Here is a 57,671-nt window from a genome sequence, read left to right as displayed (position 1 = left end):
ACGCTTTATATTGCTCCAATTGTTGAGTATGTGGAATCGGCATGGACGGAAGCTCCAAATTCCTGGAAGAGAGCAATGAACTTATGGGGTGGTGTGAATCCTGATGATCCTGATAATGATCCTGCGGATGAAATAAATCAAACAGGAGAAGCTATTCAGATTATTGGTTACCCAACTAAATCTCCTCAAAATGACGATGATGACTCGATTTTTAGAGCCACAGTTATTAATTTTGATGGAAGAGGGAAGGATAACATAACTTTTATGCAACAGAATAATACCAATAATATTATCTTTGATTCTGAAGTTTTAATTTTTTCCGGTGGCATCCGACTTAGACATAACCGGGATGGAGACCGCCACCGTGAAGTAGTCTTTGAATCATCGAATGAAGTGCTAGAAGGATATTTAGAGCCTTGGTCATACTTGCAAAATAATGATGGTAAGACTGCAGCAAATGAGCGTGTGGGATTCGAAAGCAAAGATCGTTATTTGGATTTTCTTGGCGAAGATGAAGATGATGTGAATATGGATGCATATGATAGTTATGGGTTTGGATCGCTGGAAGGAACTGAGCAACAGAAGTTTGGCCTCGTTGCCTTGGGTGGCGATGTAACCCGTGACGACACAAGTGATCCTTTAATTGAAGTTTCAGGAGTTGCATATGAAGATTTAGAAACCTATGGTCTTTATTTTTACAAGCGAGGAATAGACATAAATGATCCTTCCCTAAGGGTATTGAATACTGTTCCCTCAGAAGATACTGACGGGGATGGTGGTAATCATTATCTCATTCGAGTAAGGGATGATGATCCAATAAGAGAAGCTCTTGCTGAAAAGGTAGGGGTTTCAACCTACTCAATTAATAACATCATAAAAGCATATTATGAATAGAAGGAAGGGAGATCCAATGAATATACTAGGCAGTAAAAAAGGATTAACACTTATTGAAGTTATCATAGCATTGGCAATCCTAGGAATTATTGCGGTCTCTTTTTTAGCAATGTTCTCCCAAGGATTGTCTGGGATTTTTGCCATGGGTGATAAAACCGATGCCACAAGAGTAGCTCAAGAGTTCATGGATCAATACTATGAAGATTCACTGGACGAAAACATTACTAATGCTCAAGGTGAGATTGTTGATTATACCCGAAAAGGATATACTGTTAACAGCTCCATTTCCAGTGGACCACAAGGAATGAGAGAAGTTACAGTGACCGTATCATATAGAAGGGGGACACGAACTACATCATTGACGGCGTTAGTTCCTTAAAAGAGGGGTGATAAAATGTTTCTTAAAATAACAAATAATCAAAAAGGAGTAACCCTTGTTGAGATTATTGTAGCCTTAGCAATACTCACAATAGTCTTAGGGCTGGTGTTTTCTATTTTCGGTTTCGGAAACAGATCCTTTAGCAGAGGGAATGTACAGTATGCGGTACAAAGTGAGGCCAGGCTTGTTTCTGATTATGTTCAGCAAAATGTTAGGAATGCCACTTATTTGGAAGTTTTAAGCAAAGATGAAGCCATTGAAGATATGGATGAAGAGGATGATTCGATTTTTGAATATATCATTTTTGATCCGATAGAACGGAGGATGGTTCATTGGAAAATGAACGGGGATGACTTTTCGATTTACAGGTCTTTAGGACAATCTGTTGCAAGTCTATCTTTTTTAGCACAAAATGAAACTACGTTAAAAATCCAAGTAGTGGATGTCGATGGTGAAGGGCAGGAAGGAGGATTGAATATTTACTCAACTTCCTCGGAGTTTGCGTTATCCAATTTGTCATTGGATGAATCGGAGATTAAAGGTGGAGAGAGTTACGATGTAGCAATTAAGTTTTCTACTGATCCAAGTGAGCTCGGATTCCTATCAAGACTACAAGATCCAGATCAACAGGACCCTGGTACTGAAGCAACAAAAGTAACAGAAATTTCAGGGAAACAAACCCAGAACAAATACGAGTTTACCGTTACCTTTAGCAGAGATATTAAAAGTGTTGATCAGTATCCGGATGGGACCAGTTTAGCTGGATTTGAACCAGAAGATAATTTTTTTACAGCAGAAGGTGAGATATCAAACAACACCCCATATAAAGTTGTTGTCACTGATATTAATAATAACACAGTTACAGCAAACATATGGAGAACAGGAAATAATAATTGGCACTATGAGAACCTATAAAACTAAGAATAATTGCTGATCAGTATTCAGACAAGGAGGCCAACCATGGAAAACACACTGACAATAATCTTCATCTTCATCCTAGGAACCCTCATTGGCTCCTTCTTGAATGTAGTAATCTTTAGAATACCTAAGGGGGAATCCATCAGTTTTCCCCCTTCTCATTGCCAAAACTGTAAAACTAGGCTCACGGTTCTCGATTTGATCCCGATCATCAGCTACCTCTACCTTCGGGGGAAATGCCGAACCTGCGGCGAAAAAGTATCGGTGCAGTACCCGATCATTGAAGGGATAACCGGTCTGGTTTTCATTTTTACATATCTAAACTTTGGTGTTAGTTTTGCCTTTCTCGAGTACGCGATTATTCTTAGCCTACTCGTTGCTATATTTGTCATTGACTATAAGCATTACATTATTCCCGATGGAATGAATTTACTGATTTTCCTCGTCGCTTTAGGGTTCTTAATGGTAGGTTTTTTTATGGGAGATCACGGACTATCCGATTTACTGTATCGATTTTACGGCCTCATTCTCGGCGGCGGTTTTTTCCTTCTCATTGCCATTATTACCGGTGCCATGGGCGGCGGGGATATAAAAATTATGGCGGCCTTGGGCTTTTTATTCGGCTTTAGCCAAACCCTGGTGTTAATATTTTTCTCATTTATCATCGGAGGACTTATGTCCGGTTTACTATTGGTACTGAAACTTAAAAAGCGAAAGGATCATATTCCCTTTGGGCCCTTTATATGCCTTGCGGCCTTTATTACCATCTTTTGGGGAGAGGATCTGATTCGCTGGTATACCAATTTATTATAGATAATACTTATACTTCAAATCTAAATCAAAGGGGGAAAGCAGATGCTGTTTAAATCCAAGAATCAGATGATTGCCATCGATATCGGAACGAATAAGACCAAGGTGGTGGTGGGTAGCTGTGATGCGGCGAAAAACGGTGGTGGAAAGAATCATAAAATCACCGTGGATGAAATTTTTGCCTTTGACACGCCGCTCAGCGAAGCCCAGCAACCGACCACAAAAACAGAAGAGCCGGTATATACCGGAAGTCAGGTTACCGAAGAGTATAAACCCTTTTTTAATGAACTGCAGCTAAAAACCATTTTAGAGGACGAGCTGTCCAAACGAAAGGTTAAAACCGACAATGCCACCATTACCATTGACAATAAGCCCTTGATTACCCGGGAGATGGTCATGCCTAAGGCGACCGGCGATAAGCTTCGGAGTATGATCAAGCATGAAATCGAAGAGTATTTACCGATTAATGTGGATCAGTACCTGGTGGATTACCGAATCCTCGAGGAAGTAATGGAAGGGGACGTGGAGAAGTATAAGTTGTTGGTTGGAGCTCTCCCAAGAAAGATCGGGAAGTATTACTACGACTTTCTAAAAAGCCTTCATCGGGAGCCCGTGGCCCTAGATACCGAGTCCAATGTAATTTCTAAGGGCTTTGAAAGGGATTTGAAAATTAACGGCCAAGACGTGGGTGTGGGTGGTAAGACCATCGCCTATATTGATATTGGCTACAGCAATATTGAGATGAACGTGATCGAAAAGGGAATTTTAAAATTTACCCGGACGTTGGAAAACGGCGTAAAGGATATTGAAGAAAACGTGGTGGTGGAAGAGGACCGCGGGAAGATCGAAGAGGAGCATATCGGTAACTGGCTTCAGTCCTTAGAGCGAATGTTTCTCTTTTTTACCAGCCGGGAGACCGACCGGAAAATCCATGAGATCTATCTATACGGTGGGGGAGCCAAGCTAAAGGGTCTTTCCGAGAAGATGGAAGGTGCTTTGGAAATTCCCACAAAGGTAATCGAGAACCTGGATATTATCGAATTCAATAAAAGTTGTGAGGACTGTCCGTTATCCGTCTATTTAAATGCAATACTATCCTTAATAAGAAAGTAGGTGGAGTGTATGAGAGATTTTAACTTTTTTACGGATCTGAAACCGAAGAAGAAAAAGACCACTTCTACCTCGACCTATGTGGCCCTGGTAGTACTGTTGGCCGCCTTAGCCATTGGGGGGTCCTACTACTACTTCTATACGGAGTTGGAAGAGGTAAATGATGAGATTGACCGGGTGGAGGCGCAGTTACAGGATGAAGTCTTTATCGCCCAGCACGAAGGGGTACAGGAGATGAATACTCGGGTGGGGGAGATGCAGCAGGAGCTAGAGGAAATTGACCAGATCGTTTTCTCCTTAGAGAGCAACATGGTGATTGATAACCTACTGATCAATGAAATTGCCATGGCAAACCCGGAAAACATTGCCATTGAAAACATCAATTTCAGTGACCGTAACGTTAACCTGGAAGGTACCTCAACCACGAAAAACGCCCTGGCCTTATTTGAGCACAACCTTCGGGGTAATGAGCGATTTGAAGGCCCCTTCATTCCCAATATCGAGGAAGTGGAAGAGGATCTGTACACCTTCTCCCTTAGTTTCCATATTGTAGAGGAAGAAAGTCCCTTTGATATTGACACACCGGACGACCTAGAAGAAGAGGATGAGGAGGGTGATGCAGATGGCTCCTAAAAAACAGGGGGGAAGCGGAAAAAAGCTAACCAAACGGGAACAGATATTATTGTTGATACTACTTATTGCAGTCGTAGGCTTTGGTTATGTATACTTTATGTTACTGCCGATGATGGATGAGATCGAGCTGCAAAAAACGGAGCTGGATGTTTTAGAAACGGAGTATAACCAAATGCGGGACTTAGTGGATCGGGAAGAGGAGATCACCCAGGATTACGAGGCTCTTCGGGAGGAAATCGGGGTATACCACGACGAATTTTTCCCCACAACCAACCAGGAGCACTTTATCAAGGTGTTGGAGCTGGACTTTTTGGCGGACAATGACTTGAACGTGCCGGCCTTGACCTTTCAACGACCGGAGGTAATGAGCTTCGGAGAGGGAGACCAGGAGTTACAGTCCGAGGTGTACCACACTCGAATTGCCCTACCCTATGAAGGAAGCTATGAGGGCCTTCGGGAGCTGATCCGCCGTTTAGAGGAGTATGATCAGAAGGTGCGGATTAACAACCTTAGCATTACCGAAGATCAGGAGGATGATATTTACTTTGGTAACATGTTAATCGAGCTCTATTCCATTCCTCAAGAGGATTACATCTATCCTTGGGAGGCGGACCTGCCGAACTATGCCCAGGCATCGGCCTATGACCGAAGTCTATTCTACTTCAGTGAAGTGGGAGAAGAGCCGGAGGAAAATGACGTGGAGGATCCCGATGAAGAGGAACCGGATAACGGCAACGGAGACAACGGCAATGAAGAGGCCGACGATCCGGAAGAGGATGATGATGATGAAGCCGACGACGATGACGACGACGAAGACCCTGCGGACCCGGGAGATTACATGACCTACCGGGTGGAACCGGGAGATACCTTAAATCAAATCTCGTTGGACTTTTACGGAACCACCGCCTATGTGGGTGAAATTATGGAACTGAATGACATTACCAACCCCCGGCGGTTGTTGTGGGGAACCACCATTCGGCTTCCGAGACCGTAAACTGTAAACGTAAGAACTTAAATAATAAACGCAAAAAACATCCCTTCTGAAGCTAACTGCTATTGTAGCAATTAGACGGAAGGGATGCTTTTCTTTTCTCGCTTATCCTGATACATCCGCTGGTCCGCCCGGTGAATCAGGTCCTCCAGGTTTTTATCCTCATTGGGTTTGTAGTAGGAGTAGCCAGCGGCGATGCTTAAGGGGTAGGAGAGCTTCTTTCCTTGGGTGTTAATCTCTCTATCCAGTTTTTCCTGTAACTCTTTTAAGGTTTCTTTTTCAAGCTCCGGCAAAATACAGGAGAATTCGTCTCCGCCAATCCGGTAACAGGTACCGTAGGGGGCAAAGGTGGAGTGAAGGATGTTATAGGAGCGTATAATGGCCTCGTCCCCGGTTACATGGCCCCGAGTGTCGTTGATGGTTTTTAAGTTGTTTAAATCGAAGATCCCGAGATAAAAGTCCCGGAGTTTTTCCGGATGTTTAAAAAATTCCTGTAAGTCCCGGTTATAGGCCATACGATTAGGGGCCGAGGTTAACTGGTCCATATAGGCCATTTTCTCATAGACCTCCGCCCGGTAACTCTTTTTAAAGTAGCCCACCAGACGGTTAATGGAATCAAAGCTTTGAATTAGGATAAAAAGTAGCAGCCCCACCCGAATAAACTGGGAGGTTTGCTGGGCGTCTAGAAAGTAAAAGTGAAACAGTTCGATAAAGCCGAATAAAAACAGTACGCTGAGGGAGCGAAGGAAAATTCGGGCTTCCCGGTTTTGGTGATTACGTACTTCCCGGTACAAGATATAGGCGCTGATTAAAATCGTCAGGACCATCAGTCCGTGGGAGAAGGCCAGGGTCTGGAAAAAACGGAGCACTCCGGTGACCTCCAGGGTGATAATCAACAACAGATTGATTAGGTAGGCAAGGATCATAGCGTTTAATACCCGGGGGTATCGATTCGTAATGCTTTTTTTAAGATAGAGAATCAACGGAATCGGAAAAATACTGAGCATCACATAGGCCAGAGAGCCGATTAAAAACTGATTGCCGGTGAAAAACTGGAGCATTCGGGACTCGGAGATCAACCAAAGGGAAATGAACACTCCGAAGTAGCCAAGATAGACCATCTCCCGAGGGTAAATCCCCCGGATAAACCGGGGAAGCAGAACCAGGGAAAGGCCGATCAGCAGCGTCAGTACCGCAACGAAAAAGCCGGGGCCGTATTGATAGATAATGGCCATCATCAGACTTCCCGGAGATCCGTAGAGAATATCGTTGGCCTCGCCGGACATGGTCTCAAAGGGAGAAGTGAGAAAAAGGGTAAGCTTCCTGCCCGAAGCATCCTCGGGGATGGTGACGAGATTCCATAAACTGACGATGGGCGGAGTAACCCTTTGGCGGTGGGTCAAGCTTTGTTGAAACAGGACTTCCCGGTCTAAGTGAACCTCCAGGTCTTGAAGGGAGGACCGAATCAAAAGGGTTTGTTCCGCCGCAAAGTCCGGCCCCAGTTCCCGTTGAAGAATCAGGGCTTCCCCGGCGGGGGTATCGGTACTTAGGGGGAGGGTTACCCGGCCGCCCTCTTCCTTAACTTCAGAGTCGATCACTTCCCAGCCTTCGTTTAGGGAGGAGACGGAATCGTCCCGAAGGAAATAGTCGCCGCCGGAAAACACCAAGGTAAGTAGCACGAAAAGGGAAAAAAGCATAAAGACAAACAGAATGATGGACGATTTTTTTATGGCCTCCAAGGGGAACCCCTCCTTTCATGGTAGTTTTTTAACTTATACCTCGAAGTCCGGGATTAAAACAAAAAATCCACGGCGTAGGGGGAGAAAAATAGGCTTTCGGAACTAGGAAAAAAGACGAAGGAAGGGTTGCAAAGCGAGGGCATAAGGGTATAAAGTAAGGGTAGAAATAACAGGCTTTACCAGATTTTGGATAGAGAAATGAAAAACACATAAAAACAGAGAAAAGGTGATGACATGAACCAACTATTCTTTAACAACCATAACCAAAAAGAAATGGCCGGGATTAATCAACCGAAGAGAAGCAAAAAGCAAAAAATCCTTCGAAGGCTGTTGATCATAATGACGGTGGTCGTCCTTTTATTAGTCGGCGGCGGGTTTTACTGGATTAATGACGGTTACGACCCTATGGAGCAAGCCTTAGGGGCACTGGAATCCTCCGAGGATGTGATCGTATCCGATGAGGGTCGCTGGATTCATTTTCTGCCGGACCATGATGATGAAGGAACGGAGACGAGAACCGGACTGATATACTATCCCGGGGCCCGGGTGGACCATAGAAGCTACGCTCCGAAGCTCCATGATTTGGCGGCAGAGGGCATCGAAGGATTCTTGGTGGACATGCCCTTGGATCTGGCCATCCTGGGTAGCAATCGAGCCTTGGAAGTCATGGAGGAAAACCAACAGATCGATCAGTGGATTGTGGGGGGACACTCCCTGGGAGGAGCCATGGCAGCACGGTTTGTGGACAATCACCGGGACCGGGTGGCGGGGCTTATTTTCTTTGATTCCTACCCTGCAAGCAGCAACGATCTGTCCGGAGCCGAGGACCTGGAAGTACTGTCGATTTACGGCGATCGGGAAGGCTTTGTCACCGAAGAGGATATTGAAAACGCCCGGCAATATGTCCCGGGAAATACCCGGTGGCTAAGGCTCGAGGGGGGTAACCATTCCCAGTTCGGCTGGTACGGTTTTCAGCGGGGAGACGGCGAGGCAACCATAACCCGAGAAGAGCAGCAGCAAAAAATTCTGGAGGGGATCTTTGATTGGCTGGAGGCGGCGGAGAACCTTCGTTAAAAAATATACTTTCTTCGAAGGCCAAAATATGATAGGGTTTACGGTGAAGAAATCGTGAAAAATGTCGATAATATAACGGAGGCACAACCAAAATCATAAAGGACATCATGACGAAACAGAAAGGACGATGAAATGCGAATTATAACCAGCAGTTCCCTACAACCGGGAATGAAGCTTTCCAAAAACGTATACGCTCCCGACGGGCTGATCCTTTTAAAAAAGGGCACGATCCTGAGGGAAAACTACATAGCCAAACTCCAAAACCGAAACATCCCCGTGGTCTATATCGAGGATGAATACTCCCGGGACATTGAATGCTGGGATGCGGTGGATTCGGAAATCAAAGCCAAGGCCGTGTTTTCCATTAAAAAAATCTTTCAGGATATGGAACAGGGCACGAAAAATCCCCGGAAGGAAAAGGGTTTTTCCCATGTGATCCCCGAGGAGCATTACTACGCCGTTAAGGAAATTGTGGAGGAGCTAATAGAAAACCTACAAGAAAATAAAGGCTCTATGATGAATATGATTGATATGATGAGCACTGACCTTTATACCTACACCCATAGTGTGAATGTGGCGATTTTGTCCATAATGACCGCCCGGTCCATGGAGATGAATCAAAAAATGGTGGAGGAAGTGGGCATGGGGGCCTTATTTCACGACGTGGGAAAGGTCCGAGTGCCCCAGGAGATTTTAAATAAGCCGGATCGCTTAGAGGACTTTGAGTTTGAACTCATGAAAGAGCATAGCTGGCTGGGCTATGAGATGGTAAAGGAAAATTATACCCTGTCCGCCTATACGAAAAACATTGTCCTGAAACACCATGAACGACTGGACGGCAGCGGATATCCCTTCGGCATTGAAGGGGATAAAATGGAGCCCTACGTACGGGTGGTGGCCCTATGCGATGTGTTCGACGCCATGGTCTCCGATCGCTGTTACCGGGAACAGATTCCCGTGCATAAGGTGATTGAGACGGTAAACAGCCAGCTGAACACCAAGTTCGATGCACGGGTTTATCAGCATTTTATCAAGAATGTTACGGTATTTCCTCCCGGCAGTGTGGTACGTCTGAATACCGGAGAGGTGGGAATTGTCCTTCGGCCCAACAAAAACCACCCCAGCCGTCCGAAACTGCGATTAATCAAGGACCCCTTAGGAAATGTGTATCCAAGCTTTCGGGAGCTGGATATGGCGGAAAAGCTGACGGTGTTTATCAGCGGTCAGGGAGAAATATAGAAAGACCACAGAGAAGGAAGAAGAGACTTTAGAAAATATAAATTAACTGCAATAACGAAATAAACTCCGAGAGGGTCGCTGTGCAAAAGCGAGGGACCTTCATCGGAGTTTTTTTATTATTGCAGTTCCCGGTCCACGTTGAGGACCGTTTCATAGAGCAGTCTTGCTCCGTCGTAGCAGTCGTCCTTGGTGCTCCACTCATCGGGGCGGTGGCTGAGCCCTTTACGGGAGCGGACGAAAATCATGGCGATGGGTGCGATCCCCGCCAGGTTCAAACTGTCGTGGCCGGCACCGCTGACCAGGGTTGTGGTGGGGATCTCCCGTTTCTTCGAGGCCTCCAGGGCCAGCTTTACCAGCACCGGATCGCATTTTACGGGATCCAGGTTATGAAGCAGCTGATAGTCTACCTCCAGCCCCCGGCGGTCCACAATCTCGGCGATTGTTTCCTTGATTTTTTCCTCGGCGATCCGGCGGTTTTCCAAATCCTCATCCCGAAGGTCCAAGCTGAAGGAGACCTTCTCGGGGATGATGTTAATGCCCCCGGGCTCCACGGTAAACTGACCCACGGTGGCCACGGTGTTCCTTTGCTCCCCGGCGATGGCTTCGATATGGGTAAGGATTTCCGCCGCGGCGGCCATGGGGTCCCGGCGCAGGTCCATGGGCGTACTGCCCGCATGGCCGGATTCTCCTCTTAGGGTGATGCGAAACCACCGGGGTCCCGCAATGCCGGACACCACCCCAACGGAAAGGTCACTTTTTTCCAGTACCTTTCCCTGTTCGATATGGACTTCCAAATAGGCGGCAATGGAGCCCTTAGAACGTTGGGCATCAGTCAGTTTATCGGGGTCGTAGCCGGCATCGGTCAGGGCCTCCTTTAAGGTAATGCCCTGGTCGTCTTTTCTCTCTAACATGTCCCTATCCAAATTTCCCGTCATGGCCTGGCTGCCCAGCATACCGGTGCTGAACCGGGCCCCTTCCTCATCGGTAAAGGAGACCACCTCCAGGGTATGGCTCAGTTTTATGTCTTTTTCCTTCAGGGCCCGGGCCACTTCAATGGCGGAGAGCACCCCCAGGGCTCCGTCAAACTTTCCGCCCCGAAATACGGTGTCGATATGGGAGCCCAGCATAATCACGGGCAAATCGGGGTTTTTGCCGATCCGCTTTCCGATCAGATTCCCCGCCGCATCCTCCATCACCGTAAGGCCCGCATCCACCATGTAACTTTTGACCAGGTTCTTGGCAATGTCCTCCTCGGGGGTAAACACCAGGCGGGTCAGCCCTTTTTTCTTGTCGGTACTCTCCCCGATCTTGCCAAGCTCCATGATATGGTTCCACAGTCGCTCCTTATTCACCATTGGTTCTTCACCTTCCTTTGGCTAAGTTTCCTTTGATCTCTTACTTTCTAAGTCACCCATCGGTCTATCCTCGAAACACCATTTTCATCCGGTCGATGCCCCAGTCCAGATCCTCCTTGGAGATATTCAGGGGCGGAGCGAAGCGCAGGGTCTGAGCCTTGGTATCCTTTGCCAGTACCCCGAGGTCCATGAGTTTTTCCGAAAAATCCCGGCCGGTGCCCGCCTCTTCTTTGATTTCCACGCCGACCATTAGCCCTTTTCCTCGAATGTCTTTAATTACCGGACTGTTCATGGCCTTTAGTTTTTCCATGAAATAGGGGCCCAGTTCCTGGGCGCGTTCAATCAGTCCCTCCTCCATCAAAACCTCCAGAGAAACCCTTCCGATTCTTGCGGCCAGGGGATTGCCGCCGAAGGTGGAACCGTGGTTCCCCGGCTGAAAGACCTGCATTACATCATCGTCGGCAAGGATCGCCGATACGGGATACACGCCGCCTCCCAAGGCCTTTCCCACGGTGACGATATCCGGCTGGATGTCCTCATGCTGATAGCAGTACAGTTTCCCCGTTCGTCCGAAACCGGTTTGGATCTCATCAATGATCAACAGTACGTTATGTTTTTTCGTGATTTCCCGAACCTCCTGGAGGTATCCTTCCGGAGGAACCACCACGCCGCCTTCACCCTGGATCGGCTCCAGGATCACCGCCGCCGTGTTTTCATTGATGGCCTGTTCAATGGCTTTCCCATCGCCGAAGGGCACCGTAACAAAACCGGGGGCAAAGGGTCCGAAGCCCTCGGTGGCGGATTTTCCCGTGGACATACTGAGCACCCCGATGCTCCGGCCGCTGAAGTTGTTCTTAGCGCCGATGATTTCCGCTTTGTCCTTGGGGATTTTCTTTACTTCATAGCCCCAGCGCCGTGCGGCCTTTAATGCGGTTTCCACAGCCTCCGTACCGCTGTTCATGGGTAGGGCCTTATCAAAGTTTGACAGGGTGCAAAGCTTTTCCATAAAGGCTCCCATCTGATCGTTATGGAGAGCCCGGGAGGTCAGGGTCAGCTGGTCCGCCTGATCCTTTAAGGCCCGGATGATTTTGGGGTGACGATGCCCGTGGTTTAAGGCGGAGTAGGACGCGATCATATCCAGGTATCGGTTTCCCTCGGTATCGTAAACCCAGGATCCTTCCGCCTTGGCGATTACCAAGGGCAGGGGGTGGTAATTGTTTGCGCTGAACTCTTCGGTTTTTTCAATGATTTTTTCTCCTTGATTCATGGATATTCCTCCTTTTTTAATGTGTATAAGTTAATGTGGTTATTTTACTTTTGGGTTTTTGCCTCTTTACACCTTATACCCGTAAGGAGGGGTTCAAATCAATCCGGCGCTGGTAATTCCAGGGGGATTATGATAGACTGATAAAAAAATGAATTGTCTGAAAAGAGATCACAGCAAACAGGAGGGAAAAGGATTATGACAGATAAGCAAAGCAAGGAAAACAGGCAAGAAAAAAGCAGGGTCTACTTCGTGGATTTTAAAACCGGAAGCCGGGACAATAACATTCCCAACAAAATCCGAAAGCTCTATGAAAAAACCGGCATCGATGAAATCCTCGTAAAAAATGAACTGACCGCGGTGAAAACCCATTTCGGTGAGCGGGGGATGAATACCTACATCCATCCGGTGTTTGTTCGCCAGGTGGTGGATAAAATAAAGGAAGGGGGCGGAAATCCCTTTCTAACCGACACCAACACCCTGTATACCGGAGGACGGACCAACTCCGTGGATCATTTGCAAACCGCCATTGAAAACGGCTTTGCCTACCCCGTGGTAAACTGTCCCATCATTATCGCCGACGGGATCTTCAGTAAAAACAGTGTGGAAGTACCGATTAATAAAAAGCATTTTGACACCGTGCGGATCGCCGGGGATATTTATAATACCAATTCCATGGTGGTACTGTCCCATGTGAAGGGCCACTCCCTTTCCGGCTACGGAGGAAGCTTGAAAAATCTTGCCATGGGATGTGCCACGGCCTCAGGGAAACAACAGCAGCACTCCGACTCCAAACCCGAGGTGGATCCGGAAAAATGCGTGGGCTGTCGGATCTGTATCGGAAACTGTCCCGTGGAGGCCATCGCCATGGTGGATAAAAAAGCGGTGATCGACCAGGAGGTGTGTATCGGCTGCGGCGAGTGTATTACCGTATGTCCCCACCGGGCCATTAAAGTTCAGTGGGAAACCAACGCCGACGTATTCGTGGAAAAAATGGCGGAGTATGCCTACGGCTCTGTAAAGGATAAAGCCGGGAAGGTGGCCTATATCAATTTCGTAATGAACGTGACGCCGCTCTGTGACTGTGTGCCCTGGAGTGATCAGCCCATTGTCAACGACGTGGGAATATTAGCCTCCTTCGATCCCATAGCCATCGACCAGGCCAGTCTCGACTTAATCGACCAAGAGCAGGGACGACAGGACAGCAACCTGACCTGCAACCACCAGCCGGGGGCAGACAAATTCGGAGGCCTGCACCAGGACGTAAACGGACGGCGTATTTTAGAATACGGTGAGGAACTGGGCATGGGTTCAAGGGAATATGAACTGATTATGCTGTAGGAAAAAGGATAAACCGATACAACAAAAAGGATAAAAAAAGGATAAAACAAAAAAAGATAAAACAAAAAAGATAAAACAAAAAAGATTAACGCCCGTAAGTCGAAGGGGGTCTAGGACTTACGGGCGTTAACCTAAAAAGTATTACTACTTTTAAAGAAACATATGAGGATAGGGAGTGAACTACAATGATGTAGTTCGGTTACATCCCTTATATACCCTGTGAAAATAATTCATAACAGTATTTGTAAAAATATTTACAGAAATATTGATAAAATTATTATAAAAATATCAAAACCTTGGTTTAGGAACGGTTCAGCAGTTCCTGTTCCACCTCTTCCAAGGGGATATCCAGGGCCACCAGCAGTACTAAGACATGATAAAATAAATCGGCGACTTCGTAGCGGGTGTCAGGCTTTACCTCGTTTCCTTCTTCATCCTTGGAAGCGATGATCACCTCGGCGGATTCCTCGCCGACTTTTTTTAGGATTTTATCCAGGCCGGTGTTAAACAGATAGCTGGTATAGGACTTTTCCTTAGGGTTTTCTTTCCGGTCCGCCAACAGCCGGTAGAGGCCTTCGAGGTAGGCGCCGAGACTGCCCCGGGCCGGGGATTGGTTAAAGCAGGTTTTCGTTCCTAAGTGGCAGGCCACCCCGGTTTGTTCCACTTGAAAAAGCAGGGTATCCCCGTCGCAGTCATAGGACGCCTCAATGACCCGCTGGGTGTTGCCGGAGGTCTCTCCCTTATGCCAAAGGGCCTTGCGTTTTCGACTGTAAAACCAGGTGGTTTTTTCTTCTAAGGTTTTTTCCAAAGAAGGCCGGTTCATATAGGCGAGCATCAAAACCTCCTTCGTTTTGACATCCTGAATAATGGCGGGGACCAAACCCTTTTCGTCGAACTGGATTTTTTCCAAATCGATGGTTCCCATATGCTTTTCTTCTCTAATGATCGTTTCTTCAACTGCTGTATCCGTAGATGTTTTCTCCATGACGATTACCTCCTAACAGGAATCCCTTTATTGATAAGGGCTTTTTTTAATTCCGGAATGAATATCTCTTTATGATGAAAAATGGAAGCGGCCAGGCAACCGTCGGCGCCGCCCAGGTCAAAGCCCTCAATGATGTCCTCCACGGACCCGGCACCCCCCGAGGCGATGACCGGTACGGAAACCCCCCGCTGCAGGGCCTGGAGTAGGGGAATGTCATAGCCCTTTTTCACCCCGTCCTGATCAATGCTGTTGATCACAATTTCACCGGCGCCGAGGGCAATCCCTTCCTTGGCCCACTGGATGGCGTCCATGCCGGTGTTATGCCGGCCGCCTTTGGTAAAGACCTGCCAGGTCTGCCGGGACTCGGGGGAAGAGGAACCCTTGGCGGGGGATCCCGGATTGGATTTCCCGTCGCCGGAACTTTCATCCACCCGCTTCGCGTCAATGGACAGTACCACACACTGGGAGCCGTATTTTTTCGCCGCCTCAGCAATCAGGGAAGGGTTTTTCACTGCCCCGGAGTTGACCGAAACCTTGTCGGCCCCCCGTTTCAGAAGTTTGGAGAAGTCCTCCAGGGTATTGACACCGCCGCCTACGGTAAAGGGGATGAAAATCTCTTTGGCCACGGTCTCCACCACGTCCAAGAAGATCCCCCGATTTTCGAAGGAGGCGGTAATATCATAAAACACCAACTCGTCGGCGGACTGTTCATTATAAAATCTTGCCAGCTCCACAGGGGAGCCCAGGATTTCCAGGTCCTGAAATTTGGTGCCTTTAACCACCTGTCCGTCCCGGACATCCAGGCAGGGAATAATTCGTTTGGCCAACAATAGGATCACAACCTTTTATCGTTAGTATTTAAGCATTTAAGTATTTAAGTATTTCATAGTCTCGAAAGGGTAAAGAGCCCATTGAAATGGGCAAATGAAATAGGCAAAGGGCCCTTTAAGAATCCAAATTGAAAATTTACGAAGTACATTTGAAAATAAAATTAAGCATCCTGCCGAAAAATTTTGCCGAAACTTCCTGCTAAAACAGGGGATAAAATGGTTTGGGATCCTCGTAAAGGGCCCGGCCCACAATGGCGCCGTAAAGTCCTAAATCCTGCAGCCGTTTTACGTCCTCGGGGGTGGATACCCCGCCGGAGGCGATGATATTCAGGCTCGTATTTTCTGCCAGTTCCCGGTACATCGAAAAATTCGGCCCCTGTAACATGCCGTCCTTTAAAATATCGGTATAAACCAGGGTTTTCAGTCCTTTTTCCTCTAGTGCCCGGGCAAAATCCAAGCCCTTTACTTCGGAGATTTTCAGCCAGCCCTCCAGGGCCACGAAACCTTTGTTGGTATCAATGGATACGGCGATTTTGTCGCCGAAGGTCTGGAGCGCTTCCTCTAAAAATTCTGGATCCTCCAGGGCGGCGGTGCCGAGGATGACCCGCTGTACCCCTAAGGTGATCAACAGTTCCAGGGTTTTCATGTTCCGGACCCCGCCGCCGAACTGCAGGGGAAGGCCGGTGTCCTTAATGATCCCCTCGATGACGGAGAGGTTTTTCAGGGACCCTTCCTTAGCGCCGTTTAAATCCACAATATGAAGGGCCTTCGCCCCGGCACGCTGCCACTGCTTTGCCACAATCCTAGGATCCTTGTGATAAACGCTTTGCAGATCGTAATCCCCTTGGCGGAGGCGGACGCATTGGCCGTCTAATATATCAATGGCGGGAAATAAAATCATTGGATCATCTCCTTAAAACTTTTTAGTAGCTGAAGTCCGGCGTCTCCGCTTTTTTCCGGATGAAACTGCATGCCCAGGAGATTTCCCCGATCCACTAAAGCGGAAAAGCGCTGGTCATAGGTGCAGTAGGCGATGGTCTCCTCAGCGAGGCCCTGGACATAGTAAGAGTGAACAAAGTATACATAATCCTCGTTCTTCGTGTGCTTTAAAATGGGGTGGTCCCGATGGCCGTCGTTAAGGGCTAAGGCGTTCCAACCCATGTGGGGAACCTTCAGCTTCGTCCTAAAGGGCACCACCTCCCCTTTTAAAACCCCTAGGCCTTCAAACTCGCCGTTTTCGAAGCTCCGTTCATAAAGCAGCTGCATCCCCAGACAAATCCCTAAAAAGGGTTTCTCCCGTCGAATCTCTTCCTGTAACAGGGAGACCAACTGATGGTCGATCAGGGACTGCATGGCGTCCTCAAAGGCCCCCACTCCGGGAAGAATGATTCCTTTTGAGGCTTTAATGGTTTCCGGGTCCCGGGTAAGGGTCCAGGGGAGCCCGATTTTATCCAGGGCGTTGCATACACTTTTGATATTGCCCACATCGTAATCAATAATTGCAATCATTGGGTTTCCTCTTTTCTCTCTAGTCTAGGGATCCCTTGGTAGAGGGAATTTTCGTCCCGGTAACGGTGACGGCTTCCCGGATGGCCCGGCCAAATCCTTTAAAGGAAGCTTCGATGATGTGATGGGTGTTCCGTCCCCGAATTTGGTCGATATGAAGGGTCAGTCCCGCTCCCCGGACAAAGCCCTGATAAAATTCTTCGATCAGTTCCGTATCAAAGTCCCCGACCTTTTCCTTCAGTTCCCGAAGGTCATAGGCTAAGTAGGCACGACCGCTGAAATCCAGGGAAATTCGAACCAGGGCTTCGTCCATGGGAAGATAAAAGAATCCGTAGCGCCGGATCCCCGCTTTATCACCCAGGGCCTGTCGAAAGGCTTCCCCCAGGCAGATTCCCACATCCTCTACGGTATGATGGGCATCCACGGCTAAATCCCCGGCGGCCTTAAGGGTTAAGTCGATGCCGCTGTGGGCGGTAAACAGGTGCAGCATATGATCGAAAAATCCGCTGCCCGTGGTAATGTTTCCCGTGCCCTCCCCGTCAAGGTTCAGGATAAGATGAATTTTCGTTTCCGTGGTCTCCCGTGTAATTGATGCCTCCCGCATAGGAACGCCTCCTTTGTATTTGTTTGCTTTATAGTGGTTTGCTTTACATTGGTTTATAAAATGATGGTGCTGAACCGGAATCTGACCGACATCTGGTAGGTTTCTCACCGGCATCTCACCGGCATCTCACCGGCATCTCACCGGCATCTCACTGGCGTCTCAACCGGCATTTCAACCGGCTTCTGACTGGCATCTGACCGGCTTCTTAACCGGTTTTTCACCGCCTAATCTTTCAGGTCGCTGCTAGGATAGCTGCTAAGGGTCGCTGGGGTACAGCCCCTGAAGGGTTTCGATCAATTGCCGGTTTTCCTTCGGAGTCCCCAGGGATATGCGGTAATAGGGAATATTCTGGTGGCGAAACTTCTTTATTTGAAAACCTTCGGTAAGGAGTTTTCCATCCAGGGTTTCGTCAAATTGCTGGGGGGTGGCGCCGTAGGCGTCGTCAAAGAGCTGGGAACCGGCGCCGTAGGCGTCGTCGGAACCCCCAGGGGAGTTCTTATCGGTAGCGGCGCTATTTGTATCCCGGTGCTTTTGTACCCGAAAGCTAATGAAATTCCCGGCGCCGGGGTAGGCCCTAAATCCCGGAAGATCCTGTAAAGTACGGTACAGCATTTCCCGCTCCCGGCGAATTTCTAAAATCCGCCCTTCAATCAGGGCGCTGCCTTCCCGGGTTTGAAGATAGTTTAGATAGGCCGTTAGCAGTTTTTGGGTAACCACGTTTAAATTGTAGGGGGGCTTGACCTGCTGCATATAAGAAACCGCCTCGGGACTTCCTAAAAGATAGCCCCCCCGCACTCCGGCAAGGCCGTTAGCCTTGGAAAAGGTTCGAAGAATAATCAGCCGGGGATGAGCCGTAGTTAGCAGGGGCAGAAAATCCTGATCGGAAAATTCCCGGTAGGCTTCATCGATCACCACCATGCCCCGGGTTTCTTCTAAAACCCGAAGGACCTGGTCTTTGGAAATCTTACGCCCCGTGGGGTTGTTCGGTGTACATAAAAAAACCGCCTTTGCCCCTACTTGATTGGCCTTTTCAATGATCCCGCTGATATTGACGGCAAAGTCTTCGTCGGAGGGCGCCGGCACCCCATAGTACTTTCCCCCGAGGAGTTCCGTAAAGATCTGATACATGGAAAAGGTGGGGTCGTGGGACACCACACCGTCGCCGGCGGCTACAAAGGTTTTAAGCAACACATCGATCATCTCGTCGGAGCCGTTTCCCACAAGGATTTGCTCCGGGGGAAAGGCTAAGAATTTCCCGATGGCCTGTCGTAGCTCCGTGGAATCCGTGTCGGGGTAAAAGTTGAAGACGGTTATCTCCAGGCTGTTAAGCGCCTGGTCCAGCACGGCCTTCGGCACAGTATAGGGGCTTTCGTTGGCGTTCATTTTAATGATTTTTCGTTTGGGATCAGGCTTCAAATCAGAAGGTTTCATTGTACTTGCTTTCTGGTCCTGTTGTCCGGTATGCCTATCCTCTTCATTCTTCCCCGTATTCCCCGTTGTATTGTTAATATCCGGTGAACCTTCCCTGCCGGCGGAACTGTCGGTGGAACTGTTGACGGAACTGTCGGCGGAAATGTCAGCGGACCTGCCGCCGGAACTGTCAGTGGAAGAGGGAGAAGCGTAGGGTTGATAATTTTTTAAGTTCGCGCTGAGTAAATCTTTCATATTGCCACATCCTTGCATTGTATTTGAGGATCCTTATATTTCCGGCTTCTTATATTTTCCGATCCTCGGTGTCTTCTTCAAAGCGCAGGGAGACCGCCTTTTTATGGGCCTCCAATCCCTCGTAATCCGCCAACAGCTCAATATCCTTTCGGGCCCGTTGAAGGCCTTCCTTGGTGTAATAGACCAAAGAAGTATTTTTAATAAAATCATCCACGGACAGGGGCGAAAAGTACTTGGCACTACCGCTGGTGGGAAGGGTGTGATTGGTGCCGGCGTAATAGTCTCCCAAGGGCTCCGGTGAGTAGGGGCCTAAAAATACGCAGCCCGCGTTTTCCACTTTGGGAAGATGGCTCATGGGATCTTCCACCAAAAGCTCCAGGTGTTCCGGGGCAAAGCGGTTGGACAGGTGGAAGGCTTCCTCCAGGGTTTCGGTGATAATGATCTTTCCCTGGTTTTCTAAGGCGGTTTGGGTAATGTCTTTTCGCTGTAAATTCTGCTGCTGTTGTTCAAGCTCTTTTAGGACCGCTTCTCCTAAGGCCTTGGAGGGGGTAATCAGAATGGCGGAGGCCAGGGGATCGTGCTCCGCCTGGGATAAAAGGTCCGCCGCAATAAAGGCCGGGTTTTGGTCCTTGTCGGCGATGATGAGGATCTCGCTGGGCCCTGCAATCATATCGATATCCACCTGGCCGTAAACCATCTTTTTCGCCAGGGTTACGTATACATTCCCCGGGCCCACGATTTTATCCACCTTGGGAATACTTTCGGTGCCGTAGGTCATGGCGAAAATTCCCTGGGCACCGCCGAGGGTATAGACCTCGGTAATGCCGATCAGCTTTGCGGCAACCAGTACCCCGGGGTGTATTTTCCCGTCCTGTTGAGGAGGAGAGATCAAAACAATTTCCTTCACCCCTGCCAGCGCGGCGGGAATGCCGTTCATCAACACTGAGGAGGGATACGCCGCGGTGCCTCCGGGAACGTAGAGCCCCACCCGTTTTAGGGGCGTGATCATCTGACCCAGCATGCCACCGTTTTCCTCCCGGGTAAAAAAGCTTTCCCGGAGTTGTTTTCGGTGATATTTTTCGATGTTTTCCTTGGCTTTTTCCAGGGCGATCAGAAGGTCGGTGGAAACGTTGACAAAGGCCTCGTCCATAGCTTCTTCGGAAACTTTCAGGCTTTCCAGTTTGACCCCGTCAAACTTTTCCGTCAGTGCCATTAGGGCGGCGTCTCCCCGGGACTGTACCATTCTTTCAATTTCCCCTACGGAGTCCTTAATTTCTTCAGTAAAAAGGGCCATGGGATTTTCAAACAGGCCCTGAAGCTCCCCTTGGGAAGCATGATTCGTATCAATCCACTGCATGGCTTCTCGCCTCCTTTGCGAAGTGCTGTTTTTTTAAGTCTTCTTCTTTTTCTTCTACGTCTTGCCGGTGTAAGTAGCGTTGTATATCTTCAATTAAGGTCTCCATAACCCCGTTTTTCGTTTTAAAGCTGACTTTGTTGGCAATCAGCCGGGCGCTTAGGGGGGTGATGTCTTCAAAGACCTCCAGGCCGTTTTCCACTAGGGTGTTGCCGGTTTCCACAATATCCACAATCACATCGGAAAGGCCGATGATCGGAGCCAGCTCGACGGAGCCTTGCAGCTCAATGATATCGATGGCAATCCCCCGCTTGAGAAAATAATTCTTCGCCACCTTGGGATATTTGGTGGCCACCCGCAGGGGTCCGGGATAGAAGTTTTTGTCTTCCCCCTTCAGTCCCGCAACGGAGAATTTGCATTTTCCAAAGCCTAAGTCCAGCAGTTCATAAAGGTTCCGGTCCTTCTCCAAAAGGGTGTCCTTTCCCACGATGCCTAAGTCCGCGGCGCCTTTTTCCACATAAATGGGAACATCGGCGGGTTTTACCAGAATAAAACGAAGGCCCTTTTCAGGGCTTTCAAAAATAAGCTTTCGTGATTTTTTTTCCATGGCGGGGACCGAATAGCCCAGGGCCTTGAAAACTTTGTACCCCTCTTCGGCTAAACGGCCCTTGGCAAGGGCAATGTTGATCATGATGTGCTCCTTTCAAAGATGAATTTTTCGTAGGGATGTTGGGTTCTTTTCCTAATGAATCGGTACCATGGAAAAATTACGATCTTTATCGTCTAAAGACTTGATAAAGGTATTTTGGTAAACCTTGGATACGTCGTCCCCGATGAGATCGATTAACTCTAAGCGTTCCCTGTTGTAGACAATAATTTCTTTGATGTTTTTCCGCTGGGCGCCGAGAATCTGTTCCTTCAGGTCCGCCTTGGCATTCATCTCCACCACGAAGCCTTTGTTTCGAATGGTTTCGGCAATTTGAAAGGCTTCGGTGCGCTCCTGATCCTCATACAGGACTAAATAATCGGTGTAATAGGGGGATTCGATGGACTGGTTAAATTTTTTCATTGCTTGGATCACCTCGTCTATATTTATTCCGAAGCCCAGGGAAGGAATCTTCCGTCCGAAGGATTCGGTAAGGGGGTCGTAGCGACCGCCCTGAACAATCACTTTTCCATGGCCGGATAAGTAGCCCTGAAATAGAATCCCGTCATAATAATCGAAATGATTGATCAGACTGAGATCCAATCGGATATACTTGCCGTAGCCGTACTCCTGTAGAATTTCCACCACCCGGCGTAAATGTTTCAGGGGTTTTAGGTCCTCTTGGGAAAGGTTGTAGTTTGCCACTTTGGCAAAGACCTTATCCGGTTTTCCGTAAAGGTTGGGCATGGCCCGAAGAAGGCTTCGTAGATTTTCGGGAATTGAGGATTCCCCGGTGCTTTTAAGAAAACCATCCAGGGCGGTGAAGTTTTTCTCCCGGATAAAAGCCTTGTATTGTTGTTGGTCCTCGGGGGAAAAATCCGCCCGGGCCAGCAGGTTTTTGAAAAAATGAATATTGGAAAGATCCAGTTGAAACTCCTGAAAACCCAGCTGGATCAGTGCCTTAATGGCAATCAGAATGACCTCCGCTTCCCCGCCGGGAGAGCCGTCGCCGAAATATTCGATGCCCCCCTGGGTAAACTCCGTGGCGGAGGATTCGTTCAAATCGTTTCCCCGAAACACATTGGAGATGTAGGAGAGGCGCAGCTGCTTGGGATCCTCCTTGCTGTTGGCCACCATTTTGGCTATGGGCAGGGTGCAGTCGGGACGAAGAACCAGCACGTCCCCGGCGGGGTCGATAAACTTCAGCATCGCCGAATGCTCCAGGGGGCCTTTGGATGCCTTGAAAAGATCAAAGTATTCAAAGGTGGGGACGGCGATTTGCCGGTAACCGTATTGATGAAACAGCTTTTTTAATTGTCCGCTGATGATTTCCTTTGGTTCAAAGGATGTGTAATACTCGTATTTCGCCCCGCGGGGCACTTGGGATTTAAAATATTCCAATGGCTGAACCTCCTTAAACGCATTAAACGCTTTATCGCTTTACTCGAATAAAGCACTAAAGCAATAAAGTGATTGTACACCCCTTGGGACAAAAAGTCAACCGGGGGAGAAAAACAATTATTATCGGGTGAATCACTGGAATTTCAAGATTTGAGAGGTTTCGGTCTGGTTTTTTGATCATTTTCAAAAATTAAAAATCAAAAAAAAGTGAAAAAAAGCAAAAGAAGATAAGCCAAGAAAATCAAAAAACCAAAAGCAAAGAACGAATCCTCCCGTATGATAGGATTCATTCTTTGCTTTTGGTTTTTCATCCGTTTTTCGATGACGGTATGTTTCGTGGAGGGTTGATCCTTGCCGGGGGCGGTTCCGACGTTGGCAAATTTTACTCCGGGGCGTCGGTTGTTGCTGTTTTTTCCGCTTCCGCCGCTTCCGCTTCTGCCTCTTCCGCTTCCATCAATCGATCCAGTATCAAGTTGTAGCCCTCGGAGCCGTACTGCAAAAACTTATTGATCCGGCTGATGGTGGTGGTGCTGGCCCGGGTCTTTTCTTCAATTTCGCCGTAGGTTTTTTCATCCTTCAGCATCTTGGCCACCTGTAGCCGTTGGGCCATGGACTGAATTTCTTTGTAGGTACAAAGATCCTCGAAGAAGCGGTAGCATTCCTCTTCGGTTTTTAAGCTGAGCACCGCCTTAAAAAGGGCATCCACCTGTTCACTTTGAATTTTCGAATCGTAGGCCATTTCCAATCCTCCCTTGGGGATTATTCTATATATTCCTTAAGTATAGTATAATAGGAGAGAGGACAAAAAACAAATGGGAAAAAATGAGGGCGGGTACCGAAAATGATAGAACCCTCCGTAAAATATTATACAAGAAGGCGTGGTGAAATAATTCGTGGAACCGAATAAGGGTTTAGAGACATTAATAGTAGAAATTCAACAAGGGGATTCAGAGCTTAGAAATCGGGTTTTGCAGGAGTATCACCCCTTTATCAAGTCCGTGCTGTCCAAGGTGCTGAATGAATACATCGGTGAAGACCATGAGTATTTCAGTACGGGAATGTTGGCCTTTAATGAAGCCATGGACCGTTATGATCGGAATAAGGGGAAGTTTTTAACTTATGCCTCGGTGGTGATTAAAAGCCGCTTAATCGATGAACTCCGAAAAAGAAACAAGCTGGAGGCCCGGGAGGTCGAGGGAGATGAGGAACTTCAGGTCATCGAGAGTCCGGGTTTTGAGAAACGCCTGGAGGATCAGATGGAGATCGAAGCCTTTAAAGACCGCATTGAAGCCTTCGGATTTGATTTGGAAACCTTGATTGACACCGCACCGCGCCATGAGAAAACCAGGGAGAAAGCCATTGAGATTGCCAGGGTACTATATGAGGACGAAACACTGCGCAGGTCCTTTTTAAAAACGAAGCACCTGCCGGCCCGGGGACTGAAGGAAAAAGCCGGAGCTTCCCGACGGGTATTGCAGCGTTCAAGGAATTTTATCATCGCGGTATTTTTCATTTTGGACAGTGATTTAGAGGTGTTAAAGAAATACTTAGATCTGTAGCAGGGTAGGAGAATCGAAGGGTGGGAGAAAAGTGAAAAAAGCTTATGTAATGGAAGTAAAGGAAGATCATTTACTAGTGATGACCGAAGAGCAACGGTTTGTAAGACTCCGGAAAAAAGCCGGGGTGGATGCGGGAGAGGAAATTTTATTCGCCGAGAGCCAAGTTCTGGACATCCCGAAAGCAAACAGCAGAGGAGAGAATATTATGAAGAAAATCAAACAGGTAAAGCCTATGGGCATTGCTGCAGCCATGGTGCTGCTATTAGTCCTGTCGATCTTTGCTATAACCGGCGGAGAGACGGAAGTACAGTACTTATTAGGCTTCGATGTTAACCCCGGCATACAAATTGAAGTCGGGGAAAATGAAGAGGTTTTACGGGTCGATGCCATGAATGAAGAGGCGAAAAGTTTGGAAGTGGAAGCCTTGGAAGGAGAATCTTTGGAAGTATTTTTAGAAGAGCTTCTGGTAAAGTTGGAAGCACAGGGCCACTTAAACAGTGAAACCGCCCAGGTCATGCTTTCCTACGCAGATTTACTGGAAGACGATGTTGCCTCCGAGGACTTTGTGGATCGGGTCACAGCCCAGATGGAAGAGTATTTTGCAGAGAAGAACATGAATGTGGAAATCAACATGCTTTTAGTCGATGAAGAAAACTATGAAAACGCCCGTATCGCCGGCATCACCCTTGGAAAGTTCCAGCTGATTCAAGAGATTGAACGCCGGGGTGCCACCGAGGATCCCGGGGAGGAACCGGAAGGGAAAGAAACCGAGGGAACCGAGGAAGCCGCCGAGGAATCCGTGGATGAAGCCGGGGAAGAGGGAGACGACATCACCATCGACACGGAGAAGTACCAGGATACGCCGGTTCGGGAACTATTAAAGCATCCCGTATTTGAACGGCATCCCAGGGATCGAAACAAAGAAGAGGGTGAACACCCCGTCTTTGACGTACATCCGAGAGACTGGAATAAGGAAGACGGAGACAAGCCCCATCCGGTATTCGACGAGCATCCGGGCAACCGGGGAAATGACCAGGATGAAAACGGTGAAGACGTGGATGGAGAAAATGGACAAGACCCGGAAGAAGGACGGGACGAAGAACGGGGACATCCGGTATTTGAAGAGCATCCGAGAGACCGAAACAAAGAGGACGGAGAACATCCCGTATTCGATGAACATCCGAGAGATCGAAGTAAGGATGAAGACCGGGATTCCGATGAGGGTTCCGGAGACAATGATTCCGGCGACGGGGAAAATGAGAACGGGGAGTCGGATCAAAGTCGAGGTACCGACGAAAAACGGGAGCATCCCGTATTTGATAATCATCCCGGAAGTCGGGGCAATGAAAGTTCCTAAAACCCTCTAACGGGTAAATCGGGAAAAAAAAGTAGGGGTAAAAAATCCGAAATAAAAATGCTTAGATAAGCGAAATACCAACGGTCCTTTAGCCAATACCAAGACTAAAGGACCATTTTGATGCAGAAAAAAATTCTCTTTTTTCACGATTTATGCTATGATATTAACGAGGTGAGAAATCGTGAAAAGATATGGAATAATTGGACTGATTGTTATGGTCTTAATAAGTGTCAGCATGAATTTTTATCAATATGGAGAAATCAGAAAAGCAGAGTCTCAGCTAACCGTTGTAAACAACCGGGTGCTGGATAATATTGAACAGTACGCCCGCTGGAGCATCCGGTTCCTTGATGAGATCCAGGGAATGAGGGAGTCGGAAAATTCTGAGAGTATGAGCGAGACCACTTTTCGGCATTTGGAAAGCTCTCTGGAGGATCTGGTGGAGTACTATGCCTATTTTGTGGATTTACGCTTGGAAGAATTCGGCGAGGAAGGGGTATGTACCCAGTCTCTGGAGAGTCTACGAAGCATACGAAACGTAGTAAAGCAAAATTTGCAGGAAAAATTTGAAATGAATGAATTCCGATATACCGCCAATGACTACGTGTTTTTGCAGGAACTTGAAGAGGTTTTGGAAACCTTCTTATCCAGCATGTACCGAATTTCAGAAGCCAATGAAAATCAACTGGTCATAGAAATTCCCGGTGAGGAACAGGAAAATCTGCTGAAGATTTCAGAGGATTTGATGGAATTGGCCTCCCGTTACCGCCATGGTACTTTAGTAGAAAACGAAGAGGATTTGCTAAGTGAAGAGGAGGCAGAGGCTTACTTATTGGAACTTGCGGGCAACTGGATGGATCCAAAGAATTTGGAGGAAGGGGAAATTGACGGACCTCACCACCGAAATGGGATCACCCATTATGCCTTAGAGACCGAGGGACTGCTATTATGGATCGATGGAAAATCCGGAAACCTTCGATATTTAGAGTATTCCCCCGAAGGCGGAGAGGGAATGGATACGGAAATTACCCGAAGGCAAGCTTTGGAAATTGCCAGGGAATTTTACCGGGAATTCCAGGAAACCACCTATGAAGACTTGAAAGAGGAGATCTTTGTCTATAATCAAGAGGATAACGGTGAGACGGTTTACGGTTTTCGTTTTACCCCCATGGACAGGGGAATAAGATTATCCAGTGATGCTTTTGAAGTTAATGTGGGAGCCGGTAGCCAAGAGATAACCCGCTATCGAAACCAGTTTGATGAAACCCCGATAAACATTGATGCCAGAGGAAACCTAGCCATGCTGGAAATTTCCGAGGGTGAGGAGAAGGAAAATACTCCCTTATCTGCAGAGCGCATTAAGGAAGTGCATGAAGAGAGTTTTCCAACCATGGAGTATCGGGGAAGAGCGGTTATTCGAAATTATTATACGGAATTTCAGCCCCGGGTGGTAAAGGTGTTTTTTGAAGAAATTGAAGGACAGCGGGCGGCCTTGTATTTCGATGAATATACGGGACGGGAACTGGATCGGGGCTATTATCCCTATGAGCCGTTTTAGGGCATTTCTTTTGGGGGAAGTCGGTCACGATTAAGCCATGAGAAAAGAAAGGATGAGGGGTCGATGAAGGGTCTAAACTTGATAGAGAAAGGATCCCGGGTGGAAGTTCTAAATCTTTCCTCTTTCAATCCCCGGGATATCTTCCGCTGTGGCCAGGCCTTTCGCTGGGAGGAAAAAGAAGATAATCGCTTTCTCCTTACCGCCTGTCAGCGGGTGATTGAAGTGGAAAAATCAGGGGACCGGATCCTTTTTCATAACACCGATCTTCGGGATTTTGAAAGAATCTGGTGGGACTATTTTGATCTGGATACGGATTACGAAAGAATACAGAAACGACTGATTCGCCGGGATCCGGTGATGGAAGAGGCGGTGACATTCGGTCGGGGGATACGAATCCTAAAGCAGGAGCCCTTTGAGACGTTGATTTCCTTTATCATTTCCTCGAACAACAACATTAAAAGAATTAAGGGCTCCGTGGAGGGCCTGGCAAGAAAATACGGAGAAGTGATTCAGCGCTACGACGGAAAGCTACACTACGCCTTTCCTACCCCCGGGGCCTTAAGTAGCGCCACCCTGGAAGAGTTAAAGTTGCTGGGCCTCGGCTACCGGGCCCGGTACGTAAAGGATACGGCGGAACAGGTGTCGAAGAATCCGGGAATCCTCGACACCATGATCGGGAAAAAACGCCGGGAATGCTTAGCCGGGGTCACCGGATTCTCCGGCGTGGGACCGAAGGTGGGAAACTGCGTTGTGTTCTTTTCCATGGGAAAACGGGAGGCCTTTCCCGTGGATGTTTGGGTAAAGCGTATGATGGAGGCCTTATATTTTCAACAGGATAAGCCGGCGAAGGAAATTGAAGACTTTGCCATGAAAAAATTCGGAAAAGATGCGGGGTATGCCCAACAGTATCTTTTTTATTATGCCCGGGAAAAAGGCATCAAATAGGAAGGGCAAATCCCAAAAGAATGGATAGAAAAAACAGTCGCTGAATCGGATGAAATCTGATTCAGCTTGAAGGAAGAGGGGATTACATATGTTAGGAACCATTGTCAACGCACTGGCTATTGTCATCGGCGGGGTTTTAGGCGTCCTGCTGAAAAAAAGTATCGGAGAAGGCTATAAGGATACGATCATGAAAGCCATCGGCCTAGGGGTATTGATCATCGGATTTAAGGAAGCCCTGGCTACAGGGAACGTCCTGCTGCTGATGATCGCCGTGATTATCGGAAGCCTTGTGGGGGAAGCTTTGGAGTTGGAAAAAAGGCTACAGGGCCTGGGAGATTTTATTCAGCGACGGATGGGAAGCAGCGAGAGCACCTTTACCAAAGGGTTCGTCACCGCCAGCGTAGTGTACTGTGTCGGGGCTCTGGCCATTATCGGCTCTTTGCAAAGCGGTCTTATGGGGGATCACACCACCCTTTTCACCAAATCTATTTTGGACGGCATCTCCTCCATTATTTTCGCCTCCACCCTGGGCATCGGCGTGGCCTTTTCCGCGGTGCCCGTGTTTTTATACCAGGGGGCCATCACCCTGTTGGCAGGAGTTGTGGAACCCTTGATGACGGACGCCGTGGTGCAGGAAATCTCCGCCATCGGCGGTCTGTTGATCATCGGCATCGGATTTAATATTTTGGAAATCAAAAAATTTCCCGTGGCCAATATGCTCCCCGCCATTATCGTACCGGTAATCGCCGGTGTGCTGGGCTTCCTATAGAAGAAGTGAAAGCGGATGAAAACGGATGACAGCGGGACGGGATGACAGCGGGACGGAGTTTTTGTCATCAAAGAAAGATGACAAAAACTCCGTCCCGCTGTCATCAAAACTCCCGTCCCGCTGTCATCCTCGCTGTCATCCCGTCATCTCTTTTTTTTTGCTCGAAAATCCCTGGCAACCGGTTTGAAAATAAACCTTGGAAAAGAAAATTTGATGAAAATCGAAGGAATAAATAAAATAAGAAAGAAATTAAGCGAAATCAAAAGGTAATCCGCTTTAATCGCAGTTGAAGGGAAGGTTCCTTTTAGATACTATGGTACTTGTAATTAGCACTCGTTATAAGTGAGTGCTAACAAACCCGAAAAATAAAAAAAGTATATAAAGAGGAGGTTATAACAATGAAGATCAAGCCATTAGGTGACCGAGTGGTAATTAAAAAAGTTGAACCTGAAGAGAAAACCAAAAGCGGAATTGTACTGCCAAACAGTGCCAAGGAGCAGCCGCAAATGGCCGAGGTATTGGAAGTAGGCCCCGGAGGAATGGTTGAAGGAAAAGAAGTGACCATGGAAGTGAAAAAAGGGGATCGGGTAATTTTCTCCAAGTATGCGGGCAATGAAGTGAAACTTGACGGTGAAGAATACACGATTTTAAAGCAAAGTGATATTTTAGCGATTGTAGAATAAAGAATCCCTAATCGAATAAAACAGGATCGAAGACATCAGGAGGGAATAGCAACAGGATCAAAAATCAAAAGGAGGTTTCAGTTATGGCTAAAGAAATTAAATTTCGAGAAGAATCCAGAAGAGCATTAGAGCGAGGGGTAAACAAACTGGCGGACACCCTGAAGGTAACCTTAGGACCGAAGGGTAGAAACGTAGTTTTAGATAAAAAGTACGGATCCCCGTTAATTACCAATGACGGAGTAACCATTGCAAGAGAGATCGAACTGGAAGATGTATATGAAAACATGGGTGCCCAGTTGGTAAAGGAAGTATCCACAAAGACCAACGATGTTGCGGGAGACGGTACTACTACAGCGACCCTGATCGCCCAGGCCATCATTCGAGAAGGACTGAAAAACGTTGCGGCGGGAGCCAATCCCATGATCGTGAAAAAAGGGATCTACAAAGCCGTAGAGCTTGCGGTGGAAGAGTTGCAAAAGATTTCTAAGCCCATTGATTCTAAGGAAGCTACCGCCCAGGTAGGGGCCATCTCCGCAGCGGATGATGAAATCGGTGAATTAATTGCGGATGCCATGGATAAAGTAGGAAAAGACGGGGTCATCACCGTGGAAGAATCCAAATCCATGGGTACGAATTTATCCGTCGTGGAAGGTATGGAATTTGATCGAGGTTACTTATCCCCTTACATGGTTACGGATACGGAAAAAATGGAAGCGGTATACAACGACGCTTATATCCTAATCACCGACCGAAAGATCAACAATGTGCAGGACATCCTTCCCCTATTGGAAGAAATCGTGCAACAGGGAAGAAAGCTGTTAATCATTGCCGAGGATATTGAAGGGGAAGCCTTAGCAACCTTAGTAGTAAATAAAATCCGAGGAACTTTTGAGTGTGTGGCTGTGAAAGCCCCAGGATTCGGAGACCGAAGAAAAGCGATGCTAGAAGACATTGCTACCTTAACCGGCGGTACCGTAATCTCAGAAGAGCTTGGCTATGAACTGAAAGAAGCCACTGTGGATATGATGGGTCGAGCAAGAACCATCAAAGTGGATAAGGACAATACCACCATTGTGGAAGGTCAAGGAGACGAATCCGTGATTGCTGACCGGGTAAATCAACTGAAAAAGCAAATTGAGGATACGGACTCCGACTTTGATAAAGAAAAACTTCAGGAAAGACTGGCAAAGATCTCCGGAGGCGTAGCGGTAATCGAAGTAGGTGCCGCCACGGAAACGGAATTGAAAGAACGCAAGCTTCGAATCGAAGACGCCTTAAACGCCACCCGGGCAGCAGTGGAAGAAGGTATTGTATCCGGTGGAGGCGTGGCACTGGTAAATGTGATCCCTGCCATTGAAAAGCTCATCGAAGAAACCGAAGGGGACGAGCGAACCGGTATGAAAATTATTCGAAGAGCGTTAGAAGAGCCTCTACGACAAATCGCCGAAAATGCCGGATTAGAAGGTTCCGTAATCGTAAACAAAGTGATGACTTCTGAAACCGGTATCGGATTCGATGCCCTAAACGAAACCTACACCGACATGATTGATGCAGGAATCGTGGATCCCACAAAAGTAACCCGATCCGCACTGCAAAACGCAGCATCCATCTCCGCTATGCTTCTTACCACCGAAGCCGCAGTAGCGGATATGGAAGAAGAAAGCGACGCTCCTGCCGGCGGCGGCATGGGCGGTGGCATGGGCGGCATGCCAATGATGTAAGATGACAGCGGGACGGAGTTTCTGTCATCTTTCGCAAAATCTCTATACCAAAGGGGACGGAGGCGTTTGATACATCGGTACCCCAAGGAAGGACAAGAGGGTACGAAGGCATTTTAACTATCCGTTCCATTATATAAAGATTGGCAGGGGGAGAAGTCCCTTGCCAGTCTTTTTTATGGGAAATATAACACTTGAAATCACAATCGCCGCCTCGACCAACCCAGATCGGTGACAGCGGCAAAAACAAAGGACCTTGGTTAAGGCGTATCAGGGCCTCCGGCCATGGGCCTCTGAGGCAGAACCCTCCGTGATGGTATCCAGCGCTGGCCGATAATCGGCGAGGAGAATAGGTATATAGGCTAAGTGAAAATTGGAAAGCATTGTGTTATAATTTACAGAGACACTCAGATGATAATTGATGTTAAATAAGTATGATTGTTGTTTAATCAATCAATCTTCGGGTATATATTCAGATGTTAGAGATTTAGTCAGAGTCTAGAGGGATTAACTAAGGAGGAATAAAAATGAACAGGAAAATAGTTTTGATTGCAGTATTATTGGTAGGAGTATTGTCTTTTGTAGCCTGCGGCGAAGAAGCCGAAGGGGATGCAAACGGCATGTACGGTGATGGAACCTATAACGGCACCGCTGAAGGTTACGGTGGCGAACTGGAAGTGGAAGTAACCATTGATAACGACGAAATAACCGGAATTGAAGTAGTCTCTCACAGTGAAACCGAAGGATTAGGAGACCAAGCCTTTGATGACGTGATCGACCAGATTATCGAAAACCAAAGCACGGAAGATGTAGAAGCGGTAAGTGGAGCCACTGAAAGTAGTGACGCAGTGGTAGATGCAGTGGATAATGCTTTAGAAGAAGCCAGAGAATAGTAAAGCCCAGGAAATTCAGGGCTTAAGCCTTGGATTGCTGTAAACAAAAAGGGGTACTTTCACCAAGCTTTAGGACTTAAGATGTATTTTGATGAATGAGCAAAAAAAGTTTGAAATACCCCTTGCTTAATATCTGAATATTTGCTATACTTTGATTAAGGAGATGGGGAAGAGCCCTTTCTCCTTTAACAACCTTCTTCATTTGGAAGTCGCTTTTGATTCAACGCTTTTGATTTACCGCAGTAAGTTTTTAAGAATTAGGATAACGGTTAAAGAATCAAGTTTCACCATTCTGTAACTTGTGTCGAAGTTTTTAGAAACACATGCAGTAAAAGAAAGTGAAAAGAAGAAAGGTTCAAAGAAACACCGTATCAAAGTAGTACAAGTAGTACAAGTAGTACAAGTAGTACAAGTAGTACAAGTAGTACAAGTAGTACAAGTAGTACAAGTAGTACAAGTAGTACAAGTAGTACAAGTAGTACGGGTAGTGCAGATGAGTTTCAGTAAATCCTATGGAGAGGCCGACTTCCGTAAGCGGCATATCGATGATATAGGTAGAAGCCATCAATGGTAAAGCAAGACATCTACCACAGGGGTGGAGATGAGCTAGCACCAAAGAAAAAATGTAGTAAATCCAGAAGTAAAGTGAGGTACGATTATTTGAATCAAGTAGAAATTAGCAACACCGGGCAAGACCAAGACTTCACAAATGAAGAAGGGATACACCTTTGATCGGATAGTTGATAGAACGTTTATCGATTATCCGATCAATATTTTTTTGCTCCGAGGCAGGGAGCCGTGGACAGGGAATCTTTGGAAGGAAATTCTTTCTGCAGTCTAAACATTCGCCGCTGGAAATGTTATAATATGTTACATAAGAAAAAAATTTATAGAAGATCGCAAAAGAAGATTGCAAAAGAAGACCGCAAAAGAAGACCGCAAAAGAAGACCGCAAAAGAAGACCGCAAAAGAAGACCGCAAAAGAAGATCGCAAAAGAAGATCGCAAGAGAAGATTGCAAAAGAAGTTCGCAAAAATGCACTGGAAAGAAAAACAGAAGGAGGGAAAGCTATGCAGTATCGTGAATACGGAAAAACAGGAAAAAAGCTTTCGGTGGTTGGTTTCGGCGGCATGCGTTTTGGAAAAGATGAGGATTACGCCCAGGAAGTGGTCCATCGAGCCAATGAATTAGGTGTAAACTATTTTGATACCGCTCCTTTTTACTGTGACGACCGCAGTGAGATTATCTTCGGAAAAGCTTTTCGAAATATGCCCAAGGATTTTTATGTTTCCACGAAAAGCTCCTTAAGCGCGGATCCCACCGGAGACGATGTGCGAAGGAGAATTGAAACCTCCCTGAAAAGACTGGGAAGAGATAAGATTGACTTTTTCCATATGTGGTGTATTAAGGACTTAGAACAGTACCGGGGGGTAATGGCACCGGGAGGGCCCTACGAAGGGGCGTTAAAAGCCAAGGAAGAGGGCCTGCTTGAGCACCTGGTGTTTTCCACCCACTGCAAAGGGGAAGACATCCGAACCATTGTGGAGGAAGATCATTTTGAAGGGGTTCTTCTCGGATATAACGTTTCCAACTATCCCTTTCGTCAGGAAGGGGTAAACGCTGCCATAGAGAAAAACGCGGGGGTGGTAACCATGAATCCCCTTGGGGGAGGACTGATTCCTGAACATCGAAAGTTTTTCGATTTTATTCGGGAAAATGATCAGGAAACCGTGAATCAGGCGGCCCTTCGCTTTATTTTAGCCCAGGAAGGGATTACCCTGGCCATCCCGGGCATGGGAACCATTGAAGAGGTGGAGGAAAATGTAGCCGTAGGGGACTTTGACCTGAAGGTTTCCCCGAAGAAGCTAAAGGAGATTGAGGAAAATATTACCGACAGTATGAACACCCTTTGCACCACCTGCGGCTACTGTTTAAAATGTCCTCAGGATATTAAAATCCATAAGTATCTGGAGAGCTATAATTTAAAATTATTGAAGGACGAAGAGGAGATGAAAAAGCGCCTGAAGATGCTGAAGGATTCGGGAAGGCTGAAGGAAGAGGATGCAAAGCCCGGAGACTGTATTGCCTGCGGCATCTGTGAAGACCTGTGTACCCAGAAACTCCCCATCATTCAGCGGCTGAAGGAGCTGGACCAGATCGGGATGCTGTAAAATCCTGTAAAGTGGTGTTGATATATAATCATTCAATATTCTAAAGGAGGATTCTTATATGCCCACAGAAGTAAATCAAGTACAGATTAATGGAAAGGAACTGACCTGCCCTGTATGTGACGGGAAGGAGTTCTGGAAAAGACGTACTCTGATGAACACCCCGGGAGCCAGCTTTATGGGCTTTGACTGGGCCAACAAAGAGGCGACGAATTTTGTCTGTAATGACTGCGGTTATGTATTCTGGTTTCTCAAAGATCACTAAAAAAGAAAGGTAAATAATTTATTAACAAAAAAACACAAAAAAGTGTTTAAAGATTCCTTCGATGGGTAATAAAAAGCCTTGACAAGGATGTAGGCCTCTGTTACTCTGTTTAATAACAATTTAAAAGAACCGCTCATATAAATTCGATAATATGGATCGAGAGTTTCTACCGAATGACCGTAAATCATTCGACTATGGGTGAATTTATCTACGGGAGTAAGTGGGGTTGTACAAAGCATTTTGCTGTGCGATTCTGCTGAAAAATATTAAAGCGTATATAATTTCACTCTGTTACAGGAGGGAAACTATATACGTTTTTTTAATGTTAGTTTTTTTACTGTTAGTATTTTTATTGTTATTACTGTTATTATTTTTACTATTACTAACTGTTTGGAATGGTTGGCAGATTGATGTCTACTGTTTGTTAAAAGAAGTTTAATAGAGGATCAACTAAAGGAGGCCGCTGAGTAATGGAAGAAAAAATTGTAAAAGAGGGAATCACCTTTGATGATGTGTTACTGATTCCGAATAAATCGGAAGTACTGCCGAAGGACGTGGAGACGAAAACCCGTCTGACAAAAAAAATCAGCTTGAATATCCCCTTGATGAGTGCGGGAATGGATACGGTTACGGAAGGGAAAATGGCGATATCCATGGCTCGTGAAGGCGGGGTGGGCATTATTCATAAGAATATGTCCATTGAGGAACAAGCCCTGGAGGTGGACAAAGTCAAGCGAAGCGAACACGGGGTGATTGTGGATCCCTTTTACCTGTCGCCGGACCATAAGATAGCCGATGCCTTGGAATTAATGGAGCGGTACCATATCAGCGGAGTGCCGATCACCACCGAAGGAAAACTTGTGGGAATTCTTACGAATCGGGACACGCGCTTTGAATTGGATCATGACCGGAAAATTCATGAGGTAATGACCAAGGATCCTTTGGTTACCGCCCGGGAAGGGATCACCATGGATGAAGCCCAGCAAATTCTGATGAAGCATAAAATCGAAAAACTTCCTATTGTGGACGGGGAGTACAATTTAAAGGGACTTATTACCATTAAGGATATTGAAAAAGCCATTAAATACCCCAACTCCGCCAAGGATGAGGGAGGACGACTGTTGGCGGGAGCCGCCGTGGGGATTACCGGAGATTTGATGGATCGAGTGGAGGCCCTTCACCGGGCAAAGGTTGACGTTATTGTGTTGGATACCGCCCATGGACATTCCAAAGGGGTGATGGAAGCCCTTCGAAAAATCAAAAGTGCCTATCCGGAGCTCCAGGTTATTGCAGGAAACGTGGCCACCGGTCAAGCGACCAAAGAGCTGATCGAAGCCGGCGCCGACTGCGTAAAAGTGGGCATCGGTCCCGGATCCATTTGTACCACCCGGGTGGTGGCTGGCATCGGAATGCCTCAAATGACTGCGGTGTATGATTGTGCCAAGGCCGCTAAGGAATATGATGTGCCGGTAATCGCCGACGGGGGAATTAAATATTCGGGAGAGATCCCCAAAGCCGTTGCCGCCGGAGCCAGTGTGATTATGATCGGATCCCTGTTTGCGGGAGTGGAGGAGAGTCCCGGGGAAACCGTAATCTATAAAGGGCGAAGCTTTAAGACCTATCGCGGGATGGGCTCTATCTCGGCGATGAAAAAAGGCAGTAAGGACCGGTACTTCCAGGAGGAGAATAAAAAGCTCGTTCCGGAAGGGGTGGAAGGAAAAGTTCCCTATAAAGGCGAGTTGAAGGAAACCGTCCATCAATTGATCGGCGGCCTGCGGGCCGGTATGGGGTACTGCGGTGCGGCGACCATTAAGGATCTCCAGGAAAACGGCCGTTTTGTAAAGATTACCGGAGCAGGTCTTCGGGAAAGTCATCCCCATGATATTATGATTACTAAGGAAGCTCCCAACTACAGCGTTGGTGAATAAATTACCTTTGGCCGAGAGGGACCCCCTCGGCCCCCCTATTTTTTTTGTGAAATTTTATCGATGAAAAGCACGGGAAGCTCGTATAGTTTGGATAAATCAAAAAAACGTAAACTGCAGTGAAAAAACAGTGGAAAAAATGATACAATAAATAAAATGATACAATAAATAAAATGATACAATAATTAAAATGATACAATAATTAAAATGATACAATAAATAAAGAATCTAAAAGAATCTATAGATAGAGAGGATGAAGAAGTTGGAAAAGGAAAAAATACTGATACTGGATTTTGGTGGTCAATACAACCAATTAATAGCCCGGCGGGTACGGGAGCAAAACGTGTACTGCGAAGTGGTGCCCTTTCACCTGTCCTTAGAGGAAATTGAAAAAAAAGAGGCCACGGGAATTATTTTAACCGGAGGCCCCAGCAGCGTTTACGCCGAGGGAGCCCCGGCCTGCAATCCCGCAATTTTTGATCTGGATATTCCGATTCTGGGCATCTGCTACGGCGGACAGCTCATGGCCCACCATTTCGACGGAAAGGTCAGTAAGTCGGAAAAACGGGAGTACGGAAAGGCAGCCCTGAAGATGAAGGCGGGATCCCCCATCTTTAAAGGGATTCCCGAGGATGTCAACTGCTGGATGAGTCATACGGATTTCATTGAACGGGCCCCGGAGAACTTTACCGTAAGCGCCTCTACGGAAAGCTGCCCCGTGGCGGCTATGGAAAATCGGGAGAGAAAGCTGTACGCCCTGCAGTTCCACCCGGAGGTGGAGCATTCCCAAATGGGAAAGGAAATGATTCGAAACTTCCTTTATGAAGTGGCGGGGGCCAAGGGCACCTGGACCACGGAGAATTACATCGAAGAGGAAGTGGCCCGTATTCGGGAAAAGGCCGCGGGGAAAAAAGTCCTCTGCGCCCTGTCGGGAGGGGTGGACTCCTCCGTGGCGGCGGCCCTGGTACACAAGGCCATCGGCGACGACCTGACCTGCGTGTTTGTGGACCACGGCCTTCTTCGAAAGGATGAAGGGGACTGGGTGGAAAAGATCTTTAAGGATCAGTTCAAGATGAACTTTATCCGGGTCAATGCCGAGGAGCGGTTTCTGAGCAAGTTAAAAGGCGTATCGGACCCCGAGAAAAAACGGAAAATTATCGGCAATGAATTTATTTATTTATTTCAGGAGGAAGCGATTAAAATCGGCGAGATCGATTACCTGGTACAGGGCACCTTGTATCCCGATATTATCGAGAGCGGTACCGACACCGCCTCCACGATCAAATCCCACCACAATGTGGGGGGGCTCCCCAAAGATATGACTTTCGGTCTGATCGAACCTTTTAAGTATCTCTTTAAGGATGAAGTCCGAAACGTGGGAGAGGAGCTGGGCCTTCCCGATGAAATCGTCTGGCGTCAGCCTTTCCCGGGACCGGGCCTTGCCGTACGGGTGCTTGGAGAGGTCACCGAGGAAAAACTCCATATTGTACGGGAAGCGGACCATATTGTACGGGAAGAGATTAAAAAAGCCGGTCTTGCCCGGGATATCTGGCAGTACTTTGCCGTACTCCCCGGGATTCAAAGTGTGGGAGTTATGGGGGATGAACGAACCTATGCCCACACCGTGGGGATTCGGGCCATTACCAGCTCCGATGCCATGACCGCTGACTGGGCGAAAATCCCCCATGAGGTCCTGGACACCATGTCCAGAAGAATCGTGAATGAAGTGGAAGACGTCAACCGAATTGTGTATGATATCACCTCTAAGCCACCGGCTACCGTGGAGTGGGAATAAAAAAAGGCACAGAATTTTTGGTGTCTGTGGATAAAAACATAAAAGTTTGGGTCTCTGCTCTATTCAGAGACGCAAGCTTTTTTTTCGTCCTTCTCCCCGTTGAAACCCGGGTGTGAAAAGAAAAACAAAGACTTTTTAACTATAATTCCCCGGGAACACTGGAAAAATAATTGAATAAAGCATATAATAATGGGAATGATAAAAGAATCAAAAGAATGTATGGGCACTTTGAAAAGAAAAACCGAAGCAGGATATTATTGTTCAGGATATTGTTCAGGCTAAAAAAGAAATGAGGTAAACCATGAAAATAGAAGTGAAAGAATGCACCCCAGGGGATATGAAACGGATCACCGCCATCTATAATGAGGGCATTGAAGATCGGGAGGCAACCCTGGAGCAGGAGGAAAAAACCATAGAAGAGGTAGAAGCGTGGATTATGGACAAAGGCCCCCGACACAAAACCTTGGTGGCGAAAAATGATGAGGGACTGATTTTAGGCTTCGCCACCCTAAATGTCTTTAATCCCCGACCCTGTTATGACGGGGTGGCGGACTTTTCCATTTACATCAAGCGCAGTTATCGGGGGCAGGGGATCGGACGATGCCTTCTTCGGGAACTGGAAAAAACCGCAAAGGAGCAGGGCTTTTACAAGCTGGTGCTGAGTACCCCGGACCATAATGAAAACAGTAAAAAACTCTATCAAAAAGCAGGTTTCACCCTGGTGGGAACCTATAAGAATCAAGGAAGAATTGACGGACGATGGGTGGATATTACGATTATGGAAAAAATGCTGTAATATCATGTTGTAATACCATAAGCGAGAAGAGGTGATTAGATGAACCAAACCTTTTCTCCCGGGGAAGACCGAACCTCGGGAGCGAAACAATTATTGGAAGGGGGCAGCCAACAAAAGGTTATGACCCTGGGATTACTGGTGGTTTTATTCGGAATTTATATCCTATCCCTAGGGGGGAATCAAGCCTTGGTCAGTGATGTGGTGTCGCCGATTTTCGCCTTCGCCGCGGCGGCGGTTATCTATCGGGGCCAAAACAAACGGCGGGATACGGTGTATCTATGGCTAGCCTTCTTTGCCATCACCTGGGGCATTGCGGATGTCCTGTGGCTGATTACTGAGCATTTCCTGGGTGTGGATCCGATTACTTCCGAGGCAGTAACCCTTATGTATGTTATTCCCGGCGTATTTCTAATAGCCATGGTCAGCATGCTTTATTACACCCATGTGGGTAGATGGAATCGTTACCAGCTGCTGCTGGATGTTTTGGTGGCGGCGTCCATCGTTTTTGCCCTGGCATGGAACTTAATGGGGCGGACGATGGTAATTCCAGAAATTGCAGCGGGAAGGGCTGTGAGCATGGGGATTTATCATTTGGCGGATATGTATGTGGTGGCGGGAATGGTCATCCTGCATCTATCCTCTCGAAGCAAACGGGACAATCCCGGGGAGTTGTGGATCCTGGCCGGGGTACTGTTGTTCAGCGGCAGCAATTTTTATTTCAGTTATCTGTACATAAACGGAAGTTACATACCCAACAGCTTGGTGGATGTTTTCTTTTTTCTGCCCCTGCTGGCCTTTTCCCTGGGAGCTCTTTATGAAAAACCCCGAAGGGAAGAAACCGAGGGGAGCCCTTATGAACTGCCGGAGAATGTGGGGCGTAAGGGAGGCGTGAAATTCCTTATTGTGGCTCTGCTGGTACTGTGGTACCTGGAGGCCATCGGCTTGCATGCCTTTGTTACATTAACCCTGCTGTTGCTTTTTCACAGATTTTTCACCTCCTATATCCAACTGTCCATTAAAAATGAGTGCCTTTTATACAAGGAACAGGAAAACAACCGGACCCTGGAGAAGAAAATAGAAAAGAAAACCCGGGACCTGCAACGGGCAAAGGATATTTTAGAGGACTTTTCCTATCGGGATAAGCTGACGGGGCTTCGAAACCGGAGGAGCTTTGTGGAAGATATAGATCGACTGATCGAAGAGGAGGATCCTCCCTTTGCTTTGTTTTATATGGATTTGGACCGCTTTAAGTTTATCAACGATGCCCATGGCCACGAAATCGGAGACCGGGTATTAAAGCATATCAGTCAGCAGCTGCTTACGGGATGTCAGGAAGAGGGGGGCCTTTTTCGAATTGGAGGGGATGAGTTTGCCGTCGTCCTTTCGGAAAGCTACTCAAAAGATCAGTTGGAATCCATCGCAAAGGAAATAATCAAGAAGGTGCAAAAGCCCATTGAAATTCCTCCCTACACCTTTTATGTGGGAATCAGCATCGGCATTGCCCGGTACCCAACGGATGCCCTGAATCGGGAGGATCTAATGAAATACGGGGATATGACCATGTACCGGGCGAAAAATCATCATACGAAAAAGGGGTACCTGTTCTTTAACGAAGGGCTGCATCAGGAAATGGAAAAGAAACACCGCATTGAGATGATGCTCAAAAGCGCGGATTACGACCGGGAGTTTTATCTGGTCTTTCAACCCCAGTACCGGATTGAGGATCGGAAAATGATCGGGCTGGAAGCCCTTCTTCGCTGGCAGCAGCCGGAGACGGGAAATATTTCCCCCGGGGATTTTATCCCCATTGCCGAGGAGACGGGGCAGATCATCTCTATTGGAGCCTGGGTGATGGACCGGGCCTTAGAGGAGATCAAAATCTTCAATGAAAAGCACGATACCAATTTAAAAATGGCCATAAACGTATCTCCGGTGCAAATTCAGAATATGGATTTTCTTTCCTGGATGGAGGAGAAGCTCGAGGAAAAAAAAGCACATCCCTACTGGGTGGATATCGAGATTACGGAAGGGGCAACGATCCACGGGGATTTTTCCATGGAGGAGATTTTCGTGGGGCTTGCAAAACTCGGCATCAGCGCTTCCATTGACGACTTTGGTACCGGGTATTCCTCTCTCAGCTATATTAAGCGGTATCATATTGACCGTTTGAAGATTGCCAAGGAACTGATTGATCATATCACCGAGGATGAGAACTCCCGACTGATCATCCGGGCGATCACCATGATGGCCGGGGGGATGGGTTTAAAAACCATCGCCGAAGGAGTGGAGGAAACCTGTCAGTTAAAGATTCTAGAGGAAATGGGCTGTGATGAAATCCAGGGCTATCTATGGGGAAGACCGAATTCCATGGCTCAAGTGGAAAAGGAAAACGTGGTCATTCAAAAGGTCGCGGAGCATTGACAAAGGCTACAGAAAGCACGGACAATCAATCGAAATCATCCGGGAGGGTTTTATATGGAACGGGGCCAAATTATTTTTGATTTTGTAATACCGATATTGCTGATTATTTTCGGAGCTTATTTTGAGAGAAATCCGGTAAAAAAAGGGGCGGTGATTTTCGGCCATCGAACCCGGCGCTCCAAGCAGTCGGAGGAGGCGTGGGATTATGCCAATAGAAGAATGGGGCCTCTTTGGAAGAAGTGGGGGGCGATACTCTTTGTAATCATTGCCCTTAGTTACGTTATCAATCCCCTGGCGGGGCGGGATTTGAATTACCTTCACTTTATTCTCGGCGTCATTTTTGTATTCATACCCACTTTTATTATTGAAGGAGAGCTGAAAAGACAGTTTGGAGATCCCGATAGGGAGCAAAAACCGGTACAGGGTCTTCGGGATAATAAAAAGGTGAAAAAACAGAAAAAATCGGATAAGAAAAAGTCCAACAATAAGTCCAACAATAAGTCTTCAAAGAAATAAAGAAGCCCTCGGGGGGCCTGTTGAAAAACAGGGTCTCCCGGGGGTTTTTCTGTTAACAAAGCATACATGGATCCAAGCCTTAAGCGTCGGGTGTTGCCGCAACCGGTATCAAAACGTATGGCAAGCACGGTTAGAAACGCTGCTTCAGACCCGGTTAGAAACGCTGCTTCAGACCCGGTTAGAAACTCCGCTTCAGACCCCGTTAGAAACACTGCTACGAATCCTACTAGGAATCCCACTGCAAATCCTGCTACAACCTTTCCCTAGGAATCCAGCTACAACCTTTCCCTAGGAATCCTCCGGCAAACTCGGGAAGACTTCTCTCAGGTTTTCCAACACTTTTTCTGAGAGTCGGGCCTTGGCCTGGGTGGTAAAGCCCGCCACGTTGTTGGAGGTAATCACATTTTCATAAGCCTTCATTTCCTCCAGGAGGCCCTCCAAGCCCCCAACATCAAAGATGGCGTAATTATCCCGGTTCTCAATCCACTTGCGAAAGCCCTGCAGATCATAGGTTTTACCCAGGGAGGTGTTGATCAGTATCTTTCCCGCTCCGAAGGTCTCAAAATCCTCGGGGGACAGGGCCACGGTATTCCGGGGTAAATGGGTGGACAGGATATCCACGGTTTGAAGAAGCTCCTCCTTGGGAAGGTAGGTTGCTCCCAGGGCTTCCACCTCCGGCTTTCGGGAACGGCTGTAATAATAGACCTCCATATTAAAATGCTTCGCTGTTGCCGTAAGCATTTTGCCCAGAGTTCCCATACCGATGATGCCCAGCTTCTGCCCCGTCAGCTCCGTGGGAAAATCCCGCCACTGATGGTTGTGGAATCCGTGGAGAAGGCTGACCAGCTCGCTGATGATAAACTCGATCACCCCTTCGTCGCCGTAATCCTTTACCCCCAGCACAGGGATCGAAAGCTCCCTTGCCGCAGCGATATCCACATTGGCGCTTTCCTCGTCGTACAGGGAGCAGCACATGCCGATGTATTTCAGGTTTTTCGCTCCCAGGATTGCCTCCCGGTGAATCTTTGTATTCCAGGAAACCAGGACCACCTCCGCATCCTTCATGCGTTGTTCCACCGCCTCTTTGGTTTCGGGGTAATCCTCATAAAAAATTGTCTCTTCCGCCAGGGACTCCAGCTCAGCCCTTACTTCGGGGACCAGTCTTGTATTATCAACGGATACGATTTTTTTCAGTTTCATCATTATCCTCCTCATAAAAATATTTGGCGGGGCACTGTGGGGTTTCCAGCAGATGTTATCCTATAAGCGCCCCAACGTCTTTTTCAGTATAACCCAGGAAGCGGGAAAATTCCAGGGGAGAAAGAATAATGAAATTTTTATAGTTAAGTCAATTTTTTTTCAAAATAAGCTTTACAAGAAATGAAAACCGTTGTACAATCGTAGTGTACTATGCATAGTAATACGGTTAATACAATATATCCTTGTTTTCGGGGGGAAGAATTTAAGTAAACGGGGGAAGCGAAAGAAACAGGGAAACCAAGAGATCGAAGGGGTTCAAAGAGGTTCAAAGGAAGGAAAGAAGGAAGCGGGACGCCGGTAAGAAAGGGGAAAGCATATGCTGGAAATTGATTTGAAAAGCCGATTACCGATTTATGAGCAACTGGTGGAGGGGTTTAAACGGCTGATCATGGAAGAGGTGATCAAAACCGACGAGAAACTCCCCTCGGTAAGGAGTCTGGCAAGGGAACTGACGATCAATCCCAACACGATTCAAAAGGCCTACAAAGCTCTAGAACAGGAAGGCTATATTTATACGGTTCAGGGCCGGGGGAATTTCGCCCAAGGGATCGAAGGGAAGGATCAAAAGGAGAAACTGCTGAAACTGAAGGGGGAATTAAAAAAGACCATGGCGGAGGCGATTTATTTGGGTATGGAGAAAAAGGAAATTGTACAGTTGATTGAGGAAGCACAACAACAAGTGGGAGGGGAGAGAGACGATGATTGAAGTAAAAGGACTGACCAAGGGGTATGAAGGATTCAATGCGGTAAAGGATTTGGATTTAACCGTGAATAAAGGCTCGATTTACGGGCTACTGGGCTCCAACGGTGCGGGGAAAACCACCCTACTCAAAACCTTAGCGGGCCTTTATCGACAGGACCGGGGGGTAGTGTTGATCGGTGGGGAAAGGGTCTATGAAAATCCGGAAGTGAAAAAACGGATGGTGTTTATTTCCGACGCCCTTTATTTTTTCCCCTCCTATACCATCGAAGAGATGGGGGCCTTTTACCGCAGGATGTATGGCAACTGGAATGAAAAGCGCTTTCGGGAGCTGCAAAAAGTGTTTAAAATCGATTTCAAACGTAAAATCAATGGGCTGTCCAAGGGGATGAACCGCCAGGTGGGGATTTGGTTGGGACTTTCCGCCATGGCGGAGGTTATGATTCTCGATGAGCCCCTGGACGGCTTGGACTCGGTGATGCGAAAGAAGGTGAAAAACCTGTTGTTTCAAGACGTGGCGGAGCGGGAGCTTACGGTGATCATCTCCTCCCATAATTTACGGGAGCTCGAGGATTTATGCGATTATGTGGGGATCCTGCACCGGGGGAAAATGGTGATTGAACGGGATATGGATGATTTGAAAAAGGATGTACATAAGGTGCAGTTCGCCTTACGGGAATCGAATAAGGACCGGGAGATTACCGGTTTGGAAGTACTTCACAAAGAGAAAAAGGGCAGTGTGGATGTTTGGATTATCCGGGGCAGTCATCAGGCCATCGAAAATCGGTTTGGGGAAATGGATCCGGCGATTCTGGATATTTTACCCCTGACCTTGGAGGAAGTATTTATTTATGAAATGGGGGATCAGGATTATGAAATCGATCAAATCTTACTTCGATAAGGGGATTATGTTAAATGAATGCAAGCGTCTTTACTGGGTACCGATTCTTTACTTTATCGGGCTGTTTATTTCTATACCTCTGCAGATTCTCCTGGAGATCCAACGGTACGCTCCGGATTTGGAGGAAAACCGGCAGTATCTTCGGATTACCGAAAATATTTTAGAGTTTCGTCATCCGGGGACCGTGATCATGCTATTTGTGGTGCCGGTAGCGGTGGGGCTGTTATTGTATCGTTATTTGCAGGACCGGAACAATTCTGATATGATCCACAGTCTACCGATTCGGCGGGAGACGTTGTACGTTAGTCATGGAGCGGTTGGGGTGCTTTTCTTACTGTTTCCTTTATTGCTGACCACGGGGATTACCGCATTGATTCATCAAATTGCGGGGCTGGAGTTTATTTTCACCCTGCAGGAGCTGTGGATCTGGTCGGGCACCATTCTGCTGATGGGGCTGGTGCTCTACGGCAGTACCATCTTTGTGGGGATGGTCACGGGGATGACCATTGCCCAGGGGATTTTGACCTATATCGTATTGTTCCTCCCTGTGGGGCTCCATCAACTGATTGTATACAACATGGAGTTCTATCTCTACGGCTTTAGCTGGGAGCGTTACGGAGGTCTGAGTGCAGCATTGATGCAACGGCTGTCCCCTCTGGTTCGAATCGGGATGTTAAGCGGGGAAGCCCTGTCCCGGGGTGAGATTTTGGCCTATAGCCTGTTTGTGGTAGGGATTCTTTTCATCGGCCTGTTGATATATAAACAGCGAAAGCTGGAAAACAACCTGCAGGTCATCGTGTTTACACCCTTAAAGCATCTGTTTAAATACGGGGTAACCTTTTCCGTTATGCTCCTTGCGGGGATGTATTTTTATTCCGCCAGCAACGGCAGCATGCAGTGGGTTTGGTTCGGCTACGGATTGTTTGCCCTCTTAGGCTATGGAATTGCCGAGGCGGTAATTCAAAAATCGGTACGGATTCTGTCTATGAAAATGCTTCGGGGATTGGTCCTGTACACCGGAGTGATGCTGTTGACCATAGGATTTCTTACCCTGGACGTTACGGGATTTGAACGAAGAATGCCCGAGAAGGAGGAGGTACAAAGTGTTTATATCGGCTTTCACCCCCACGATTACCAGGCAATGAAAAACTACGGCGGAAGCGACGGGGCTTTTAGGGAAGGGGAAAACATTGCCCGGGTTATGGAATTTCATCAAATGTTGATTGATTATAAAGGGGATATTCAAAATTCCGGGGGGACTTCCCTGGAAGACCGGCCCTTTTACATTGTCTATGAACTAAAAGAGGGAGAAAACCTCACCCGTCATTATCATTCGGTGCCCCGGGAGATTTACGAAGAAGCCTACGGAGCGCTTATCGAGTCCCAGGAGTACAAGTACAGCCGGTATCCGGTGCTGTCCATTCCTCCCGAGGATTTCCAACGGGCAACGATTCGGGGCTATACCAACGATTCTCAAACTTCGTTACTGGATCCGGAGCAAATCACGGGCTTGGTAGAGGCTCTGCAAAAAGACCTCTTGGAGGCGGGGCATGAGGCCTTGTACAATCAGGAAGTTTGGGGAGGCGTCACCCTTTTATTGGAAGAGGGCAAGGAAGTGCCTTCCCTCTACGGTCCGGGCATGGACAATGAACTGCATGTCACCTGGTCCAAAGAATTCAACGAGACGGAAAAGTGGCTGGAAGAAGAGGGGCTTTTAGAAGAAGTCCGACTGACAGGGGATCAGGTGGCCTACATGGTGGTGGAGCCCTTTGAGGGAAGCGCTCAGGTTTTCTATGGAGATTCCCTGGAAGGAGAGGCCGGAGCCAATCAAGGAGAAGGTAAAGGCGAAGATCAACAGGAAGAGGCCGGGGAGGTCCGGCGCTACGAAACCCGGGATGACGAGGAAATTGAAGCGGCCTTAAGGCTCAGCGAAAACGGATGGCGGGATAAAAGGACCTATGGTTATAGAGTGGGCTATTATGACGAAGGGGGAAACCAAATTCTTTTGGAGAGCTTTCGTAAAGACCGGGTCCCCACCTTTGTGGAGGCGTTTTATCAATAAGCTTTATAATTGACAAAACCCGCCGCATGACTTATAATGAGAATTCAAATCAATTAACTGTTTAAAAAACATTATCATAATTTGTTTTGAAACATCTGCGATCCAGCATCGCATAACAGGGGGAATTCTCATGAAACGATTGACCATCGGCATCGATATTGACGGAACCATTACGGATCCATTCTACTGGCTGGATCTTGCCAATGAGTATTTCGGCACAAAGGTACGGCCCGAGGAGATTACGATTTACGAAATCGGCGAGGTTTTAGGGCTGAAAAAGGAAGAATACATGAAGTTTTACGAGGATTGCAAAGAGGAAATCCATATGAAGGCCGGGGTCCGGGAAGGGGCGAAGGAAAAACTCCATCGAATTTTTCAGGAGCATGAAGCCTACTATATTACCGCCAGGGATGAGAGTCTGTATGATCTTACCCGGCACTGGTTTGAAAAACACGAACTGCCAAGGGAAAACCTGTACACTCTGGGGAGCCACTTCAAGGTGGAAAAAGCCAAGGAACTGGGCTGCGACGTGTTCATCGAGGACCGATATGAAAACGCTGTGGAACTGGCAGCGGAAGGCATTAAAGTACTGCTGATGGACTGTACCTACAATCGGGAACCGTTAATTCCCAACATGATCCGGGTGAAAAACTGGGAAGAGGTGGCGGTGGTCATCGAAGGTCTGGCGGAAAAACAGTGTTTATCCAATATACCGGAGCGCTTGCGCCAAAACGGATAGGACATTGAATAAATATTAAATAATTATTAAATGAAGATAAAAAAAGAAAAAGGACAAAAAGTGTACCAGGGGGTCGGACCCCCTGGTACACTTTTTTTATATCATAGCCCACTGGATAAAATTTTTCGTAAGAGCCTCTTCGGGGTGCTCTAAAACCTGGGCCGTGGGGCCCCGTTCAATGAGTTTTCCCTCATCGATGAAAAACACTTCCTTGGAAAGCCGTTTAGCCTGTTGGATGTTATGGGTTACCATAATAATGGTGGGACGATTGTTTTCATAAAAATCCCGAAGGACTCGCTCCATGACCATAATGGACTGGGGATCGATATTGGCCGTGGGTTCGTCCAATAAAAGAAGCTCCGGTTCAAATACCAGGGCCCGGGCCAGGGCCACTTTTTGAGATTCCCCGCCGGAGAGGGTTTTCCCCGGTTGATCCCGTAAATCCTGAAGCCCCAGATCCACCAAAAGTTTTTCCACCTTTTCTTTTATGACCTCCGGCTTTTCTCCCCGGATTTTTAAGGGGTAGGCGATGTTATCGAATACCGAGGTTCGAAAGAGGTAGGGTTTTTGAAAAATCAAGGTCATCTTTTGATACACTTCACTATTTTTGTGGAGTTTTTTTTGATTATATAATACTTTTCCCCGGCTGATGGGATCAATTCCCGCCAATAGTTTGACAAAAGTGCTTTTCCCTGCCCCGTTGGGACCGATGATCCCGATGAAGGATCCCGAGGAGATCTCCAGGTCGGAAATATCCAGAGCCACTTTATCCTCGTATGTACGTTTCAGGTTTTGAATTTGAAGTTCCATCAGAATCCCTGCTTTCTTATAAGTTTCCATGGTGTATTTTGATGTATAAACCCGGGCTAAAACTGAAAAAGAATCCAAGGCCCCCTAGGCCTTTTGCTGAAAATGGTAGAGGGTAAAATTAACAACGAAGGATAAGCCTAGAAGGATCAGGCCCAGGGCAATAGCCATTTCATAATCTCCCATACTTCGGAGCATGGCAATGGCGGTGGTCATCACCCGGGTATGGCCTTGGATATTGCCGCCCACAATCATTACGGCTCCAACTTCCGAAATGGCCCGGCCATAACCGGAGATCACCCCGGCAAAGAGTTCAATACGCAGTTCCCGAATCAGTAAAAAGAGTAGCTGAGGCCGGGAGGCCCCCAGGGTTTTTCCCAGGTTCTTAATATCCCGGCCCTTTTCCAGAGTTCCGTTATAAACGATGCCTGTAATAATGGGTGTTACCAGAAGAATTTGGGCAATGATCATGGCGGTTACGGTATAAAGAATACCGAAGCGCCCTAAGGGGCCTCGACGGGCGATCATCAAAAAAACAAACAGTCCGACGATCACCGGGGGGAGGCTCATGCAGGTGTAAAGAATTCGAATAGCCAGGCTTTTCAGAGGGAAATCCTTAATGCCGAGGAAAATCCCCAGGGGAACGGAAAGTAAGGCGGAAATACCTGTAGCTATAATTGTAACAAAAAGGGTAAGACCCACAATGCTATAAAGCTCTACATCAAAGGAGGCAATCAGGGAAAGTGCGCTTTTAAATCCTTCAACAATTTGTTCCAAATAGGTACCTCCTTTGGGAGTGAGTATCTTTAAGGTTCTGTCCATCACCATAATATCACTTTTGTTGTGGAATTTACAAGAAGATCAACAATGATTTAATCCGCATCAGGTGTAAATAAGGGTTCTCCGAATTCCTCGGTTCCAAACTCTGCGATCATTTCCTGAACTTCCGAAGAAATAATCCACTGTACAAAGGCTTTTGCCCCTTCAAGATTAAGGTTTTCCCCTTCGTCCTGAGTTACGGGTATTACGCCGTAAGGGTTATATAAACGTTCGTCTCCTTCGGTGACCACTTGAAGGTCCAGGTCGTTAACCATAGAAAGGAAAGTTCCCCGGTCCGCTAAGGTGTAAGCTCTCATTTCATCGGCCATTTCGATAACTGAGCCCATTCCCTGTCCCGCGGAAATGTAAAAATCCCCCTCCGGTAACAGGTTCGCCTCTTCCAATAAGTTAAGTTCCATTACATGGGTTCCGGAATTGTCTCCCCGGGAGACAAAGTCCGCTTCCTGTTCCCAGATTAGGGCCAGGGCTGTTAGTACATCATCCATTGCCTTTTCCCTAAGGTCTGCGGGATCCTCTGTGGGGCCCAGGATCACAAAATCGTTGTACATAACCGGGTAGCGCTCAGTACCGTATCCCTCGGCAACAAACTCCTCTTCAAGCTCCGGTGCATGGACCAACAATACATCCGCATCTTTTCCCCGTCCCATATCCAGGGCGGCGCCGGTGCCCACCGCTACGACCTTTACTTCGATATCGTGGGCCTCCTCAAAATGAGGCAGAATCTCATCCAGTAAGCCGCTGTTTTCCGTACTGGTGGTGGTGGCCAGGGTGATGGTCTCCTGGCCGTTGTCACATCCGATAAAAATAAGTAAGGAGAGGGAAAGAATCATAAGGAATGAAACTACTTTGTATAGTCGGTCTTTCTGAAATTTTTGAATCATAATGGGGTTCCTCCTTGTTTTTTAGGTAATGTTTCTTCAATACTAATGTAAGGGTGGATAAACATTGATGCCGGATAACACTATGTGGGAGAAATTTCGTGCAAAAAAAACCTCCTTTCTGTTGGTTTATCAAAAGACGATAGAAAGGAGGCATGAAAAAACAAAGAGGCTATAATAGCCCCTTGGAATTTCAAAAGATGAATTTCGGCTCCTTTCCAACGGGAGGCAAAGTCGTTTCCGACAGTACCCTAACGGTTCGATTTTCATAGTTTCCCTTAGAAAAAAGAACTCGGAGCAAAGATGAAGTTTTATGACAGTAGCTACAGACATATCCTATCACCTTGTTAAATGATTGTCAATTGTAAAATCAAAATTTTCATGCAACGACAAATAGAGGACTTTCCTGGTATGGTAATAACGAGGGGAATGTTCGGTAAAAAGACTGAATAACGAAAATGAAGAAGTTATAAAAATAGTAAAATCCGTATTATAACGAACGATATAAAAAATATTAAATAAAAAATACGAAAAATGTTGAAGATTTTTTGCCCCTTTGTTATGATATAGATACAGTAATCCACAGGCAAAAGAAAGGAAATGAACCGAAACAAAAAAGGATAAAACAATGAAAGCCTCAAGGAGGGGATATTCTTGAAAAGCGTACAAAAGCTTCGGGTAGGAATCATCGGCGGCGGACAGCTGGGCAGGATGATGATTTTGGAAGGGAAAAAAATGGGGATACAGTTTGCCGTATTGGATCCGGATCCTCAGGCTCCCGCCGTATCCTTAGGGGATACCCATGTGATGGGAGACTATCATAACCGGGAAAAAATCCGGGAACTGGCGGATATTTCCGATGTCCTTACCTATGAATTTGAACATATTGATGGAGCATTTTTAAAAGATTTAGAAGAAGAAGGTATGGTTATTTACCCTTCTTCCCGTTCGTTACTGATAATTCAGGATAAATTTCGTCAAAACCGTTACTTAAAGGAAAAGGGTTTACATCTGCCGAGGTTTTTGAAGGTGGACAGCTTACAGGACCTTAAAGAAGCGGGAGAAAAACTGGGCTATCCCATGATGCTAAAGGCAACCACGGGGGGCTACGACGGAAAAGGCAATGCCCTTATTCTGGATCCCGACGGGAGGGAAGGGGCTTTTTTTGACCTGAAAGGGGAAAAGGACACCCTGGAGCTTATGGCGGAGGAGTATATCCAATATCATAAAGAGATTTCGGTAATTGCGGCAAGGGGAGACGGGGGCGCCATTGCCCTTTATCCTCCCTCGGAAAATCAACATGAAGACAGTATTTTAAAGCGGACCGTGGTGCCGGCAGATGTTTCCTCTGAGGTTCAGGCGAAGGCGGAGGCCTTGGCCAAGGATACCATTGAAGTACTGGAAGGCATGGGGGTTTTTACGATTGAAATGTTTGTTACCCTGGAGGGGGAGGTGCTGATTAACGAAATCGCTCCTAGGGTTCATAACTCCGGGCACTACACCATCGAAGCCTCGGAAACCTCCCAGTTTGAGCAGCACCTTCGGGCGATTCTTGCTCTGCCCTTGGGAGATACCTCCTTAAAAAGGCCCTATGCCGGGATGATCAATCTCCTGGGCCGGGGAAAGAAAAACGGCAGCCCGGAAGTGTTAGGGGTGCAGGAGGTGCTTGAGACGAAAGGGGCCCACTTGCATTTTTATGAGAAAAAGGCGGTGAAGTTCGGACGGAAAATGGGACATATTACCGTTACCGGGGATAGCCGGGAAGCGGTGAACAACAGCCTGGACGATTTGGAAGGACAGGTGCTGATCGTACCGGACCAGGCCCATGAATGATTCGAAGGAATCCTGTTGGATACATTTATAGATAGAACCGAAATCAAAGGCAGTGTGAACTATCAATACCATTACATTAGGGAAAGGATGAAAACCATGGACAAACCTTTAGTCAGTGTCATTATGGGCAGCGACTCGGATCTTCCGGTGATGAAAGAAGCCCTGGATTTACTGAAAGAGCTGGAAATCCCTTACGAAGAGCGGATCGTCTCCGCCCACCGAACCCCGGAACGCATGTATATCTTCGCCAAGGAAGCGGAGGAGCGGGGGGTACAGGTGATTATCGCCGGTGCCGGAGGCGCCGCCCACTTACCGGGGATGGTGGCCTCTCTCAGTGCCCTGCCGGTAATCGGAGTTCCGATTAAAAGCAAAAACCTGCAGGGGGTGGATTCTCTGCACTCCATCGTTCAGATGCCTCCGGGGATTCCTGTGGCCACCATGGCTATTAACGGATCGAAAAATGCAGGAATTTTTGCCGCAAAGATTTTAGGTCTTAAGGACCCGGGAATTTTACAGCGGGTAAAAGACTACATGGAGGCCTTAGAGGATCAAGTGGAAAAAAAGGCCAAGGATCTGGAATCCATGGGATATGAAGCCTATCTTAATAAAAAGTTTTAACGGCGGTTATGGACAGAAAAAACGTCAATGAAAACGTTGAATCACTGAAAGTGAGGGAAAAGGATGAAACTGACAAAGGGTACCCTACTGTATGAAGGGAAAGCCAAACGAGTGTATGAAACGAAAGACAAGGACTGCTTTATCGTATCCTATAAAACCGATGCCACGGCCTTTGACGGAAAGAAAAAAGGAAGCATTGAAGGAAAGGACCGGGTCAATAATTTGATGTCGGCGAGACTCTTTGAAGTCTTAGAGGAAAAAGGAATCGAAACCCATTTTGTGAAAGTCCTGGAGGAACATGAAATGGTGGTTAAGCGTCTGGAAATCATCCCTGTAGAGGTCATCGTACGAAATGTGGCCGCGGGAGGTATGGCGAAAAAGCTGGGACTGAAAGAAGGGACCCCCCTAGGAAAACCGGTGGTGGAGTACTGTTTAAAGAGTGACGAGCTGTCGGATCCCATGATCAATGAGGATCATATTGAGGTCCTGGAATTAGCGGACAAAGAGGAAATACAAACCATCCGAAAGATGGCACTGAAAATCAATCAAGTGCTGAAGGCATTTTTCCTGGAACGGGAACTGAATTTAGTGGATTTCAAACTGGAATTCGGAAGGTATCAGGGAAGAGTGATCCTGGGAGACGAAATTTCTCCCGACACCTGCCGGCTTTGGGATTTGAAAAGCGGTGAGCGCCTGGATAAAGATCGGTTCCGCCGGGATCTTGGGGCCGTGGAGGAGAGCTACCTTGAAGTGCTTAAAAGAGTGACCGGTATGATCAACTGATGAATGCCTGCACCAATCAGCCAATGAAACGAGCAACCCAAAAAGCAACTAATAAACCAACCAATAAACCAACCAAAAACAAGGAGGACGATTGCATGAAGGTAAAGGTATATGTAACGTTAAAGGACAGCATTTCCGATCCCCAGGGGACCGCAATTCAAGGAGCATTAACCAAAAAAGGCTATGAAGGGGTGGAAAGTGTACGAATCGGCAAATTGATTGAACTGGAACTTTCCGACCGACCGGAAGCGGAGGCGAAGGAAGCGGTGGAAGAGATGTGTGAAAAGCTGCTGGCCAATACGGTGATTGAAAAATACACTTACGAAATCCTGTAAAATCATTAGTCCTGTTCTTTTAGAGAAATAAGCAAAAAAGCTGCAGGGCTTATACCGCAATACTGCAATACTGCTATACCGCAATACCGCCAGCAAATTGAAACGAAGTAAATACTAAAACCATTCGAGGAGGAAGGTTATATGAAATTCGGCGTGATTGTTTTTCCCGCTTCAAACTGTGATTTAGATTCCTATTACGCGATCAAGGATATGATGGGGGAGAAAGTGGATTATATCTGGCATGAGGAAGAAAAAATTGAAGAATACGACGGTATTATCATCCCCGGAGGGTTCTCCTACGGAGACTATCTTCGCTGTGGAGCCGTGGCCCAGTTTTCTAAAGTCATGGAGGCCGTAAAGGCCCATGCAGAGAAGGGAAAACTGGTCATCGGAATTTGCAACGGTTTTCAAATTCTCACCGAGGCGGGACTCTTGCCCGGGGCCCTGGTGCGAAACAAGAATCTGAAATTCATCTGCGGCACGGCCCAACTGAATGTGGAAAACAATGACACCGCCTTTACCAATAAACTGACCGAGGGAGAGACCTTAAGAATTCCCGTGGCCCACGGAGAAGGCAACTACGTGGCCCAGGATGAGGTACTGCAAAAGCTGAAGAATAACCGGCAGATCGTTTTAACCTATCGGGATAATAAAAACGGATCCATGGAGGATATTGCAGGGATCGTTAACGAACAGGGAAATGTCCTGGGTATGATGCCCCATCCGGAAAGAGCCTGTGATCCGATTCTGGGAAACACCGACGGAAGAAAAATCTTTGAATCCATGATTGCTTATTTAAAGGGAGGCCGATAACATGAATCTTTATGAAGAGCTGGGACTGAAAAAAGAGGAATACGAAAGGGTTGTGGAGCTCCTGGGAAGAGAGCCCAATGAACTGGAGCTGAACATGTACGGCGTGATGTGGTCGGAGCACTGCAGTTACAAGCACTCGAGAGCTCTCTTTAAGCATTTTCCCACCACGGGAAAACGGGTACTTCAGGGACCGGGAGAAAATGCGGGGATCATTGATATCGGTGATAATATGGCGGTGGCGATGAAAATCGAGAGCCACAACCACCCTTCAGCGGTGGAGCCCTATCAAGGGGCGGCCACCGGGGTCGGCGGCATTATCCGGGACATTTTCGCCATGGGGGCAAGACCGGTGGCGCTGCTGAACTCGTTGCGCTTTGGCGAACTGGAAAACAGTGAACGGGTACAGTACCTGTTGGACGGTGTGGTAGAGGGAATTTCCGGCTACGGGAACTGTATGGGAATCCCTACCGTGGGAGGGGAAACCTTCTTTAATAAATCCTACGAAGGCAACCCTTTAGTCAACGCCATGTGTGTCGGGGTGATCGAGCACGATAAAATCCACCGGGCCAGTGCTAAAGGCGTGGGCAATCCGGTGATGTATATCGGAGCCTCCACAGGCCGGGACGGCGTCGGCGGGGCAAGCTTCGCCTCAGTGGAGCTGACGGAGGAATCCGAGGAAAAACGGTCCGCGGTACAGGTAGGAGACCCCTTTATGGAAAAACTTTTATTGGAAGCTTCTCTAGAACTCCTGGACACCGATGCCATCGTAGGGATTCAGGATCTGGGCGCCGCGGGGCTGACCTCCGCCGTATGTGAAACCGCAACCCGGGGAGAAGGCGGCATGGACGTGGATATCAGCCGGATTCCCAGAAGAGAGTCGGACATGCATCCCATCGAGGTGATGATCTCCGAATCCCAGGAACGAATGCTGTTAATCGTACGAAAAGGACAGGAAGAGACGGTAAACCGTATCGTTGGAAAATGGGGGCTTCACTCCAAAGTCATCGGCAAGGTAACCGACGACGGAAGACTCCGGGTAAGGGACGGGGAAGAAGTGCTGGCGGATATGCCGGCGGAGTCCCTGGATTCCTCGGGAGCGCCGAAATACTATAAGGACTATCAGGAACCAAAACATATGAAAGAAAGCCGTTGCGAGGATCTTACCGGGATCCCGCAGCCGAAGGATTTGAATCAAACCTTTATGGAGCTGTTAAGGGCACCGAATATTGCCAGCAAGGAATGGATTTACAATCAGTACGACCATATGGTTCGAACCAGCACCGTGATCAAGCCCGGCTCCGATGCGGCGGTGATCCGTATACGGGGAACGGAAAAGGGCATTGCTCTGACCACGGACTGCAACAGCCGGCTTTGTTATTTGAATCCGAGAGAAGGTTCGAAAATCGCTGTGGCGGAGGCTGCGAGAAACTTAGTGGCGGCGGGGGCGAAACCGGCGGCCATCACCGACGGCCTGAATTTCGGAAGTCCGGAAAAGCCGGAGCGCTTCTACGAGTTCAGAGAATCAGTACTGGGCCTCAGTGAAGCCTGCCGGGAGCTGGACACCCCGGTGATCAGCGGAAATGTAAGCTTTTATAATGAAACCGATAAAGCGGCGATCTATCCCACACCCATCGTTGGGATGGTCGGGGTCTTGGAAGATGTGCGTAAACACATGACCTTAGACTTTAAAGAGGAAGGAAATGTGATCATGCTGCTGGGAGAAACCAAGGACGAGATCGGCGGCAGTGAGTATTTATCCAGAATTCACGGCAAGGAAACGGGAGCGGTGCCGTTTTTAAACATGGCCCAGGAGCTTCGAACCCAACAAACGGTGCTTGAGGCCATTGAACGGGATCTTTTCCAGTCGGTCCATGACCTCAGTGAAGGGGGTCTGGCGGCAGCCCTGGCGGAGTCCGCCATTGCCGGGGGTATCGGAGGAAAGCTGGAGATCGACAGCCCTCTAAGTCCCGACCGGGAACTGTTTTCCGAATCCCAAAGCCGTTTTCTGGTATCCCTGAAGGAAAGTAAGCTGGCCGTATTGGAACAGGCGTTGCTCGCCGCCAAGATTCCCCATAAGATTCTGGGACGAACCGGAGGCGAGACCCTGGAAATCAATATCAATCAACAACCGGTGATTCATCATTCACTTAAAGACTTGGAAAGCAACTGGCGAGGCGCCATTCAGGAGATCATGGAAGCATAATTTTTCGTTTCAGTCCAAGGAGGGAAACCATTGAAAAACTTTCAACAGCAAGACTTCACCGATGAGAAACTCAAGGAAGAATGCGGCGTGGTGGGAATTTATAAAAACGATGCTATGCTGTCAAAATATCTGTACTACGGCCTCTATACCCTGCAGCATCGGGGAGAGGAGAGTGCAGGGATTGCCGTCAGTGACGGAGCCCGTACCGAGTATCATAAGGGTATGGGACTGGTGCCCGAGGTGTTTAACGACGATATTCTGGCCAAGATGAAAGGGAATGTGGGGATCGGTCACGTGCGGTACTCCACCAGCGGTGAGAGTTACGTGGAGAATGCCCAGCCCCTGGTGGTCCGCTATCGGGGAGGAAGCATTGCCCTGGCCCATAACGGGAACCTGGTGAACGGGGAGAAAATCCGCCGATCTTTAGAGGATGACGGCGTGGTTTTTCAAACCTCCATTGATACGGAAGTGATTGTGAACCTCCTGGCCAGGTACTCCTCCGACGGCACCGTGGAGTCCGTTAAACGGACCCTGGATCTGGTGAAGGGGGCCTACGCCTTAGTTATCATGAAGGAAAATGAACTGATCGGTGTCCGGGACCCCTTGGGCCTTCGGCCACTGTCCCTGGGGCAATTTGCCGACGGCGGTTACGTGCTGGCTTCGGAGACCTGCGCCTTTGATGTTATGGATGCGGAGTTTGTCCGGGAAGTGGAACCGGGAGAGATGATCCGAATCACCAAGGAAGGTCTGGAGTCCATACAATATAAAAAACTGGAAAAGCGGGCTTCCTGCA

General features: G+C 47.6%; 53 protein-coding genes and 2 riboswitches (2 of these 55 cut by a window edge). Of the genes, 36 read left to right on the top strand and 17 right to left on the bottom strand.

Annotated elements, in window-relative coordinates:
• The 7 genes in view from ISALK_RS03365 to ISALK_RS03335 are tightly spaced (at most 45 nt apart) and all read left to right on the top strand, a layout consistent with a single transcriptional unit that may run on beyond the window.
• A protein-coding gene (locus ISALK_RS03365; protein ID WP_160719014.1) for a pilus assembly PilX N-terminal domain-containing protein crosses the window boundary here: on the top strand, positions 1-894 show its 3' portion. The gene continues 399 nt to the left of window position 1, outside the view; the window shows 894 of its 1,293 coding nt (coding positions 400-1,293); the start codon falls outside the window, past its left edge; the stop codon is at positions 892-894.
• 16 nt (positions 895-910) lie between these two features.
• Positions 911-1,273: a prepilin-type N-terminal cleavage/methylation domain-containing protein gene (locus ISALK_RS03360; protein WP_160719013.1), complete on the top strand. Its 363-nt coding sequence runs from the start codon at positions 911-913 to the stop codon at positions 1,271-1,273.
• Positions 1,274-1,288: 15 nt separating this feature from the next.
• Positions 1,289-2,188 carry a prepilin-type N-terminal cleavage/methylation domain-containing protein gene (locus tag ISALK_RS03355; protein ID WP_160719012.1) on the top strand — a complete coding sequence of 300 codons (900 nt, stop codon included), beginning with the start codon at positions 1,289-1,291 and terminating at the stop codon, positions 2,186-2,188.
• 45 nt (positions 2,189-2,233) lie between these two features.
• Entirely contained in the window at positions 2,234-3,004 is a 771-nt protein-coding gene (locus ISALK_RS03350; protein WP_160719011.1) for a prepilin peptidase, read from the top strand.
• A gap of 42 nt (positions 3,005-3,046) precedes the next feature.
• Positions 3,047-4,114, top strand: a complete 1,068-nt coding sequence (pilM, locus tag ISALK_RS03345) for a pilus assembly protein PilM (RefSeq protein WP_160719010.1) — start codon at positions 3,047-3,049, stop codon at positions 4,112-4,114.
• Positions 4,115-4,123: 9 nt separating this feature from the next.
• Positions 4,124-4,744 (top strand): PilN domain-containing protein, encoded by a 621-nt coding sequence (locus tag ISALK_RS03340; protein ID WP_160719009.1) that lies wholly within the window; start codon positions 4,124-4,126, stop codon positions 4,742-4,744.
• Positions 4,734-5,738, top strand: coding sequence for a LysM peptidoglycan-binding domain-containing protein (locus tag ISALK_RS03335; protein WP_160719008.1), 1,005 nt, complete (start codon positions 4,734-4,736; stop codon positions 5,736-5,738). The genes ISALK_RS03340 and ISALK_RS03335 overlap by 11 nt, the downstream gene beginning before the upstream one ends.
• Positions 5,739-5,809: 71 nt before the next feature.
• Here ISALK_RS03335 and ISALK_RS03330 read toward each other — a convergent pair whose 3' ends face one another.
• Positions 5,810-7,474: a GGDEF domain-containing protein gene (locus tag ISALK_RS03330; protein ID WP_160719007.1), complete on the bottom strand. Its 1,665-nt coding sequence runs from the start codon at positions 7,472-7,474 to the stop codon at positions 5,810-5,812.
• 234 nt (positions 7,475-7,708) lie between these two features.
• Between ISALK_RS03330 and ISALK_RS03325 the strand changes: the two genes are divergently transcribed.
• On the top strand, positions 7,709-8,548 hold the full coding sequence (locus ISALK_RS03325) for an alpha/beta fold hydrolase (RefSeq protein WP_160719005.1): 840 nt from the start codon (positions 7,709-7,711) through the stop codon (positions 8,546-8,548).
• Between the two features lie 132 nt (positions 8,549-8,680).
• Positions 8,681-9,787: an HD-GYP domain-containing protein gene (locus tag ISALK_RS03320; protein ID WP_160719003.1), complete on the top strand. Its 1,107-nt coding sequence runs from the start codon at positions 8,681-8,683 to the stop codon at positions 9,785-9,787.
• A 116-nt stretch (positions 9,788-9,903) separates the two neighbouring features.
• Here the strand turns inward: ISALK_RS03320 and ISALK_RS03315 are convergent, their stop codons facing one another.
• Positions 9,904-11,142: a Zn-dependent hydrolase gene (locus ISALK_RS03315; RefSeq protein WP_160719001.1), complete on the bottom strand. Its 1,239-nt coding sequence runs from the start codon at positions 11,140-11,142 to the stop codon at positions 9,904-9,906.
• Between the two features lie 64 nt (positions 11,143-11,206).
• Positions 11,207-12,409: an ornithine--oxo-acid transaminase gene (rocD, locus tag ISALK_RS03310; RefSeq protein WP_160718999.1), complete on the bottom strand. Its 1,203-nt coding sequence runs from the start codon at positions 12,407-12,409 to the stop codon at positions 11,207-11,209.
• Positions 12,410-12,604: 195 nt separating this feature from the next.
• Here rocD and ISALK_RS03305 point away from each other — a divergent pair, with 195 nt between their 5' ends.
• Positions 12,605-13,747 carry a DUF362 domain-containing protein gene (locus ISALK_RS03305; protein ID WP_160718997.1) on the top strand — a complete coding sequence of 381 codons (1,143 nt, stop codon included), beginning with the start codon at positions 12,605-12,607 and terminating at the stop codon, positions 13,745-13,747.
• 301 nt (positions 13,748-14,048) lie between these two features.
• Here the strand turns inward: ISALK_RS03305 and hisIE are convergent, their stop codons facing one another.
• The 10 genes from hisIE to ISALK_RS03255 all read right to left on the bottom strand — a co-directional run bounded on the left by hisIE (position 14,049) and on the right by ISALK_RS03255 (position 23,477).
• Positions 14,049-14,672: a bifunctional phosphoribosyl-AMP cyclohydrolase/phosphoribosyl-ATP diphosphatase HisIE gene (gene hisIE, locus ISALK_RS03300; RefSeq protein WP_160719065.1), complete on the bottom strand. Its 624-nt coding sequence runs from the start codon at positions 14,670-14,672 to the stop codon at positions 14,049-14,051.
• A 65-nt stretch (positions 14,673-14,737) separates the two neighbouring features.
• Positions 14,738-15,562, bottom strand: coding sequence for an imidazole glycerol phosphate synthase subunit HisF (gene hisF / locus ISALK_RS03295; RefSeq protein WP_160718995.1), 825 nt, complete (start codon positions 15,560-15,562; stop codon positions 14,738-14,740).
• A 199-nt stretch (positions 15,563-15,761) separates the two neighbouring features.
• Positions 15,762-16,463, bottom strand: coding sequence for a 1-(5-phosphoribosyl)-5-[(5-phosphoribosylamino)methylideneamino]imidazole-4-carboxamide isomerase (gene hisA, locus ISALK_RS03290; protein ID WP_160718993.1), 702 nt, complete (start codon positions 16,461-16,463; stop codon positions 15,762-15,764).
• The gene (hisH, locus tag ISALK_RS03285) at positions 16,460-17,071 is read right to left on the bottom strand and encodes an imidazole glycerol phosphate synthase subunit HisH (RefSeq protein WP_160718991.1); all 612 of its coding nucleotides are present in this window, start codon (positions 17,069-17,071) and stop codon (positions 16,460-16,462) included. Before hisH ends, hisA begins: the two co-directional genes overlap by 4 nt.
• A 19-nt stretch (positions 17,072-17,090) precedes the next feature.
• Positions 17,091-17,672: an imidazoleglycerol-phosphate dehydratase HisB gene (gene hisB / locus ISALK_RS03280; protein WP_160718989.1), complete on the bottom strand. Its 582-nt coding sequence runs from the start codon at positions 17,670-17,672 to the stop codon at positions 17,091-17,093.
• Between the two features lie 255 nt (positions 17,673-17,927).
• Positions 17,928-19,337 (bottom strand): pyridoxal phosphate-dependent aminotransferase, encoded by a 1,410-nt coding sequence (locus ISALK_RS03275; protein ID WP_160718987.1) that lies wholly within the window; start codon positions 19,335-19,337, stop codon positions 17,928-17,930.
• 49 nt (positions 19,338-19,386) lie between these two features.
• Positions 19,387-20,694, bottom strand: coding sequence for a histidinol dehydrogenase (gene hisD / locus ISALK_RS03270; protein ID WP_236660238.1), 1,308 nt, complete (start codon positions 20,692-20,694; stop codon positions 19,387-19,389).
• Complete coding sequence (gene hisG, locus ISALK_RS03265; protein ID WP_160718985.1) at positions 20,681-21,382, bottom strand: ATP phosphoribosyltransferase; 702 nt, start codon at positions 21,380-21,382, stop codon at positions 20,681-20,683. The genes hisD and hisG overlap by 14 nt, the downstream gene beginning before the upstream one ends.
• Before the next feature lie 51 nt (positions 21,383-21,433).
• On the bottom strand, positions 21,434-22,738 hold the full coding sequence (gene hisZ, locus ISALK_RS03260) for an ATP phosphoribosyltransferase regulatory subunit (RefSeq protein ID WP_160718983.1): 1,305 nt from the start codon (positions 22,736-22,738) through the stop codon (positions 21,434-21,436).
• A 382-nt stretch (positions 22,739-23,120) separates the two neighbouring features.
• Positions 23,121-23,477, bottom strand: a complete 357-nt coding sequence (locus ISALK_RS03255) for a YerC/YecD family TrpR-related protein (protein ID WP_160718981.1) — start codon at positions 23,475-23,477, stop codon at positions 23,121-23,123.
• A gap of 154 nt (positions 23,478-23,631) precedes the next feature.
• Here ISALK_RS03255 and ISALK_RS03250 point away from each other — a divergent pair, with 154 nt between their 5' ends.
• The 15 genes from ISALK_RS03250 (at position 23,632) to ISALK_RS03180 (ending at position 42,106) form a co-directional block, all read left to right on the top strand.
• Complete coding sequence (locus ISALK_RS03250; protein WP_160718979.1) at positions 23,632-24,297, top strand: sigma-70 family RNA polymerase sigma factor; 666 nt, start codon at positions 23,632-23,634, stop codon at positions 24,295-24,297.
• A gap of 31 nt (positions 24,298-24,328) precedes the next feature.
• A complete protein-coding gene (locus ISALK_RS03245; RefSeq protein WP_160718977.1) occupies positions 24,329-25,654 on the top strand; it encodes an anti-sigma-I factor RsgI family protein in 1,326 nt (441 codons plus the stop codon).
• 181 nt (positions 25,655-25,835) lie between these two features.
• Positions 25,836-27,212: a YcdB/YcdC domain-containing protein gene (locus tag ISALK_RS03240; protein WP_160718975.1), complete on the top strand. Its 1,377-nt coding sequence runs from the start codon at positions 25,836-25,838 to the stop codon at positions 27,210-27,212.
• A gap of 63 nt (positions 27,213-27,275) precedes the next feature.
• A complete protein-coding gene (locus ISALK_RS03235; protein WP_160718973.1) occupies positions 27,276-28,157 on the top strand; it encodes a DNA-3-methyladenine glycosylase family protein in 882 nt (293 codons plus the stop codon).
• A gap of 88 nt (positions 28,158-28,245) precedes the next feature.
• Positions 28,246-28,926, top strand: a complete 681-nt coding sequence (locus tag ISALK_RS03230; RefSeq protein WP_160718971.1) for a DUF554 domain-containing protein — start codon at positions 28,246-28,248, stop codon at positions 28,924-28,926.
• 398 nt (positions 28,927-29,324) lie between these two features.
• Complete coding sequence (groES, locus tag ISALK_RS03225; protein ID WP_160718969.1) at positions 29,325-29,609, top strand: co-chaperone GroES; 285 nt, start codon at positions 29,325-29,327, stop codon at positions 29,607-29,609.
• Positions 29,610-29,692: 83 nt separating this feature from the next.
• A complete protein-coding gene (groL, locus tag ISALK_RS03220) occupies positions 29,693-31,330 on the top strand; it encodes a chaperonin GroEL (RefSeq protein ID WP_160718967.1) in 1,638 nt (545 codons plus the stop codon).
• A gap of 524 nt (positions 31,331-31,854) precedes the next feature.
• Positions 31,855-32,220 carry an FMN-binding protein gene (locus ISALK_RS03215; protein ID WP_160718965.1) on the top strand — a complete coding sequence of 122 codons (366 nt, stop codon included), beginning with the start codon at positions 31,855-31,857 and terminating at the stop codon, positions 32,218-32,220.
• 1,070 nt (positions 32,221-33,290) lie between these two features.
• On the top strand, positions 33,291-34,391 hold the full coding sequence (locus ISALK_RS03210; RefSeq protein ID WP_160718963.1) for an aldo/keto reductase: 1,101 nt from the start codon (positions 33,291-33,293) through the stop codon (positions 34,389-34,391).
• A gap of 58 nt (positions 34,392-34,449) precedes the next feature.
• Positions 34,450-34,653 (top strand): hypothetical protein, encoded by a 204-nt coding sequence (locus ISALK_RS03205; protein ID WP_160718961.1) that lies wholly within the window; start codon positions 34,450-34,452, stop codon positions 34,651-34,653.
• Positions 34,654-34,766: 113 nt separating this feature from the next.
• A riboswitch (purine riboswitch) is annotated at positions 34,767-34,868 on the top strand.
• Positions 34,869-35,123: 255 nt separating this feature from the next.
• The gene (gene guaB, locus ISALK_RS03200) at positions 35,124-36,581 is read left to right on the top strand and encodes an IMP dehydrogenase (protein ID WP_160718959.1); all 1,458 of its coding nucleotides are present in this window, start codon (positions 35,124-35,126) and stop codon (positions 36,579-36,581) included.
• A gap of 259 nt (positions 36,582-36,840) precedes the next feature.
• Positions 36,841-38,373, top strand: coding sequence for a glutamine-hydrolyzing GMP synthase (guaA, locus tag ISALK_RS03195; RefSeq protein WP_306770687.1), 1,533 nt, complete (start codon positions 36,841-36,843; stop codon positions 38,371-38,373).
• Between the two features lie 301 nt (positions 38,374-38,674).
• Positions 38,675-39,169: an arsinothricin resistance N-acetyltransferase ArsN1 family A gene (locus tag ISALK_RS03190; RefSeq protein ID WP_160718955.1), complete on the top strand. Its 495-nt coding sequence runs from the start codon at positions 38,675-38,677 to the stop codon at positions 39,167-39,169.
• Between the two features lie 39 nt (positions 39,170-39,208).
• Positions 39,209-41,590, top strand: a complete 2,382-nt coding sequence (locus ISALK_RS03185) for a putative bifunctional diguanylate cyclase/phosphodiesterase (RefSeq protein ID WP_160718953.1) — start codon at positions 39,209-39,211, stop codon at positions 41,588-41,590.
• Positions 41,591-41,644: 54 nt separating this feature from the next.
• On the top strand, positions 41,645-42,106 hold the full coding sequence (locus ISALK_RS03180; RefSeq protein ID WP_160718951.1) for an SdpI family protein: 462 nt from the start codon (positions 41,645-41,647) through the stop codon (positions 42,104-42,106).
• A gap of 288 nt (positions 42,107-42,394) precedes the next feature.
• On the opposite strand, the gene ISALK_RS03175 is transcribed toward ISALK_RS03180, so the two are convergent.
• The gene (locus ISALK_RS03175; protein ID WP_160718949.1) at positions 42,395-43,306 is read right to left on the bottom strand and encodes an NAD(P)-dependent oxidoreductase; all 912 of its coding nucleotides are present in this window, start codon (positions 43,304-43,306) and stop codon (positions 42,395-42,397) included.
• 376 nt (positions 43,307-43,682) lie between these two features.
• On the opposite strand from ISALK_RS03175, the gene ISALK_RS03170 reads away from it, so the two are divergent.
• From ISALK_RS03170 to ISALK_RS03155, 4 genes are all read left to right on the top strand, one after another.
• Positions 43,683-44,072 (top strand): GntR family transcriptional regulator, encoded by a 390-nt coding sequence (locus ISALK_RS03170; RefSeq protein ID WP_160718947.1) that lies wholly within the window; start codon positions 43,683-43,685, stop codon positions 44,070-44,072.
• A complete protein-coding gene (locus tag ISALK_RS03165) occupies positions 44,065-44,967 on the top strand; it encodes an ABC transporter ATP-binding protein (protein WP_160718945.1) in 903 nt (300 codons plus the stop codon). Before ISALK_RS03170 ends, ISALK_RS03165 begins: the two co-directional genes overlap by 8 nt.
• Entirely contained in the window at positions 44,939-47,029 is a 2,091-nt protein-coding gene (locus ISALK_RS03160; protein WP_160718943.1) for a DUF6449 domain-containing protein, read from the top strand. Before ISALK_RS03165 ends, ISALK_RS03160 begins: the two co-directional genes overlap by 29 nt.
• A 130-nt stretch (positions 47,030-47,159) precedes the next feature.
• On the top strand, positions 47,160-47,768 hold the full coding sequence (locus ISALK_RS03155; protein WP_160718941.1) for a 5' nucleotidase, NT5C type: 609 nt from the start codon (positions 47,160-47,162) through the stop codon (positions 47,766-47,768).
• A gap of 96 nt (positions 47,769-47,864) precedes the next feature.
• Here ISALK_RS03155 and ISALK_RS03150 read toward each other — a convergent pair whose 3' ends face one another.
• The 3 genes from ISALK_RS03150 to ISALK_RS03140 form a co-directional block, all read right to left on the bottom strand.
• Positions 47,865-48,656: an ABC transporter ATP-binding protein gene (locus ISALK_RS03150; RefSeq protein WP_236660237.1), complete on the bottom strand. Its 792-nt coding sequence runs from the start codon at positions 48,654-48,656 to the stop codon at positions 47,865-47,867.
• A gap of 6 nt (positions 48,657-48,662) precedes the next feature.
• On the bottom strand, positions 48,663-49,352 hold the full coding sequence (locus ISALK_RS03145) for an ABC transporter permease (RefSeq protein WP_201756827.1): 690 nt from the start codon (positions 49,350-49,352) through the stop codon (positions 48,663-48,665).
• A gap of 95 nt (positions 49,353-49,447) precedes the next feature.
• On the bottom strand, positions 49,448-50,296 hold the full coding sequence (locus ISALK_RS03140) for an ABC transporter substrate-binding protein (protein ID WP_160718937.1): 849 nt from the start codon (positions 50,294-50,296) through the stop codon (positions 49,448-49,450).
• 192 nt (positions 50,297-50,488) lie between these two features.
• A riboswitch (molybdenum cofactor riboswitch) is annotated at positions 50,489-50,603 on the bottom strand.
• A 344-nt stretch (positions 50,604-50,947) separates the two neighbouring features.
• Between ISALK_RS03140 and ISALK_RS03135 the strand changes: the two genes are divergently transcribed.
• From ISALK_RS03135 to purF, 7 genes are all read left to right on the top strand, one after another.
• Positions 50,948-52,126 carry a 5-(carboxyamino)imidazole ribonucleotide synthase gene (locus ISALK_RS03135; protein WP_236660236.1) on the top strand — a complete coding sequence of 393 codons (1,179 nt, stop codon included), beginning with the start codon at positions 50,948-50,950 and terminating at the stop codon, positions 52,124-52,126.
• Positions 52,127-52,141: 15 nt separating this feature from the next.
• A complete protein-coding gene (purE, locus tag ISALK_RS03130; protein ID WP_371723437.1) occupies positions 52,142-52,744 on the top strand; it encodes a 5-(carboxyamino)imidazole ribonucleotide mutase in 603 nt (200 codons plus the stop codon).
• Positions 52,745-52,813: 69 nt separating this feature from the next.
• A complete protein-coding gene (purC, locus tag ISALK_RS03125) occupies positions 52,814-53,527 on the top strand; it encodes a phosphoribosylaminoimidazolesuccinocarboxamide synthase (protein ID WP_160719055.1) in 714 nt (237 codons plus the stop codon).
• Between the two features lie 95 nt (positions 53,528-53,622).
• On the top strand, positions 53,623-53,862 hold the full coding sequence (gene purS, locus ISALK_RS03120) for a phosphoribosylformylglycinamidine synthase subunit PurS (protein WP_160718935.1): 240 nt from the start codon (positions 53,623-53,625) through the stop codon (positions 53,860-53,862).
• A gap of 141 nt (positions 53,863-54,003) precedes the next feature.
• On the top strand, positions 54,004-54,675 hold the full coding sequence (gene purQ / locus ISALK_RS03115; protein WP_160718933.1) for a phosphoribosylformylglycinamidine synthase subunit PurQ: 672 nt from the start codon (positions 54,004-54,006) through the stop codon (positions 54,673-54,675).
• A 1-nt stretch (position 54,676) separates the two neighbouring features.
• On the top strand, positions 54,677-56,878 hold the full coding sequence (purL, locus tag ISALK_RS03110; protein ID WP_160718931.1) for a phosphoribosylformylglycinamidine synthase subunit PurL: 2,202 nt from the start codon (positions 54,677-54,679) through the stop codon (positions 56,876-56,878).
• Between the two features lie 30 nt (positions 56,879-56,908).
• Positions 56,909-57,671 carry the 5' portion of an amidophosphoribosyltransferase gene (gene purF / locus ISALK_RS03105; RefSeq protein ID WP_160718929.1) on the top strand. 689 nt of this gene lie beyond the right edge of the window, so 763 of the gene's 1,452 nt are visible here — the first part of the coding sequence; its start codon is at positions 56,909-56,911; the stop codon falls past the right edge of the window.

The organism is Isachenkonia alkalipeptolytica (assembly GCF_009910325.1).
Classification (GTDB): Bacteria; Bacillota; Clostridia; order Peptostreptococcales; family T1SED10-28; genus Isachenkonia; species Isachenkonia alkalipeptolytica.
The sequence above is the reverse complement of the archived record's forward strand: the minus strand, read 5'-3'. Positions and strand labels throughout refer to the sequence as shown.

Bases quoted from the DNA above. Each gene is read 5' to 3' on its own strand.
- ISALK_RS03360 (WP_160719013.1), top strand. From the start codon at position 911: ATGAATATACTAGGCAGTAAAAAAGGATTAACACTTATTGAAGTTATC.
- ISALK_RS03355 (WP_160719012.1), top strand. From the start codon at position 1,289: ATGTTTCTTAAAATAACAAATAATCAAAAAGGAGTAACCCTTGTTGAG.
- ISALK_RS03350 (WP_160719011.1), top strand. From the start codon at position 2,234: ATGGAAAACACACTGACAATAATCTTCATCTTCATCCTAGGAACCCTC.
- pilM (WP_160719010.1), top strand. From the start codon at position 3,047: ATGCTGTTTAAATCCAAGAATCAGATGATTGCCATCGATATCGGAACG.
- ISALK_RS03340 (WP_160719009.1), top strand. From the start codon at position 4,124: ATGAGAGATTTTAACTTTTTTACGGATCTGAAACCGAAGAAGAAAAAG.
- ISALK_RS03335 (WP_160719008.1), top strand. From the start codon at position 4,734: ATGGCTCCTAAAAAACAGGGGGGAAGCGGAAAAAAGCTAACCAAACGG.
- ISALK_RS03325 (WP_160719005.1), top strand. From the start codon at position 7,709: ATGAACCAACTATTCTTTAACAACCATAACCAAAAAGAAATGGCCGGG.
- ISALK_RS03320 (WP_160719003.1), top strand. From the start codon at position 8,681: ATGCGAATTATAACCAGCAGTTCCCTACAACCGGGAATGAAGCTTTCC.
- ISALK_RS03315 (WP_160719001.1), bottom strand. From the start codon at position 11,142: ATGGTGAATAAGGAGCGACTGTGGAACCATATCATGGAGCTTGGCAAG.
- rocD (WP_160718999.1), bottom strand. From the start codon at position 12,409: ATGAATCAAGGAGAAAAAATCATTGAAAAAACCGAAGAGTTCAGCGCA.
- ISALK_RS03305 (WP_160718997.1), top strand. From the start codon at position 12,605: ATGACAGATAAGCAAAGCAAGGAAAACAGGCAAGAAAAAAGCAGGGTC.
- hisIE (WP_160719065.1), bottom strand. From the start codon at position 14,672: ATGGGAACCATCGATTTGGAAAAAATCCAGTTCGACGAAAAGGGTTTG.
- hisA (WP_160718993.1), bottom strand. From the start codon at position 16,463: ATGATTTTATTTCCCGCCATTGATATATTAGACGGCCAATGCGTCCGC.
- hisH (WP_160718991.1), bottom strand. From the start codon at position 17,071: ATGATTGCAATTATTGATTACGATGTGGGCAATATCAAAAGTGTATGC.
- hisB (WP_160718989.1), bottom strand. From the start codon at position 17,672: ATGCGGGAGGCATCAATTACACGGGAGACCACGGAAACGAAAATTCAT.
- ISALK_RS03275 (WP_160718987.1), bottom strand. From the start codon at position 19,337: ATGAAAGATTTACTCAGCGCGAACTTAAAAAATTATCAACCCTACGCT.
- hisD (WP_236660238.1), bottom strand. From the start codon at position 20,694: ATGCAGTGGATTGATACGAATCATGCTTCCCAAGGGGAGCTTCAGGGC.
- hisG (WP_160718985.1), bottom strand. From the start codon at position 21,382: ATGATCAACATTGCCCTTGCCAAGGGCCGTTTAGCCGAAGAGGGGTAC.
- ISALK_RS03255 (WP_160718981.1), bottom strand. From the start codon at position 23,477: ATGGCCTACGATTCGAAAATTCAAAGTGAACAGGTGGATGCCCTTTTT.
- ISALK_RS03235 (WP_160718973.1), top strand. From the start codon at position 27,276: ATGAAGGGTCTAAACTTGATAGAGAAAGGATCCCGGGTGGAAGTTCTA.
- ISALK_RS03230 (WP_160718971.1), top strand. From the start codon at position 28,246: ATGTTAGGAACCATTGTCAACGCACTGGCTATTGTCATCGGCGGGGTT.
- groES (WP_160718969.1), top strand. From the start codon at position 29,325: ATGAAGATCAAGCCATTAGGTGACCGAGTGGTAATTAAAAAAGTTGAA.
- groL (WP_160718967.1), top strand. From the start codon at position 29,693: ATGGCTAAAGAAATTAAATTTCGAGAAGAATCCAGAAGAGCATTAGAG.
- ISALK_RS03215 (WP_160718965.1), top strand. From the start codon at position 31,855: ATGAACAGGAAAATAGTTTTGATTGCAGTATTATTGGTAGGAGTATTG.
- ISALK_RS03210 (WP_160718963.1), top strand. From the start codon at position 33,291: ATGCAGTATCGTGAATACGGAAAAACAGGAAAAAAGCTTTCGGTGGTT.
- ISALK_RS03205 (WP_160718961.1), top strand. From the start codon at position 34,450: ATGCCCACAGAAGTAAATCAAGTACAGATTAATGGAAAGGAACTGACC.
- guaB (WP_160718959.1), top strand. From the start codon at position 35,124: ATGGAAGAAAAAATTGTAAAAGAGGGAATCACCTTTGATGATGTGTTA.
- ISALK_RS03190 (WP_160718955.1), top strand. From the start codon at position 38,675: ATGAAAATAGAAGTGAAAGAATGCACCCCAGGGGATATGAAACGGATC.
- ISALK_RS03185 (WP_160718953.1), top strand. From the start codon at position 39,209: ATGAACCAAACCTTTTCTCCCGGGGAAGACCGAACCTCGGGAGCGAAA.
- ISALK_RS03180 (WP_160718951.1), top strand. From the start codon at position 41,645: ATGGAACGGGGCCAAATTATTTTTGATTTTGTAATACCGATATTGCTG.
- ISALK_RS03175 (WP_160718949.1), bottom strand. From the start codon at position 43,306: ATGAAACTGAAAAAAATCGTATCCGTTGATAATACAAGACTGGTCCCC.
- ISALK_RS03170 (WP_160718947.1), top strand. From the start codon at position 43,683: ATGCTGGAAATTGATTTGAAAAGCCGATTACCGATTTATGAGCAACTG.
- ISALK_RS03165 (WP_160718945.1), top strand. From the start codon at position 44,065: ATGATTGAAGTAAAAGGACTGACCAAGGGGTATGAAGGATTCAATGCG.
- ISALK_RS03160 (WP_160718943.1), top strand. From the start codon at position 44,939: ATGAAATCGATCAAATCTTACTTCGATAAGGGGATTATGTTAAATGAA.
- ISALK_RS03155 (WP_160718941.1), top strand. From the start codon at position 47,160: ATGAAACGATTGACCATCGGCATCGATATTGACGGAACCATTACGGAT.
- ISALK_RS03140 (WP_160718937.1), bottom strand. From the start codon at position 50,296: ATGATTCAAAAATTTCAGAAAGACCGACTATACAAAGTAGTTTCATTC.
- purS (WP_160718935.1), top strand. From the start codon at position 53,623: ATGAAGGTAAAGGTATATGTAACGTTAAAGGACAGCATTTCCGATCCC.
- purQ (WP_160718933.1), top strand. From the start codon at position 54,004: ATGAAATTCGGCGTGATTGTTTTTCCCGCTTCAAACTGTGATTTAGAT.
- purL (WP_160718931.1), top strand. From the start codon at position 54,677: ATGAATCTTTATGAAGAGCTGGGACTGAAAAAAGAGGAATACGAAAGG.